Source organism: Pseudomonas sp. ATCC 13867, from assembly GCF_000349845.1.
In the GTDB taxonomy this organism is placed as follows: domain Bacteria; phylum Pseudomonadota; class Gammaproteobacteria; order Pseudomonadales; family Pseudomonadaceae; genus Pseudomonas.
The window spans coordinates 4225611-4282505 of sequence record NC_020829.1 but is presented as its reverse complement, the minus strand read 5'-3'; the positions used below and the strand labels follow the sequence as shown (position 1 = coordinate 4282505).

The following is a 56895-nucleotide window of genomic DNA, read 5'->3' as shown; positions in this document are numbered from 1 at the left end:
AGGATCAGGCTCGCCTGGCGCAAAGCGCGGCGGCCTGGCAGCACGCGCTGGCGCAAAGCCCGTTCGCCGACGAGCCTGCGTACCTCGCTGCGCTGCTGGATGATGCCCAGCGCGCCGAGCTCGGCACCCTCAGGCAGAAACTGGAAACCGCCATCACCGAGGCCGTGGCCTTGCGTACGGCGGCGTTGAAGGATGTCGAGCGCCTGAACGCCGAGCCGCACGGCGATCTGTCGCTGGATGAGTTGAACCAGCAACTGCTCACCCTCAACGCCGAGCTGCGCGAACTGGGCCAGCGCCAGGGGGAAATCCGCGCGCAGTTGCAGGGTGACGATGCGCGGCGCGCCAGCCAGCAGAGCCTGTTCGAGGCGATCCGCCGGCAGGAGGAGGAACATGACCTCTGGCAGCGCCTGAACAGCCTGATCGGTGCCGCCGACGGTGCGCGCTACCGGCGCTTTGCCCAGGGCCTGACCCTCGATCACCTGGTGCACCTCGCCAACCGCCAGTTGCAGCGCCTGCACGGTCGCTACCAACTGGCGCGGCGCAGCGACGGCGAGCTGGAACTGGAAGTGGTCGATACCTGGCAGGGCGACACCGCCCGCGACTGCAAGACGCTGTCCGGCGGCGAGAGCTTCCTGGTCAGCCTGGCGCTGGCATTGGCACTGTCCGACCTGGTCAGCCACAAGACCAGCATCGACTCGCTGTTCCTCGACGAAGGTTTCGGCACCCTCGATGGCGAGACGCTGGAAGTGGCGCTGGACGCCCTCGACAGCCTCAACGCGACGGGCAAGACCATCGGCGTGATCAGCCACGTCGAAGCGCTCAAGGAGCGCATTCCGGTGCAGCTCAAGGTGCACAAGGGCGTCGGCATGGGCTACAGCCAGCTCGACGCATGCTTCCGCTTCACCCCGGGGAACGGTTGATGGACAGGCTGCGGGTACGACAGGCGACAACGGCCGATCTCGACGATTGGATCGAGCTGCGCCTGCGGCTCTGGCCGGGGGATCACGAGGCGGAATTTCGCGATGAGGCGCGGGATATCCTCGGGCATCCGCAGCGCTACTGCGCGTTCCTCGCCCGCGATGCCGCAGGCAAGGCGCTGGGGCTGGCCGAGGCGGCGGTGCACAACGATTAAGTCAACGGTACCGAGGGTACGCCGGTGCTGTTCCTCGAAGGCATCTACGTTGCCGAGTCGGCGCGCCGGCAGGGTGTCGCACGCGCCCTGGTGCGTGCCGTACAGGTCTGGGGCGTTGCGCGGGGCTGTCGGGATTTCGCCTCCGATGCGGCGCTCGACAATCACGCCAGCCATGCCCTGCATCGCGCGCTGGGCTTCGTCGAAACCGAGCGCGTGGTGTATTTCCGCAAGCCGCTGCGCGACTGATCCGAGTCAAGAGGAACGCTCGGCGCCGGTTGATGTCGACTTGCAATCGACGGTGAGCGAGATAGGCTCAAGACCGCTGAGTCAGCCCTATCCCGAACGGGAGGGCATCCACAGGTATCGTGATCTTTCGTAGAGGTGATTTGTGATGAAGAAATCCGCATCGGCTCCGAAGAAACCTGCGGCGGCAAAACCCGCCGCTACGAAGCCGGCAGCGAAGGCGGCCGCCAAACCTGCAGCCAAGACAGCCGCCAAACCGGCCGCCAAGGCCGCCGCCAGCAAACCCGCCGCCAAGCCGGCCGCAGCGAAACCCGCGGTGCGCCGCGCACCGGCCCTGGCCACGCCTTCTGACCTGAGCAAGAACGCCACTCGCGATCTTTCCGCCGCGCTCAACCGCCTGCTCGCCGACGTCTTCGCTCTCTATCTGAAGACCAAGAACTTCCACTGGCATGTCAGCGGTCCGCACTTCCGCGACTACCACCTGCTGCTGGACGAGCATGCCACGGAAATCTTCGCGATGACCGACGCCATCGCCGAGCGCACCCGCAAGATCGGTGGCAACACCATCCGCTCCATCGGCCACATCGCCCGCGACAAGCGCATCCTCGACAACGACGCCGAGTTCGTGCAGCCGCTGGACATGCTGGCCGAGCTGCAGGAGGACAACAAGGCGCTGACCTCCTACATGCGCGAAGTGCACGACCTGTGCGACGAGTACCATGACATCGCCACGGCCAGCCTGATCGAGAACTGGATCGACGAAACCGAGCAGCGCACCTGGTTCCTCTTCGAGACCAGCCGCCGTGGTGACGGTACCGGGCACTGATCCTCGGCGCGTGAAAAAGCCGTTTCTCCCAGGAGAGAAACGGCTTTCTTATTGGCGGCGTGGACTTACTCGTCCGGCTTCTTCAGCTTCGGGTTGGGGAAGAACTGCACGTTCTGCACCTTCGGATCGGCAGGCTTCTTCAGGCCGCTGACGTTGACCCGGGTGGTCAGCTCCTTCGGTACCGACTGGCCCTGGGCGTTGAGCGTATCGGCATAGCCGCAGGCCACGCATTCGCGGTGCGGCACGCCGTCGACGTCCCACATGACGATCTTGTCCTGCTCGCTGCAGGCCGGGCAGACGGCCCCGGCGATGAAGCGCTTCTTCACCTCGCTCATCACGCAGCCTCCTCGGTGAGGCCCGAGTGGCGCAGCAGGGCGTCGATGGACGGCTCGCGGCCGCGGAAGGCCACGAACAGCGCCATCGGCTCCTGGGAGCCGCCCTTGGCCAGGATCGCCTCGCGGAAGGCCGCGCCGGTCGCCGGGTTCAGCACACCTTCTTCCTCGAAGCGGGAGAACGCGTCGGCGGACAGCACTTCGGCCCACTTGTAGCTGTAGTAACCGGCCGCGTAACCGCCGGCGAAGATGTGCGCGAAGCTGTTGGCGAAGCGGTTGTACGCCGGCGGGCGCATTACCGCGACTTCAGTGCGGATCGCCTCGATCACGTCGAGCACGCTGCGGCCGTCGCCGTGGGTGGCGTGCAGCTCGAAGTCGAACAGGGAGAACTCCAGCTGGCGGACCATCATCAGGCCGGACTGGAAGTTCTTCGCGGCGAGCATCTTCTCCAGCAGGTCCTGGGGCAGCGGCGCGCCGGTTTCGTAATGACCGGAAATCAGCGCCAGGCCTTCGGGCTCCCAGCACCAGTTCTCCATGAACTGGCTCGGCAGCTCCACTGCGTCCCAGGCCACGCCGTTGATGCCCGAGGCGCCGGCGTGTTCGACGCGGGTCAGCAGGTGGTGCAGGCCGTGGCCGAATTCGTGGAACAGGGTGGTGACTTCATCGTGGGTCAGCAGCGCCGGCTTGCCGCCGACCGCCGGGGTGAAGTTGCAGACGAGATAAGCTACCGGCGATTGCAGCTCGCCTTCGGCGGTGCGGCGACGGTCGCGGGCGCCGTCCATCCAGGCGCCGCCACGCTTGTTGGCGCGGGCGTAGAGGTCGAAGTAGAAGCGGCCGACGTGCTGGCCGTTTTCCTCGATCTCGAACAGGCGCACGTCCGGGTGCCAGCGCTCGAAGTCGTTCAGCTCGCGGATCTGGATGCCGTAGAGCTTCTGCACGATGGCGAACAGGCCGGAGAGCACCTTGTCCACCGGGAAGTAGGCGCGCAGGGCTTCCTGGGACACGCTGTAGCGCGCCTCGCGCAGCTTCTCGCCGAAGTAGCTGGCGTCCCAGCTGGAGAGGTTCGGGCAGCCCTGTTCGGCGGCGTAGGCCTTGAGCTGCGCAAGATCCTGGGCGGCGAAGGGCTTGCTGCGCACGGCCAGGTCGCGGAGGAAGTGCAGGACCTGCTCGGGGGTCTCGGCCATCTTGGTGGCCAGGGACAGCTCGGCGAAGTTCGCAAAGCCCAGCAGGCGCGACAGTTCCTGGCGCAGGTCGAGGATTTCCTGCATCACCGGGCCGTTGTCGTTCTGTCCGGCGTTCGGACCCTGGTCGGAGGCGCGGGTGCAGTAGGCGGCGTAGACCTCTTCGCGCAGGGCGCGGTCTTCGGCGTAGGTCATCACCGCGTAGTAGCTGGGGAATTCCAGGCTGATCAGCCAGCCGTCCAGCTCCTTGGCCTGGGCGGCCTGCTGCATCTGCGCCTTGGCCGAGTCGGTCAGGCCGGCCAGCGCGGCTTCGTCGGTGATGTGCTTGGTCCAGGCCTGGGTGGCGTCCAGCAACTGGTTGGAGAAGCGGCTGCCCAGCTCGGACAGGCGCGTCTGGATTTCGGCGTAGCGCTGCTGCTGCTCGGCCGGCAGGTCGATACCCGACAGGCGGAAGTCGCGCAGGGCGTGTTCGAGGATGGTCTTCTGGGCGACGTCGAAGGTCTTCGACTCGGCACTGGCGGCCAGCGACTCGTAGGCCTTGAACAGCTCGCGGTTCTGTCCCAGTTCGGTCCAGTAGGCGGACAGCAGCGGCAGGCAGCCTTCGTAGGCCTCGCGCAGTTCGGCGCTGTTGCACACCGCGTTGAGGTGGCTGACCGGGCTCCAGGCCTTGCCCAGGCGATCATGCAGTTCGTCCATGCTGAGCACCAGGCCGGCCCAGGTCGGGGTGCCGTTCTGCTGGGCGAGGATGCGCGCGATGGCGGCGCGGTTGTCGGCGAGGATCTGCTCGATGGCCGGCTTCACGTGCTCGGGGCGAATGGAGGAGAAGGGCGGCAGGTCGTAGCTCTGCAGAAGGGGATTCGCGCTCACGGTGGCACCTTGGTTGAAGAAACACTCGGCCATCTTAAATACAATCGGCCGTATTCGCAGCCAGAGAGACTCTATCGTGACTATTCGTTCGTATCAGGGCAAAACGCCAGCGCTCGGCGAGCGCGTGTTCGTCGACGCCAGCGCCGTGGTCATCGGCGACGTGGAGATTGGCGCGGACAGCTCGATCTGGCCACTGGTCACCATTCGCGGCGACATGCACCGCATCCGCATCGGTGCGCGCACCAGCGTGCAGGACGGCAGCGTGCTGCACATCACCCACGCCGGCCCCTTCAACCCGGACGGTTTCCCGCTGACCATCGGTGACGACGTGACCATCGGCCACAAGGTGCTGCTGCACGGCTGCACCATCGGCAGCCGCATCCTGGTGGGCATGGGCTCGATCGTGATGGACGGCGCGGTGATCGAGGACGAAGTGATCCTCGGCGCCGGCAGCCTGGTGCCGCCGGGCAAGGTACTGGAGAGCGGTTACCTCTACGTCGGCAGCCCGGTGAAGAAGGGCCGCCCGCTGACCGACAAGGAGCGCGCATTCTTCACCTACAGCGCCGGCAACTATGTGAAGCTCAAGGACCAGCACATCGCCGAAGGCTATGCCGGCTGAACCCTCGGCCAGCCAGTGACCACCGCGCGCCCACCACAGGAGAGCCCGCCATGCTGTTACGCGCCCAGACGTCCACCCTGTTGATCATCGATATCCAGGAGCGCCTGTTCCCGGCCATCCACGAGGCCGAGTCGGTGCTCGAACACAGTGCCTGGCTGCTGGCGGTCGCGCAGCGCCTGGGCGTGCCGGCGCTGGCCACCGAGCAGTATCCCAAGGGCCTGGGCCCGACCCTGCCCGCGCTGCGTGATGCGCTGCCGGCGGAGGCGCTGCTGGAGAAGATCGCTTTTTCCGCCGTGGCCGATCCCGGCCTGTTGCAGATGCCCGGTGGCGAGCGCCGGCAGTTCGTGGTGTGCGGCACCGAGGCGCATGTCTGCGTGCTGCAGACGGTGCTGGGCCTGCTGGCCGATGACCGCGAGGTATTCGTGGTGGACGAGGCGGTCGGTTCGCGCCACCCACGGGACAAGGCGCTGGCGCTGGAACGCATGCGTCAGGCCGGGGCGATGATCGTCTCGCGGGAGATGGTCGCCTTCGAGTGGATGGAGCGCGCCGGCACGGAAGTCTTCCGGGAGATCAGCAAGCAGTTCATCCGCTGAGCGTCATTTCCACAGCGTGCGCCACTTCGCGCGCTGCTCCGGCTCCTGGAAGGTCCAGGCGACGAAGCGGCTCTGCTTCTGGCCCTGGGCCATGTCCACGCTGCGCACGGTGACCGCGCCGGCCTTTTTCAGGGCGCGGCGGAACTCGTCGAGGTTGCCGGCCTTGGATACCAGCGAGCTGAACCACAGCACCTGCTGGCCCACTTCCGCGCTTTCCGCCGCCAGCTTGCGCAGGAAGGCGATCTCGCCGCCTTCGCACCACAGCTCGTTGCTCTGCCCGCCGAAGTTCAGCGTGGGCAGCTTGCGCGACGGGTCGAGCTTGCCGAGGTTCTTCCACTTGCGCCGGCTGCCGCTGCTGGCCTCCTCGGGCGAGGCGTGGAAGGGTGGGTTGCACAGGGTGGCGTCGAAGCGTTCATCGGCGCCCAGCAGGCCGTGGAAGATGTGCTTCGCATCGTGCTGCTGGCGCAGTTCGATGGCCTCGTTCAGGCCCGGATTGCCGTTCAGGATGGCGTGGGCGGAGGCCAGGGCGGCGGGCTCGATGTCCGAGCCGAGGAAACGCCAGCCGTAGTCGCGGTGGCCGATCAGCGGATAGATGCAGTTGGCGCCAACACCGATGTCCAGCACGCGCACCCGTGGGCCGCGCGGAATGCTGCCGGCGTTTTCCTCGGCGAGCAGGTCGGCGAGGTAGTGCACGTAGTCGGCGCGGCCGGGGATCGGCGGGCAGAGGAAGCCGGCGGGAATGTCCCACTGGCCGATGCCGTACTGCGCCTTGAGCAGCGCACGGTTGAACACGCGTACCGCCTCGGGATTGGCGAAGTCGATGCTCGGCTTGCCGTAGGGATTGGTGATGAGGAAGCGGCCGAGCTCGGGGCAGCCCTCGATCAGTGCCGGGAAGTCGTAGTGGCCCTGGTGCCGGTTGCGCGGGTGCAGCAGGTTTGGCCGCTTGGCGGCAGGGTCGCGCAGGGGGATGGCGGATTTCGAGGGCGCGGCGGGACGTTTCGGCGGTTTCGACATGGCAGTGGCGGGGCTGGGAAGCGGTGGGCGATTTTCCCACAGTTGCGCGCCGTGCGCCTCAGCCGAGCAGCACGTCACCCAGGCGGTCGAACAGCAGGCAGCACAGCAGCAGGGGAATCGGCAGTCCGAACAGGGTGCCGAGCATGTAGGGCGCAAAGCCGATACCCGAGAGCGCCAGGCTGTAGTTCAGCGTCGGCGAGGTGAGGAAGGCGTGGCGCAGGAGGAACACGCTGCTGGCCGGGCGCTGGTCGAGATGACTGAATATCGCGCGGGTGACCCGGTTGTTCAGCAGGCGCAGGCCGTTGCCGCCCACTGCGCGTATCACCAGGAAGGTGAAGCCGCAGGAGAGCACTGCCGCACAGTAGGTGATCAGCCCGCCCCACAGCTTGCCCAGCGCCAGCACGGCGGCGGCGAGGAACAGCAGGCCGGGGATGTGCAGCAGGTTGCCCAGGGCGAACAACCCGACGAACAGCAGCAGGCCACGCAGGCGATTGTCCTGCAGTTCGCTGCGCAGGTAATCGAGGCTGAAATCCTCATGCAGGCCGCTGGCGCGATAGAGCGCGAGCAGCACCAGGGCGAATGCCAGCAGCAGGATCAGTCGGCGAAAGCGCCAGATGACGGGTGGGACGGGAAGCATGGCGGCGGCTCAGGGGTACTGCAGGACATCCTTGATCTGCGCCAGGTGCTGGGCGATCCAGCGCGGATCGATGGCGCCCCAGTCGCGGATGCGGTAGTGCCCGGCGTTGTTGCGCTCGCCGTCGTGCTGCTCGAAGGCGCAGTCGATGTCCAGGTCGGCCAGCGCGGCCAGGGTGTCCTGGGCGGTGCGGCGGGGCATGCCGGTGACCTCCATCAGCGCCGGCACGCTGGTGGCGGTGCCGCTGTCGATCAGCCAGGCGACATAGAGTCGGCGGTAGAAACTGCTTTTGGTCTTGCTCACTTCCATCGAGACGTTTCCTTGGTGATCTTGTAGTGGCCGGCTACAGCGGCAGCAGCCAGGGTACCAGCAGAACGCTGACGATCATCACCAGAATCGTGAAGGGTACGCCAACCTTGACGAAATCTCCGAAGCGATAGCGTCCGGGGCCGAGCACCAGGGTGTTCACCGGCGAGGAGATCGGCGTCATGAACGCGGCCGAGGCGGCCAGCGCGACGATCATGGCGAACGCCTGGGGCGAGGCGCCGAGGGCTTTCGCCGTGGCGATGGCGACCGGCGCCATGAGCACGGCGGTGGCGGTGTTGGAGATGAACAGGCCGATCAGCGCGGTGAGCACGAACAGGCTGGCGAGGATCGCATAGTGACCGGCGCCGCCGAGCGCGCCGACCAGGCCGTTGACCGCCAGGTCGATGCCGCCGGTCTTCTGCAGGGCGAGGGCGAAGGGCAGCATGCCGACGATCAGCAGCAGGCTCTGCCAGTGGATCGAGCGGTAGGCGCTGTCCATGTCGATGCAGCGGAACGCGCCCATCAGCAGGCAGCCGATCAGCGCCGCCATGACGTTGGGCGCCAGGCCGCTGACCATCAGGATCACCATCACCGCCAGGCTGAACAGCGCGTGGGGCGCCTGGCTGGCGGCGGGGGCGGCTTCGTCCACCTCGGCGGGCAGGCTGAGCACCAGGAAGTCGCGCCCGCGCGCCTGCAGCTGGCGGATGTCCTTCCAGGCGCCGATCACCAGCAGGGTATCGCCGACCTTCAGCTTGGCCTCCAGCAGGCCGTCCACCAGTGCCTCTCGGTTGCGCCGCAGGCCGACCACGTTGAGGCCGAACTGGCTGCGGAACTCCAGCTCCAGCACGCTTTTGCCGAGCAGGGTGGATTCCGGCGGCAGCGTCACTTCGGCCATTCCTACTTCGTGGGCGCGCTCGGTGAAGTAGTCGCCCTGCAGGCTCAGCGGTTCCAGGCCGTATTCGTGGTACAGGCCCAACAGGTCGCCGCGCTCGCCATAGATGTCCACCAGCAGCACGTCGCCGGCATGCAGGGTGATGTTGGCGCTGGGGCCGAAGATCTTCAGGCGGAAGTGCACCATGCGTTCGATGGCCACCACGTTGGTGCCGGCGCGGGCGCGCAGCTCCATGTCGCCCAGGCTCATGCCCACCAGTTGCGAATCGGCGCGGATGCGCAGGCGGCGCTCGCGGCCGGCCAACTGGTAGTCGCGGATCAGGTCGCCCAGGGTGCGGCGCTTGAGGTTCTGCCTGGCGTCGCTGGCGTCGTCGCCCAGCCAGCGGCGCGCCACCAGCATGTAGCCGATGCCCAGGACCAGGACCACCAGGCCGAAGGGCGTGAAGCTGAAGAAGCCGAAACCCTCCGAGCCCTCGCGCACCAGTTCGCTGTGCACCACCACGTTGGGCGCGGTGGCGACCAGGGTGAGCATGCCGCTGATCAGCCCGGCGAAGCTCAACGGCATCATCAGCCGGCGCGGCGACACGTGCAGGCGCGCGGCGATGCTCAGCACCACGGGAATGAAGATGGCGACCACCCCGGTGGAACTCATCACCGAGCCAAGCCCGGCCACGGCGAGCATCAGCAGCACCAGCAGGCGCGTCTCGCTGGCGCCGGCCCGGCGCGTCAGCCATTCGCCGATGCGGTAGGCCACGCCGGTGCGTACCAGCCCCTCGCCGATGACGAACAGCGCGGCGATCAGGATGACGTTGGGATCGGCGAAGCCGGCCAGCGACTCCTGCACGCTGATCACCCCGGAGAGGGGCAGGGCGACCATCACCAGCAGGGCGACCACGTCCATCCGCGGACGGTTGATGACGAACAGCGCCACGGCGGTGGCGAGCAGGAACAGGACCCAGATCAGTGGCAGACTCATGCGCTTCCCTTGCGGATTTCCGGCGCCATTGTGCCCGCTGGCGCGGGCGCAATGCCTTGACCCGGTGCAGCTTAGCGAAGCCTGGGACCTGCGTATGCCAGGATTGCGCCGTCAGGGCAGGCGCGCGGCCGGAGTGATCTGCCGGGGATCGGTGCGCAGCTCGATCAGCGCCGGCTTGCCGCTGGCCTGGGCGCGCTGGAACGCGGCGGCGAAATCCTCGCTGCGTTCGACCCGTTCGCCGTGGGCGCCGAAGGCCTGGGCGAGGGCGACGAAATCCGGGTTGCGCAGTGCGGTGGCGCTGATGCGGCCGGGGTACTCGCGCTCCTGGTGCATGCGGATGGTGCCGAGCATGCCGTTGTTGACCACGATGACGGTCAGCGGCGCGCCGTACTGCACGGCGGTGGCCAGCTCCTGCGGGTACATCATGAAGCAGCCGTCGCCGGCGAAGCACACCACGCTGCGCTGCGGGTCGCGCAGCTTGGCGGCGATGGCCGCGGGGAAGCCGTAGCCCATCGCGCCGTTGGTGGGTGCCAGTTGGCTGCGCGGGGAGCGGTAGCGGTAGAAGCGGTGGACCCAGACGGCGTAGTTGCCGGCGCCGTTGCTGATCACGGCGTCGTCCGGCAGCGTTTCGTTCAGGTACTGGACGACCTGGGTGAGGTCCACGCCCTGTGGCGGTTCTGTGTTCTGCGGCGGGGTGATGTAGCTGAGGTAATCGGCGCGGGCTGAAGCGGTCCATTCGGCCCAGGGCGTCTCGGCGAGGGGAGCGAGGCCGGCGAGGGCTGCGGCGATCTCCGGCATGCCGGCCTGGATGCACTGGTCCGCCTGGTAGACGCGGCCCAGCTCGCTGGCGTCGGGGTAGACGTGGATCATTTCCTGCAGCGGGCGCGGGCTCTGGATCAGGGTATAGCCGGCGCTGGGCGTTTCGCTCAGGCGTGAGCCGAGCACCAGCAGCAGGTCGGCTTCCTGCACGCGCGCCGTGAGCTTGGGTGAGGCGCCGAAGCCGAGCTGGCCGGCGTATTGCTCGTCGCGGTTGTCGATCAGGTCCTGGCGGCGGAACGAGGCCAGCAGCGGCAGCCTGTTGGCGCGGGCGAAGGCGCGTACCTGCTCGCAGGCCTCCTGTGTCCAGCCGGTGCCGCCGACGATCAGTAGCGGACGCCGGGCCTGGCTCAGGCGATCGCGCAGTTCGGCCAGGGCGTTGGCGCAGGGAGCCGCACGAGTGATCGGCGTCGGTGCCACATCGGCGACCTGCGCGGAGTCGAACAGCACTTCCTCCGGCAACCCGATCACCACCGGGCCGGGCCGCCCGGACTGGGCGACGCGGAAGGCGCGGGCGACGATCTCCGGGAGGCGGCGGATGTCGTCGACTTCGGTGGCCCACTTGGCCAGGCCGCCGAACATCTGCCGGTAGTCCACTTCCTGGAAGGCCTCGCGGCCCTTGAAGGCGCTTTCCACCTGGCCGATGAAGAGGATCATCGGCGTCGAGTCCTGCATCGCCGTGTGCACGCCGTTGGCCGCGTGGGTCGCGCCCGGCCCGCGGGTGACGAAGCAGATGCCGGGGCGGCCGGTGAGCTTGCCGTAGGCGTCGGCCATGTTCGAGGCGGCGCCTTCGTGGCGGGTGACGATGGTCTGGATGCCGGCGGCGTCGTACAGCGCGTCGAGCACCGGCAGGTAGCTTTCGCCGGGGATGCAGTAGACGGTATCCACCGCGTGGCGCAGCAGGGCATCGACGAGGATCTGGCCGCCGTTGCGGGCCGGGGTATCGGACATGGGCGTCGGGTTCCTGGAGGGGCAGGGGTGCGCTGATCTTCGAACAACTGCCACGACGATCCAAGCGAGCATTCTTCGCAAGGTCATTCCGCCCTGGAATGAACATGCCGCCCCGGAGCGGGCGCGACGACGAACCGCGCTGGCGTATCCCCGGAGTTGTCTATGGTTGATGCACGGGCGCGGACGTGCTCGCAGGACGATTTGCCGCACAAAGGAGACTCTCCCATGCACCACCTCTCATCCCGGACCTTGCTCGCCGGCCTGTTCGCCACCACCAGCCTGCCCCTGTACGCTGCCCTGCCTTCGGCGCCGGGATACATCGATGACAGCGGCTACAGCGCCGCCGCCAAGACCCGCATCCTGCCGGCGATGTTCGAGCAGAAGCTCACCAGCACCAAGTACATCGCCAAGGCCGACAACCCGCTGATCACCCTGGCTGAGTCCAGCGGATTCAAGCAGACCTCCGATTACCACCAGACCCGCGCCTGGCTGGAGAAGCTGGCGGAGGCCTCCGGCGGCGCCATCACCCTGAGCGACCTGCCGGAGAACAGCGCCACCGGCGAGCCGATGCTGCTGGTCACCGCCAGCCGCGAGGCGGACAAGTCGGCCGCCGGGCTGAACAAGTCTGGCAGGCCGACGATCTTCGTCGAGGCGGAAATCCACCCCGGCGAGGCCAACGGCAAGGACGCCATGTTCATGCTGCTGCGCGACATGACCACCGGCGACAAGCCGCTGGCCGCTCTGCTGGACAAGGTCAACATCCTCTTCATCCCCACCGTTAACATCGACGGCGACCTGCGCCGCAGCCCCTACGGGCGGATCAACCAGAACGGCCCGCAGGTCACCGGCTGGCGGGTCAACGGGCTGAACTACAACCTCAACCGCGACTTCACCAAGCTCGACAGCGCGGAAATCCGCAACGTCGCCTCGGTGTTCAACCAGTACGACCTGAGCTTCTTCGCCGACACCCACTCCACCGACGGCGCCATGTATCCCTACGACAGCTCCTACTGCCACAACGGCAACGGCTGGTCGCCGGCTTCCAGCGAGTGGATGGACAAGGTGATGCGCGGCCCGGTGTACAAGGAGCTGGAGGGTGACGGGCATGTGGTCCACGAGTGCATCAGCTTCAACGACAACCAGGACCCGACCCAGGGCTACTACCCGTACCGCACCGACCTGGCGCGTTTTTCCAACCAGTACGGCGACATCCGCAACGTGCCCTCGATCCTTATCGAGCAGCACGCGCTGCACCCCTACGAAACCCAGGTGCTGGGTAACTACGTGATGCTCAAGGCGATGTTCCAGGTGATCGGCGACAACGCCGACTCGCTGAAGCAGGCGATCGTCAAGGACCGCGAGCGGCTGGCGGCGCAGAAGCAGGTGATCCTCACCTGGAAGCCGGGCGATGCGCAGCACACGCCGTTCACCGTGGGCGACTACCGCTACGAGGAGTCGCCGATCACCGGCAAGAAAACCATCGTCTGGAGCAACAAGCCCAAGCAACTGAACGTGCCGATCACCGACAACTCGGTGCCGGACCTGGTGGTGAAGCGGCCGAAACAGTATGTGGTGCCGGTGCAGTGGAGCGAGGTGATCGCGCGCCTGAAGTCCCACGGCATCCAGATGAAGACCCTGGACAAGGCCACGCCCATCGAGGTGACCCTGCAGCGCATGGACGACATCAAGCTGGCCGGCGGCTTCGAGCCTGACCGCGCCGCCAGCAACGAGATTCCCGGCTATGAAGGGCACCTGTTGGTCAGCGGCGTGGGCAAACCATTCCAGCGTCTGCAGACCTACCCGGCCGGTTCGGTGGTGATTGATACCGACCAGCCGCTGGGTGTACTGGCGATCAACCTGCTGACCGCGGAAAGCCCGGACTCGTTCTGGTCCTGGGGCTTCTTCAACTCGACCCTGGTTTCCGCCGAGGAGCCCGAGGAATACGTGATGGAGCCGATGGCGCGCAAGATGCTCGCCGAAGACCCGAAGCTCAAGGCCGAGTTCGAGAAGAAGCTGAAGGACGACAAGGCCTTCGCCAAGGACGCCCAGGCGCGCCTGCAGTGGTTCTACCAGCGCACGCCGTTCTATGACGTAAATGCCTACGTGTATCCGGTGGGGACGGTGTACTAGCGGCGACTGTAGGAGCGAGCTTGCTCGCGAACGCTCTTGCTTGGAGGTTTGGGCTGTTCGCGAGCAAGCTCGCTCCTACAGGGGGTTCCCCCGCAAAGCACAAGGCCCGCATTGGCGGGCCTTGTGTTGGGGCTTACAGGCTGGCGATCTTCTCGCGCTGCTGGATCAGGTTGGTCACGGCCTGCTCGGCTTCAGCCAGCTTGGCGCGTTCCTTCTCGATCACTTCCGGCGGGGCCTTGGCGACGAAACCTTCGTTGGACAGCTTGCCGCCCACGCGTTTGACTTCGCCTTCCAGGCGCTGGATTTCCTTGTCCAGGCGCGCCATCTCGGCAGCCTTGTCGATCAGACCGGCCATCGGTACCAGCACCTGCAGGTCGCCGACCAGCGCGGTGGCGGACATCGGCGGCTCTTCGCCTTCGTCCAGCACGCGGATGGTCTCGAGCTTGGCCAGCTTCATCAGCAACGGCTCGTTGTCGGCCAGGCGGCGGTGGTCCTCGGGGGAGGCGTTGTTCAGCACCAGGTCGATGCGCTTGGCCATGGAGATGTTCATCTCGCCACGGATCTGGCGGATGCCCAGCATCAGGGCTTTGACCCACTCGATGTCGCCTTCGGCGGCGGCGTCGATCTTCGCCTCGTCGGCGATCGGCCAGGGTTGCAGCATCAGGGTGTCACCGGTCTTGCCGGCGGACGCCTTGATGCGCTGCCAGATTTCCTCGGTGATGAACGGCATGAACGGGTGTGCCAGGCGCAGGGCGGTTTCCAGCACGCGCGCCAGGGTGCGACGGGTGCCGCGCTGGCGTTCGATCGGCGCGTTCTCATCCCACAGCACCGGCTTGACCAGTTCCAGGTACCAGGCGCAGTACTCGTCCCAGATGAACTCGTAGAGGGCCTGGGTGGCGAGGTCGAAGCGGAAGGCGTCCAGCTGGCGCGCGACTTCGATCTCGGTGCGCTGCAGGGCGGAGATGATCCAGCGGTCCACCGAGGACAGCTCGACCGGCTCGCCATTCACGCCGGTGTCCTTGCCATCGGTGTTCTCGATGACGAAGTTGGCGGCGTTCCACAGCTTGTTGCAGAAGTTGCGGTAGCCCTCGACGCGGCCCATGTCGAACTTGATGTCGCGACCGGTGGAAGCCAGCGAGCAGAAGGTGAAGCGCAGGGCGTCGGTGCCGTAGCTGGCGATGCCTTCGGGGAACTCGGCTTTCGTCTGCTTGGCGATCTTCTCGGCGAGCTTGGGCTGCATCATGCCGCTGGTGCGTTTCTCCAGCAGCTCGTCCAGGGTGATGCCGTCGACGATGTCCAGCGGGTCGAGCACGTTGCCTTTGGACTTGGACATCTTCTGGCCCTGGCCGTCGCGCACCAGACCGTGGACGTAGACGGTCTTGAACGGGATCTGCGCGCTGCCATCGCCATTCTTGATCAGGTGCATGGTCAGCATGATCATGCGCGCGACCCAGAAGAAGATGATGTCGAAGCCGGTCACCAGCACGTCGGTGGGGTGGAAGGTCTTCAGGTAGTCGGTCTGTTCCGGCCAGCCGAGGGTGGAGAAGGTCCACAGGCCCGAGCTGAACCAGGTGTCGAGGACGTCTTCGTCCTGGCGCAGGTTGGCGTCGCCCAGGTTGTGCTTGGCGCGTACTTCGGCCTCGTTGCGGCCGACGTAGACGTTGCCGGCGTCGTCGTACCAGGCCGGGATGCGGTGGCCCCACCACAGCTGACGGCTGATGCACCAGTCCTGGATGTCGCGCATCCAGCTGAAGTACATGTTCTCGTACTGCTTGGGCACGAACTGGATGCTGCCATCTTCCACGGCGGCGATGGCCGGTTCGGCCAGCGGCTTGGTGGAGACGTACCACTGGTCGGTCAGCCACGGCTCGATGACGGTGCCGGAGCGGTCGCCCTTGGGCACTTTCAGCGCGTGGTCGTCGATCTTCTCCAGCAGGCCGGCGACTTCGATGTCGGCGACGATCTGCTTGCGTGCGACGAAGCGATCCATGCCGGCATAGGCGGCGGGCAGGCTGGCGTCCAGCTCTGCGTTGACGCTGCCGTCGAGCTTGAACACCTGGGCGACGGCGAGGACGGCGGCGTCCTTGTCGAAGATGTTGATCAGCGGCAGGTCGTGGCGCTTACCGACTTCGTAGTCGTTGAAGTCGTGGGCCGGGGTGATCTTCACGCAGCCGGTGCCGAACTCGCGGTCGACGTAGTCGTCGGCGATGATCGGGATGCGCCGGCCCACCAGCGGCAGGTCGACGAAGGTGCCGATCAGCGCAGCGTAGCGCTCGTCTTCCGGGTGAACGGCGACGGCGCTGTCACCCAGCAGGGTTTCTGGACGGGTGGTGGCGACGACCAGGTGGTCCTTGCCGTCGGCGGTCTTGTGACCGTCGGCCAGCGGATAGCGCAGGTGCCAGAGGTGGCCCTTCTCGTCGTGGTTCTCCACTTCCAGGTCGGAAATGGCGGTGTGGAACTTGGTGTCCCAGTTGACCAGGCGCTTGCCGCGATAGATCAGGCCGTCCTCGTGCAGGCGCACGAAGGCTTCCTTCACGGCGTTGGACAGGCCCTCGTCCATGGTGAAGCGCTCGCGCGACCAGTCCACGGAGGAACCCAGGCGGCGAATCTGGCGGGTGATGGTGCCGCCGGACTGATCCTTCCACTCCCAGACCTTCTCCAGGAACTTCTCGCGGCCCAGGTCGTGACGGGCGATGCCCTGGGCGGCCAGCTGGCGCTCTACCACCATCTGGGTGGCGATGCCGGCGTGGTCGGTGCCCGGCTGCCACAGGGTGTTGCGGCCCTGCATGCGGCGGTAGCGGATCAGCGCGTCCATGATGGCGTTGTTGAAGCCGTGGCCCATGTGCAGGCTGCCGGTGACGTTCGGCGGCGGGATCATGATGGTGTACGGCTCGCCGGAACCTTGCGGGGCGAAGTAGTTCTCTTTCTCCCACAGGGGGTACCAGTGGGATTCGATGGCGTGGGGCTGGTAGGTCTTGTCCATGAGCGCGGCGGGACCCTGATAAGGCTAGACGGAAAACCGGTGAGTATAACGGGGCGCGAGCCTTGCAGGCCACCGGGGCGGCAGGGGGAAGCAATTGTAGGAGCGAGCTTGCTCGCGAACTGCCACCACTGCGAGCTTGCAGAAGAGCGTTCGCGAGCAAGCTCGCTCCTACAAGTAAGGGGGCGGTGCGGTCAGCTCTTGCGCTGGGCCAGCAGGCGCTGGAGGCGGGCTTCCAGGCGGCGCTGCAGTTCGGCTTCGATCTGCGGCGCGAAGTCGTCGATCACGTCCTGCAGGATCAGCTCGGCGGCGGCGCGCAGCTCCAGGTCCAGGTGGTCGAGCTCGGCGGTCCGTGGCTCCTGCGTCGGGGCTGCGGGTTCGGGAGTGCGCGGCGCGGGCGTGACGACGTCGGACAGCAGGGGAATGTTGTCCGGCTCGAAGGATTCGGTGAGCAGCGGCGGCTCGTTGCCCGATTCGTCCAGCAGGTCCTGGATCTTCTTCAGGTCTTCCAGCAGGTGGTCGGGGTCGTGCGGGGGCTTACGGCTGTCCATGATCTTGGCTGGTGCGCTCTCAAGGGCGAGGCAGGCGGTGGTCCTGCAAAGGATAGCCCTGCTCGCGGTAGCGGCGGAAATTCTCCCGCGCGGCCTGACGAATCGCCGGTTCTTCGATCACCAGTTCGGCGACCCGGTTGAAATGATCGACGAAGGGCGGAATGACCAGGGTCAGGTTGATCAGCAGGTCCCGGTGGCTTTCCGGCGGTTCGCCCAGAGCGAGTACCACCGGCGAGTCGGCATCTTCTTCCACCGCATTGTGTGGGATGAAGGTTTCGCCCCGGAAGTTCCACAGCCGGGCGTCCAGCGCATCGCGCTGGGCCTCGTCTTCGCACAGCACGAAGATGCGCATGCCTTGCCGCCAGGCCTTTTCGGCCAGGCGGCAGGCGATGCTCAGGCGTGCGTCGGGATCGGCGCTGGGGATGACGTAGAAATCCACACGCGTCATTTTTTGGCCCCAAAGCTGCTGCGTTTGCTCATGCTGCGTTGAAAACCTGCGCAAATTGCTCATTTACAAAACGTAAACTGCGCATTCGCGCAGGCTTTCGCCTTGCCTGAGCGGCACTCGCGACGCTTTGGGTTCCAAAAAACATTGCTGTCTTACTCCGTTACTTCACGCGGTCCAGCAGGTACTGGGTCAGCAGAGGAACCGGGCGGCCAGTGGCGCCCTTGTCCTTGCCGCCGCTGATCCAGGCGGTGCCGGCGATGTCCAGGTGCGCCCAGTGGTACTTCTTCGCAAAGCGCGACAGGAAGCAGCCGGCGGTGATGGTGCCGGCCTTCGGCCCGCCGATGTTGGCGATGTCGGCGAATGGGCTGTCGAGCTGCTCCTGGTACTCGTCGAACAGCGGCAGCTGCCAGGCGCGGTCGTCGGCCACTTCACCGGCCTTGAGCAGTTGCCTGACCAGCGTGTCGTTGTTGCCCATCAGGCCCGAGGTGTTGGAACCCAGGGCGACGATGCAGGCGCCGGTGAGGGTGGCGATGTCCACCACCGACTGCGGCTTGAAGCGCTCGACGTAGGTCAGCGCGTCGCACAGCACCAGGCGGCCTTCGGCGTCGGTGTTGAGGATTTCGACGGTCTGCCCGCTCATGGTGGTGACGATGTCGCCCGGACGGGTGGCGCCGCCGCTGGGCATGTTCTCGGCGCAGGCCATCACGCCCACCAGGTTGATCGGCAGCTGCAGCTCCAGCACGGCACGGAAGGTGCCGAACACCGAGGCGGCGCCGCACATGTCGAACTTCATCTCGTCCATGCCCAGGCCGGGCTTCAAGCTGATGCCGCCGGTGTCGAAGGTGATGCCCTTGCCGACCAGTACGTGCGGGGCTTCGTCCTTCTTCTTCGCGCCGTTGTACTGCAGCACGATCAGGCGCGGCGGCTGGTCGCTGCCCTGGGCGACGGCGAGGAAGGAGCCCATGCCCAGCTCGCGCAGTTTCTTCTCGTCCAGCACTTCGACCTTCAGGCCCTTGTATTCCTTGCCCAGCGCCCTGGCCTGCTCGCCGAGGAAGCTCGGGTGGCAGAGGTTCGGTGGCAGGTTGCCCAGGTCGCGGGTCAGGGCCATGCCGTTGGCGATGGCCTGGGCTTCCCTGGCGCCCTGTTCGACGGCGGCGGCGTCGGCCTTGTCGGTGAGCAGGGTGATTTTCTTCAGCTTCGGCGCCTCGGCCTTCTGGCTCTTGAAGCGGTCGAAGACGTAGGTGCCGTCGGCCAGGGTTTCCACTTGCAGGCGAGCCTTGCCGTGGGCGTCGCGGCCTTTCACGGCGAGATCGCCCAGGGCCAGCGTGGCGTCGCCGCCGCCGAGGTTCTTCAGGGTGGAGAGAACCGAGGAAACCAGTTTGCGGTAGGCGCGGTCGGAGAGATCGCGTTCTTTGCCGGCGCCGACCAGCAGGACGCGCTCGGCCTTAAGGTTCGGTAAATCCTGCAGGAGTAGCGTCTGGCCGACCTTGCCCGCCAGATCGCCACGCTTGAGCAGGGCGCCGATGGCGCCGCCGGTGACGTCGTCCACGGCCTTGGCGGTGGCGCCGAGCTTGCGGCCTTCGCCGACGGCGATGACCAGGGTGGCGGTTTTCAGGGTTTCCGGGCGTACGCTTTTTACAAGGAATTCCATAGCTTGGTGTCCCCAGGACAAAAGGCTCACGATGGCAAGGTGGTCTGCGAGGTTCAGGCAGACTGCGCAGTGACAGGCCTGGCGAATCGCAGGATAATGCCGGCTATTTTCGCTGGATCGCGCTCGCGCGGGCCGGCAAGGCTTCACGGCGGCTAGTTTGAGCGTAGCCGCCTGAGCGTGACAACCCTGGAGTGTCCGGTTTGATTGTCTTCCGTTATCTGTCCCGTGAAGTGCTGATCACCATGAGCGCGGTGAGCGCCGTGCTGCTGGTGATCATCATGAGCGGCCGTTTCATCAAGTACCTGGCGCAGGCCGCCCAAGGCATGCTCGACCCGGGGTCGCTGTTCATGATCATGGGCGTGCGTCTGCCGGGCTTCCTCCAGTTGATCCTGCCGCTGGGGCTGTTCCTGGGCATCCTGCTGGCGTACGGGCGGCTGTACCTGGACAGCGAGATGACCGTGCTCACCGCCACCGGCATGAGCCAGCAGCGCCTGCTGGCCTATACCCTGGCGCCGGCGCTGCTGGTGGCGCTGATCGTTGCCTGGCTGAGCCTGTTGCTGGCGCCGCAGGGCATCACCCAGATGCAACTGCTGCTGAACAAGCAGGATGCGATGACCGAGTTCGATACCCTGGCGCCGGGGCGCTTCCAGTCGATGCGCGACGGCTCGCGGGTGACCTATACCGAAACCCTGGCCAATGAGCGCACGCAACTGGGCGGGGTGTTCATTTCCGACAAGAACCCGCCGCGCAACGGCAAGGAGGGCGGGGTTTCGGTACTGGTGGCGACCAGCGGCGAACAGCAGATCCATGCCGACGGCAGCCGCTACCTGATCCTCAAGGATGGCTATCGCTACGATGGCACGCCGGGGCAGGCCGACTACCGGGCGATCAAGTACGACACCTATGGCGTGCTGCTGCCCAAGCCGGAAGTCAGCAGCGAGATCGACGATCGCGATGCCATTCCCACCAGCGAGCTGATCGGCAGCGATGACGTGCGCATGAAGTCCGAGCTGCAATGGCGCCTGTCGATTCCCCTGCTGGTCTTCGTGGTCACCGTGCTGGCGGTGCCGCTGTCGCGGGTGAACCCGCGTCAGGGCCGTTTCCTCAAGTTGCTGCCGGCGGTTCTGCTCTACATGACCTACCTGGCATTGCTGATCGCCGGCCGCGGCATGCTCGACAAGGGCAAGATCCCGCTCGCACTGGGGCTGTGGTGGATCCACGCGCTGTTTCTGGCGATCGGCTTGCTGCTGCTGTACTGGGAGCCGTTGAGGCTCAAACTGGCCGCCGCACGGGCAAATTCTGGGCGGGAGCCGAAGCATGCGTAAGCTGGACCGTTACATCGGCGTCACCGTTTTCATCTCCATCCTTGCCGTGCTCGGGGTCATTCTCGGCCTGGCTGAACTGTTCGCCTTCGTCGACCAGTTGGGGCAGATCACCGATACCTATACCCTCGCCGAGGCGCTCAAGTTCGTGCTCCTTACCGCACCCAGCCGCGCCTACGACATGCTGCCGATGGCGGCGTTGATCGGCTGCCTGGTTGGCCTCGGCAGCCTGGCCAGCAGCAGCGAACTGACCATCATGCGCGCCGCCGGCGTGTCGCTGCAGCGCATCGTCTGGGCGGTGATGAAACCGATGCTGGTGCTGATGTTCGCCGGCATCCTGCTGGGCGAGTACGTGGTGCCCTACACCGAAACGATGGCCCAGAGCGGCCGCGCCCTGGCCCAGAGCAGCGGCGGAGCGCAGAGTTCGAAGTCCGGCCTGTGGCACCGCCAGGGCCGCGAGTTCATCCATATCAACGTGGTGCGCTCCGACGGCGTGCTGCTGGGGGTGACCCGTTACGATTTCGATGACGCACATCGCCTGCAGACCGCCAGCTTCGCCAAACAGGCGACTTTCCAGAATGATCAGTGGATGCTCGAGGGGGTAACCACCACTGTGCTGCACATGGACCAGAAGCGCAGCGAAGTGGTGAGCAAGCCCACTGAAGCATGGAATATCCAGCTCAGTCCGCAGTTGCTGAACACCGTCGTGATGGAGCCGGAAGCGCTGTCGATCAGCGGGCTGTGGAGTTATATCCATTACCTGCAGGACCAGGGCCTGAGCGCCAACCGCTATTGGCTGGCGTTCTGGACCAAGATCCTGCAGCCAGCTGTTACCGCAGCGTTGGTGCTGATGGCGATTTCCTTCATCTTCGGCCCGCTGCGCAGTGTGACCCTCGGCCAGCGCGTGTTCACCGGCGTGCTGGTGGGCTTCACCTTCCGCATCGCTCAGGACCTGCTCGGCCCGTCCAGCCAGGTCTTCAACTTCCCGCCGTTGCTGGCGGTGCTGGTGCCGGCGACGATCTGCGCGTTCCTCGGCGTGTTGCTGCTGCGAAGGGCCGGCTGACCCTGTAGGAGTGAGCTTGCTCGCGAACTTCTAGATACTGAGTGAATCCTGTTCGCGAGCAAGCTCGCTTCTACAAAAAGCAAAAAGCCGGCAATTGCCGGCTTTTTCATGCCTGGAGATCAGCCCCGGCCCTGCGTCGTCTTGCGCACGGCCTTGGGAATCTGGATCACCACGCTCTCCGAGTAGCGGTCGTGCCAGGTGCGCTTGTTCTTGTCCCAGAGCATCCACAGGAACCCCAGGCCCAGGCAGGCCCAGGAGCCGATGGAGATAATGAAGCGCAGCAGAGCCTGCAGCAGGCTGATCCGCGAGCCGTCGGCGTTCTGCACGCGAATGCCCCAGACCTGCATGCCGAGGGTCTGGCCGCTGTAGGTCCAGAACTTCGCGAAGAAGGCGAACAGGCTGATGAACAGCAGGCTGGACAGCAGCGGGTCACCGGTCAGGCCACCCTGGTCGGCCAGTTGCCTGAGCTTTTCGCCGCCATAGATAAGCCGAAGGAAGCCTTGCTGGTAGGCCAGCGTCACCACCATCAGCAGTGCCACGCAGAGCAGGAAGTCATAGAACATGGCGGCCAAGCGGCGAATGAGCGTGGCGGGCGGGAAGTTTCCCGCGGGCTGGAGCTGCGGTTTGGACATGGTGTCTTCTATGGCGAATCGTGGGTCGGCAGGGGTGTTGCCCTGGATGAATGGGGCGGGATTATACGTTTTCCAGTCGGGTTCGGCCTTCGCCGGACGAGAGCTGTTCTAAGCTGGACGAATGCCGCTCGCCTGGAGGCGTAGCGAAAGGTCGCGCAGCAAGGAACAAGGATGCCGTTACGCAACTATGCCCGACGCTGGCGGGTGCCTCGATTGGTGTTTTCCCTGTCGATGGCCCTGCTCCCCCTGGCACTGGGCAGTTCCATCATCTATTGGCAGGCCCTGCGAACCCTGTCCTCCGAGGCGCGGACTGCGTCCAACGAAGCGTTGCGCCTGTTCGACCTCATGCTGAGCAATGCCGAAGGTGCGGCCAGGGTGGCGTTGTCGCAGAAGGACAAGCCCTGCGAGAGCGCGACCCAGGTGCTGCGCGAGCAGGTGGCCGTGGTGCCTTTCGTGCGTTCGGTCAATCTCACACGGGATGACCACATCTATTGCTCCTCGCTGTTTGGCGACTTCAAGGCACCGCTGGATCATTCGTTCTACGTGGAAGGGCGTTTGCGCCTGATGGCGGGCAACCCGTTGACACCCAATGTCGGGCTGCTGATCCTGCGCCGGGTCGACGGCGAGTTCGGGGCGCTGGCCACTGTCGATGGACGTTACCTGAGCAACACCCTGCAACTGGTCGATCAGCGCAGCGACTTGCAGTTGCAGGTGGGCGGGGAGTGGATGGATGAGCAGGGGAATGTCTATGCCAGGGACCCCGATCCGTTGCCTATCGGTCATATACGCCTGGTTTCCGAACGCTTCCCGTATTCGGTGACAGGCGGATTTACCGCGGGTTCGCAGTGGCAGCACATTCGCCAGGACGCGCTGCCGCTCGCTTCGCTCTTGCTGTTGCTGGGGACGATCTCCGGTCTGGCCTGCTACTGGTTGTGGGGGCGCTCGGCGACGCCAAGCCTGGAGCTGGAGCGGGCGCTGATGGCTGGGGAGTTCGTTCCCTATCTGCAGCCGCTGGTGGATGCGCGCGATGGGCGCTGGGTTGGTGCGGAAGTGCTGATGCGTTGGCAGCATCCGCGCGAAGGGATGGTCGGCCCGGACCTGTTCATCCCGATGGCCGAGCGCTCCGGCCTGATCGTGCCGATGACCCGCGACCTGATGCGCCAGGTCGGCGATGGGTTGGTTCCCCACGGTGAGCTGCTGGGGGAGGGCTTCCACCTGGGCATCAACATCAGCGCCGTGCATTGCAGCGAGGCGGGCTTGTTCGATGATTGCCTGAGCCTGCAGGCGAAGTTCCTGCCATATCGGCCGAACCTGGTGCTGGAGCTGACCGAACGGGAACTGATCGCGGCCAGCGAAGTGACCGACCAGTTGTTCGGCCGCCTGGATGCCCAGGGCATACGGCTGGCCCTCGACGATTTCGGTACCGGCAACTCGAGCCTGGCTTATCTGCACCGCTTCAAGGTGGATGCGCTGAAGATCGACAAGAGCTTCGTCGCGATGATTGGCGTGGATGCACTCTCGGTACGCATCCTCGACAGCATCGTCGAACTGTGCGGCAAGCTGGATCTGATGATCATCGCCGAAGGGGTGGAGACCGAAGAACAGCGTCGTTACCTGGCCGAACGTGGAGTGGATGTGCTGCAGGGCTACCTGTTCGGCAAGCCGATGCCGCTGGAGGAGTTCGTGCAGGCGATGCGCGAGGAGAGCGAAAGGGCTCACTGAGGACTGGATGGCTGTGGGCCTCCCACTGCAGCTGTACGGACGGCATGGGACTGAACGGCCTACGTATACCCAGTGCCGTTTGTGTCTTTCCACGGTTGCCGCAGTCGTTAACAGCGAAAACTTTACATAGGGTATTTCGGACGTGTTTTTCCTCTGCGGCCTGCTTCTTATCCTGGGGCGGCGGATAAAGATTAGTGATAACTGGTTCACACTTTTAAATTTGTCCGGCCTGCCGTTTAACTTTTTTTTGACATTTGTCATTTGGTTTTAAGGGAGAGTTTCATCCCCGGCCGCGTTTAGAGCCGGTATTTCAGGGGAAAAGCCAAGAAAATCAATGTCTACGAAGTGTTCGTTCGGGCACTTTTAGCGATCAGGGCGTTTCGTTCTAATTGGCACGCTCTTGCTGGTCCTGGCCCCCCGTAGGCCAGTCTTTCAAGGAATTGACCCCGTGAACTATTCGTTGATTGATTTTTTATACAGCGATGAGCGACGACTGGTCCCAAATTGCCGGTCGGCGGAGTGGCAGTTCGCTATTTCGCTAATAGAGTTGTTTGGGAAGGCTATGGAACAAGAGTCTGAATAATGCCTATTCGTTCCCGTGGGTTCACACTGATTGAGTTGATGGTTGTTGTTGCGATCGTTGCCATTCTGGCTGCCATCGCTTACCCCAGCTATCAGCAGTACATCATCCGCGGTAAACGATCCGCCGCGCAGGCGCAGATGATGGACATTGCCAATCGCGAGCAGCAGTACCTGCTAGCCAACCGCGCCTATGCGGACAAGACCGCGCTGGAGGCTGGCGGTTACGCACTCCCTAGCGAAGTGTCGAGGGATTATGGCTACAGCGTATCTGCTGACAACGCAGCAACGCCCCCGACTTTCACCGTTACCTTCACGCCGACGGGCTCTCAGGCCAGCGACGGCGCCCTGACGCTTGATAGCGCCGGCGACAAACAGCCGTCAGCGAAGTGGTGAGCGATATGAGCGTCTCTCGACAGCGTGGTTTGACCCTCATCGAGCTGCTGGTCAGCATCCTGATCATTTCCCTCGGCCTGCTCGGCCTGGCCAAGTTGCAGGCACGCATGCAACTGTCGGAGATGGAATCCTACCAGCGTGCCCAGGCACTGCTGCTGCTCAACGATATGTCCAGCCGGATGACGGCCAATCCGAACAATTCCAACAGCTATGTCACCGACAGTTCCAGTCCGGTCGGCGCAGGAATGACTTGTCCGACCAGCTCCACTACGCGTCAGCAGGTGGACATGGCCGACTGGTGCAATAGCTTGCAGGGGGCGGCAGAGATCGGTGGTGGCAATGTCAAGGCTGGCGCGATGCTTGGGGGGCGTGGCTGCATCGAGTCTCTGGGAAGTGGGCAATACTTGATCACCGTAGCCTGGCAGGGGATGAGCCCGATTTCGGCTCCGCCTTCCAGCGTGGCATGTGGCAAGGATGACTACGATGGTGGTTCGGAGTGCAAAAACGATCTTTGTCGGCGCGTGGTTACCACCATCGTGCGGGAGGCCGCACTATGAGGCGCGCTGGCTCGCAACAGGGGTTCACCCTGGTGGAGATGATGGTCGCGGTGACCATCGGGCTGCTGATCATGGTCGGTGTCCTGACGCTCTACCTGAACCTGCGGCGCACCAACGACGACATGGCCAATACCAACTCGCTGATCGAAAACGGTCGTTTCGCCGTAGAGCTGTTGCAGGAGGATCTGGCTCACGCCGGCTTCTGGAACGGCTATGTCCCGCAATTCGACGATCTGACGTTGAATGATGCTCCGCCACTTTCAGGTGAGCCAGGTGGCGTGCCCAATGCGGTGCCGCCAGTGTGTGGAGACTTCTCGACCTGGACGATGGATGAGAAGACCGCCCTTCCTGGCATTGCCGTGCAGACCTATTCGGCGGTTCCTCCAGGATGCTCCGGAATTGTCACTGATCTGGCCGCTAACTCCGATGTGCTGGTGGTCCGACATGTCGAGACTTGCACGCCGGGTGTGGGCAACTGTGAGACGGTGACGACCGGAAAAGTGTATTTCCAGTCGTCCTCCTGTGACAGCAACTCTATGGATCCGCCACCGAATCCACCGTTGCTGCAGCCTGAAACTCCCTCCGACTATGTGCTTGGCACGGGCGGGTTCCTTCTGCACCAGCGTGACTGCGTCGCCTTGGCCGAACGCCGCAAATTCGTTAGCAATCTCTATTACCTGCGCGACTATGCGATGACACCGGGTGATGGCATTCCCACTCTGATGCGTTCGCAGTTCGACTCGTCCGGCGGGATTGCCGGCCAGCAGCCCGCGGTGCCGCTGGTTGAGGGGGTAGAGGCGTTTCGCGTCGAACTTGGCATCGACAATGTCAGCGATTCCGGCGAGCCGGTAGCTTATGAAGACTACGAGCATGAGGTGCACTGGGCCGACAACACCAAGACATCTCCGACAAATCGTGGTGATGGCTCGCCGGATGGTGACTTCATCCACTGTGGAGCAAGTTCTTGCTCCGTGGATGATCTGATCAACGTGGTGGAGGCCAAGCTCTACGTCCTGGTACGCAGTCGAGTTGCAACGCCGGGGTACCAGTCGGACAAGACATACGCCCTGGGGGCGGTCGCGTTGGGGGCGTTCACAGATAGCTACAAGCGGCACTTGTTCACATCCAGCGCGGCGCTGGTGAATGTTTCCCGTAGGAGGCAGACGCCATGAGAGAGAATTGCAGGGTAAGCGGGCAGCGGGGAGCGACCTTGGTGGTCACCCTGGTGATGCTTTTGATGCTGATGATCATGGTGGGGAGCGCCTATACCCTCAGCGGAACCAATCTGAAAGCAGTGGGCAACATGCAGTTTCGCAACGAGGCCATCGCCTCCGCCAACATTGGCATTCAACGGGTGCTTGCTTCCGCTTTCACCACTGCACCGACTGGCGAAGAGCTCGATGTCGATATCAATAATGACGGCACCAGAGACTATGTGGTGGAGATGGCGGTACCGGTGTGCATGAGCGCCAGACCGACCGGCAGTACCTTGCTCTGCGGCAATGACAACCGGGATATGTGTCGCCAGGACTGGAGTACCGTTTGGGTATTGAATGCCACGGTGACGGATGATCTGAGCGGCGCTTCGATCAAGGTGCGTTCGGGGGTGCGCGTGCAACTCACCGATTCGCAGAAACATTCGGTCTGCGACCACGGAGTATGACGATGAAAGCTCAGGGCAATGTGGCGATTCTCTGGCGATTTTTCGCATTGTGCATCCTGTGTTTCGCGCACGCGACTGTTCGCGCCGAGGATATCGATCTGTTCGTGGGTACCCCCCCAAGCGCCACGGATGCGCCTAACGTACTGATCGTCCTCGACAACACCGCCAACTGGAATACGCCGTTCGCCAACGAGAAGGCCGCGTTGGTATCGGTGGTCAGTGCGTTGGATGCAAACAAGTACCGTGTCGGCCTGATGATGTTCACCGAGACGGGAAAGGGCGACAAAGGTAATGATGGCGCCTATGTTCGTGCCGCCATACGTCTGCTCGATACTAATACCAAGAGCAAGTACCAGAATCTGGTGGATAGCCTGCATGTGGGGGAGGACAAGTCCAACGGCGGCAAGATCAGCAAGGCGATGGAGGAGGCCTGGCTGTACTACTCCGCAGGTGTGCCCCATGCCGGCAACCAGAAGGTCAAGACCGACTATTTGGGCAACGATTCGGGCACATTGGCTTCCAGCGCTGTTTATGCGCTCAATGGCAACGCGCTGTCGGCAAAGGATGGCACGCGCTACAACAACCCTATCGTTACGGGCTGCGCGAAGAACTTCATCATCTACATTAGCAACGGTGCAGCGCAGGATAATAACAACGACATCAATCAGGCCACCGATGCGCTAGCTGCGGCGGGCGGCAGCACCACCGCAATCCCGATTTCCCCCAGTGGTTCGCAGGACAATATGGCCGATGAATGGGCTCGCTTCATGAAGAAGAGCAGCCTGGGCATTACCACCTACACGGTAGATATCAACAAGGTTACTACCGGTCAGGGGCCGGGGTGGACTGCACTGCTCAAGAGCATGGCCAACGCCAGCAGTGGTAAGTACTTCGATGTAACCTCTAGCGGTACGGAGATTGCCGATGCACTGAACGCCATCTTCTCCGAGATCCAGGCAACCAACAGTGTGTTCGCCTCGGTCACCCTGCCGATTAGCGTCAATACCCAGAGTAAATACCTGAATCAGGTGTTCGTTGGTATGTTCCGTCCGGACTCGGACTCCTTCCCGCGCTGGGTCGGGAATCTCAAGCAGTACAAGCTGGGAAGGGTCAATGGCATATTGAAAACGGTAGACGCCAATGACCGGGACGCTATTAACAGCTCCACCGGTTTCATCACCGAATGTGCGAGGAGTGTCTGGACTCCCAGCGCAAAGGACAACTACTGGGCTTTCAAGCCGCAAGGTAGTTGCCTGACCGTACAGGGTTCGGATGTGTCCAACTATCCGGACGGCAATATCGTGGAAAAAGGTGCTCAGGCCTACGTGCTGCGCCAGAGTACCGCTCGCACGGTGAAGACCTGCGATCCCAGTGACTGCAGCGCTCTGACCAGCTTCGATGCCGGTAACGCGGCGATCAGCCAGGAGCTACTGGGTGCCGCGAGCAGTGCCGAGCGTACCGATATCATCAATTGGGCGATAGGTGCTGACAATCAGGACGAAAACACGAACAGCAACGTCAGTGAGATGCGTCCCTCGATACATGGCGACGTCATGCACTCGCGTCCGGTAGCCCTCAACTACGGGTCGGTTGATGCGCCTCGGGTGGTGGTCTACTACGGCGCAAACGATGGCCTGCTGCATGCCGTCAATGGCAATAGCTCCTCCAGCATTGGTACGGTGCCTGCCGGCGGTGAGATCTGGTCGTTCATGCCGCCAGAGTTTTATCCGAGCATCAAGCGGTTGCGCGACAATAAGGTGACTATCAGTTTCCCTGGTCATACTACCGGTTCGCCGCTTCCCCAGCCCAAGTCCTATGGCATGGATGGTTCCATTACCGCTGTGCAGCAAAACGGCAGCACCTGGATCTATGCCGCCATGCGTCGTGGTGGCCGATCGCTCTATGCATTTGACGTCACGACCCTCGATGCTCCAGAGCTGAAATGGAAGCAGGGCTGCCCCAGCCTGGAGAATGATTCGGATTGCACTTCTGGCTTCAGCGACATCGGCCAAACCTGGGCAACGCCGACCGCCTTCAAGGCGTCGGGATACAACAGTGGCGCGTCAACGATTCTTGCAATGGGCGGCGGCTACGATGCCTGTGAGGACGGTGACCCTAATACCTGTACTTCCAGCTCCAAAGGCAACAGGATTTACCTATTGGATGCCGATAGCGGGGCGTTGCTCAAAACTTTCACAACCGATCGTGGGGTCGTCGGCGACGTGACCATGCTGACCGGTAGCAACGGCCGTGCGACCTATGGTTATGCGGCGGATATGGGCGGGAATATCTATCGTATTTCCGGTGTCGATGCCGCCAGCGCCATTGGTAACACCGCGCCGAGCGACTGGACCATCACCAAGATCGCTGCACTGGGGTGTGATTCGGGCGCCAGTTGCTCGGCAAATCGCAAGTTTCTCTATGGTCCGGTAGTCGGCGCGGCGAATGGCGAGTACGTGATCGTTCTCGGCTCCGGGGACCGTGAGAAACCCCTGCTCAGCTATTCCTCCGCCACTACTGTGGCCAATCGATTCTACAGCCTGCGCGACCGACCCGCCGATCCGACCTGGCTGACGTCGGAGAACACCCGGTGTGGCGCCAACGTGATCTGCAATGACTCGCTGCTGGCCATTACTGACAGCACAACGCCGTCAGCCAATGACCTCGCCAACCACCCGAAAGGCTGGTATTTGGCGCTGCAACCGACGGAGCAGGTGGTGACCTCGGCGCTTCTGCTGTTCAACAACATCACTTTCAGTACCCACGAGCCCAATGTACCTAACGCTAACAGTTGCGTCGGTCTGGGAACGGCCCGTACGTATAGCATCAACTATCTGGATGCATCCGCCACATCAGGGGAGCGTTTCTGGGTAATTCCGGGTGGTGGGTTGGCGGCCTCTCCGATGGCTGGTACTGCTACGGTTGATGGTAAGGATACGGACTTTATTTTCGGTGGTTGCCGCGACTCTTCGCTGGCGAGCTGCGAGCCTCCCATCCAGCCGTCGGAAACTCGGCCGAAGTCCTGGGTATTCTGGAACATCGAGAAATAGGAGCCGGGGATGGTTGTGCACTCCCGTCGAGCGTCAGGGGGCTTCACCCTGCTCGAGCTGATGGTCACCTTGGCGGTGTTGGCGATCCTGATTTCCATCGCCGCACCGTCATTCACCGACGCTACGCTGTCCGGCAAGCTCAGTGCCAGCGCCAATGATCTGGTGGCTGGCGTGGTCCTGGGGCGCAGTGAGGCGATCAAGCGCAACAAGGTGGCCAAGATGTGCGTGTCCAGTGATGGCAGCACCTGTGGTTCCGGTGGCTGGGAGCAGGGCTGGATCATCCTCGTCGACACTACCGTAATTGAGAAGCACGCGGCGGCACCCGCAGGCTTCAAGATTACCTCCAGCGTCACGCATATCGATTTCCAGCCATCCGGTGTCGGCAGTACCCAGGCGAGCATCACGGTCTGCCGGGCTATGCCCACTGTGGGCACGCAGGAGCGGGTGGTGGAGGTCAGCGCGACCGGGCGGGCCTACGTCAGCAAAACCACCGCCGGAAGTTGCTCGTAGGGCGGCGGCTGTGCATAGCGGCAAGGAGTGGCGCGCTGGAGCTGGGAAGCCCTCTTGCAACCGGCGAATCCAGAGCTGTTCACGCACATTTGCGTAGGTCGATTTGCCGGGACTCGCACGAATAATGGACGATGTAGACGTTCATCGAATCGCTGTACAGCTCTTCTATAAGCTGGCGACTCTTCTTTCGCTCACGAACGCGAGTGGCTTCGGATCCAATCAATGCCCCCTGCTCGGGCACGGCCGAGAGCCACCCTTGCGCTACGCATTCTGTTGAATGTCGTCCCGTTACGCCAAAATTACGCCACAAGAAACAAAAAAGCCTGTAACTTCAATGTGTTACAGGCTTTTAATGGTGCCTCGGGAGAGACTCGAACTCTCACTCTGTCGCCAGAAACGGATTTTGAATCCGCCGCGTCTACCGATTCCGCCACCGAGGCAATGGCGGCGCAGTATAGGGAGACGCTCTGCGTCGGTCAATCCGCTTGATTGGTCAGAATTTGGCAATTCCAGTAAGATATGCGGCCCTTCGAGATAGCTCCCCTTCATGCGCGTCGCTGACTTTCATTTCGATCTGCCCGAGGCGTTGATCGCCCGCCATCCACTCGTCGAACGCCGCGCCAGCCGTCTGCTGGTGCTGGATGGCCCGAGCGGCGAGCTTGGCCATCGGCAATTCGCCGACCTTCTCGGCTTCCTCCAGCCGGGCGACCTGATGGTGTTCAACAACACCCGGGTCATTCCTGCTCGCCTGTTCGGCCAGAAGGCTTCCGGCGGCAAGCTGGAAATCCTCGTGGAGCGTGTACTGGACAGCCACCGCGTGCTGGCCCATGTGCGCTCCAGCAAGTCGCCCAAGCCCGGATCGAAGATCCTTATCGACGGCGGTGGCGAGGCGGAAATGCTGCAGCGCCATGACGCACTGTTCGAGCTGTGCTTCAGCGAGGAGGTGCTGCCGCTACTGGAACGTGTCGGCCATATGCCGCTGCCGCCCTATATCGACCGCCCGGACGAGGATTCGGATCGCGAGCGTTACCAGACCGTCTACGCCGAGCGTGCCGGTGCCGTGGCCGCGCCCACTGCCGGTTTGCATTTCGACGAGGCGTTGCTGGAGGCCATCCGCGCCAAGGGGGTGGAGACCGCCTTCGTCACCCTGCATGTGGGCGCTGGTACCTTCCAGCCGGTGCGGGTCGAGCGCATCGAGGACCACCACATGCACAATGAATGGCTGGAAGTCGGCCAGGACGTGGTCGATGCCGTGGCCGCCTGCAAGGCACGTGGCGGCCGGGTGGTGGCCGTGGGCACCACCAGTGTGCGCTCGCTGGAGAGTGCCGCTCGCGATGGGGTGCTCAAGCCCTTCAGTGGCGATACCGACATCTTTATCTTCCCGGGCCGGCCCTTCCATGTGGTCGATGCCCTGGTGACCAATTTCCATCTGCCCGAATCCACGCTGCTGATGCTGGTTTCGGCCTTCGCCGGCTACCCGGAGACAATGGCCGCTTATGCGGCTGCGGTGGAGCAGGGCTATCGCTTCTTCAGTTACGGCGACGCCATGTTCATCACCCGCAATCCGGCGCCGCGCGGCCCTGAGGACTGATCCATGAGTTTCATGAAATTCGAACTGCTGGCCACCGAGGGCAAGGCCCGTCGCGGCCGCCTGACCTTCCCGCGCGGTGTGGTGGAGACCCCGGCGTTCATGCCGGTGGGCACCTACGGCACCGTGAAGGGCATGCTCCCGCACGACATCGAGGGTATCGGTGCGCAGATCATTCTGGGCAATACCTTCCACTTGTGGCTGCGTCCCGGCACCGAGGTCATCCAGAAACACGGCGACCTGCATGACTTCATGCAGTGGAAGGGGCCGATCCTCACCGACTCGGGCGGCTTCCAGGTGTTCAGCCTGGGCGCGCTGCGCAAGATCAAGGAGGAGGGCGTGTACTTCGCCTCGCCGGTGGATGGCGCCAAGGTTTTCATGGGTCCGGAAGAGTCGATGGCGGTGCAGCGTGCGCTGGGCTCGGATATCGTGATGATCTTCGACGAGTGCACCCCGTATCCGGCCGAGTTCGACGTGGCAAAGCGCTCCATGGAGCTGTCGCTGCGCTGGGCCAAGCGCTCGAAGATCGCCCACGGCGATAGCCCGTCGGCGCTGTTCGGCATCGTCCAGGGCGGCATGCACGAAGAGTTGCGCATGCGTTCGCTGGAAGGCCTGCAGGACATCGGTTTCGACGGCCTGGCGATCGGCGGCCTGTCGGTGGGCGAGCCCAAGGAAGAGATGATCCGCGTGCTGGACTTCCTGCCGCCGCAGATGCCGGCGGACAAACCTCGTTACCTGATGGGTGTGGGCAAACCCGAGGACCTCGTGGAAGGTGTGCGCCGGGGCGTCGACATGTTCGACTGCGTCATGCCGACTCGCAACGCGCGCAATGGCCACCTTTTCGTCGACACCGGGGTGATCAAGATCCGCAATGCGGTGCACAAGCACGACGAATCGCCGCTGGATCCGACCTGCGACTGCTACACCTGCCAGCACTTCTCCCGCGCCTATCTCTACCACCTGGACAAGTGCGGGGAAATGCTCGGCAGCATGCTCAATACCATCCATAACTTGCGGCATTATCAGCGGCTTATGGCTGGTTTGCGCGAGGCAATCCAACAGGGTACATTGGCGAACTTTGTCGACGCCTTCTACGCCAAGCGCGGCCTCCCCACGCCGCCGCTGGTCGAGTGACCTCATTCCAAGTCTTTGTCACAGGAGTTTTAAATGAGCTTTCTGATTCCCGCTGCCTACGCTGACGCTGCAGCTCCCGCCGCCGCTGCCGGCCCGGCTGGCACCGGTTTCGAGTGGGTGTTCCTGGTCGGTTTCCTGGTCATCTTCTACCTGATGATCTGGCGTCCCCAGGCCAAGCGTTCCAAGGAGCACAAGAACCTGATCGCCGGCCTGCAGAAGGGTGACGAAGTCGTCACTTCCGCAGGTATCGCCGGCAAGGTGACCAAGGTTGCTGACGATTTCGTCGTAGTCGAAGTCTCCGACAGCGTCGAGCTGAAGTTCCAGAAGGGCGCGATTGCCGCGACCCTGCCGAAAGGCACGCTGAAGGCCATCTGAGCCAACCAACAGAAACCCAATCGACGGGGCGCATGATGCGCCCCGCGTCATAACGGGCGGTGTCATGCTCAACAAGTATCCCCTGTGGAAGTATCTGCTGATCCTGGCGGTCCTGGCCGTTGGTTTCATCTACTCCGCACCCAACCTCTACCCGGATGACCCGGCCGTGCAGATCAGTGGTGCGAGCACCGCGCTGCAGGTGTCGCAGGCCGACCTGGACAAGGCCGGCAAGGCGCTGGCCGATGCGGGCATCGCCGTCAAGGCGGGTAGCCTCGGCAAGAACAGCGGCCTGATTCGTCTGGCCAGGCAGGAAGATCAGCTGCCGGCCAAGGACATTGTCCGCCGCGCGCTGGGTGACGACTACGTAGTCGCCCTGAATCTGGCCCAGACCACTCCGAACTGGCTGCGCAATATCGCTGCTCACCCGATGAAGCTGGGTCTCGACCTGTCCGGTGGTGTGCACTTCCTGCTGGAAGTGGACATGGACAAAGCCGTCGACGCCCGCATGAAGGTTTACGAAAGCGAGATCAAGAGCGCCCTGCGCAAGGATCGCGTGCGCTATCGCAGCCTGCCGGCGCAGGATGGCGGCATCCAGCTGGGCTTCACCGAAGAAGCCGACCTGGACAAGGCCAAGTCCCTGATTGCCAAGGACTACCGCGATTTCGAAGTCACCCAGAGCGAGCGCACCGGCATGCAGGTGCTGCGCCTGGGGATGACCCCGGCGAAGCTGGCGGAAATCCGCGAGTACTCGATCAAGCAGAACCTCACCACCGTTCGCAACCGTGTGAACGAGCTGGGCGTGTCCGAGCCGCTGGTGCAGCGCCAGGGCGCCAATCGTATCGTGGTCGAGCTGCCGGGCGTGCAGGACACCGCCGAAGCCAAGCGTATCCTCGGCAAGACCGCCAACCTCGAGTTCCGCCTGGCCGCCGAGCCGGACGCGATCAGATCCGCCACCGAAACCTTCGAGTTCCGTGAGCCGCGTCGTCCGCCGGCAACCCTGGAGCGTGGCGTGATCATCACCGGTGACCAGGTCACCGACGCCAGCGCCAGCTTCGACGAGAACGGCCGCCCGCAGGTGAACATCCGTCTGGATGGCCACGGCGGCGAGCTGATGAACCGCGCGACTCGTAACAACGTCGGCCGCAGCATGGCGGTGGTGTTCATCGAGCAGAAGCCGATCACCCGCTACGCCAAGCAGGTCGTCGACGGCGTCGAGCAGGAAGTCGCGGTTCCGGCGTTCAAGGAAGAGAAGAAGATCATCAGCCTGGCGACCATCCAGTCGCCGCTGGGTAACCAGTTCCGCATCACCGGCCTGGACGCTCCGGGTGAATCCTCTGAACTGGCCCTGCTGCTGCGTGCCGGTGGCCTGGCGGCACCGATGTACTTCGCGGAAGAGCGCACCATCGGCCCGAGCCTGGGTGCGGACAACATCGCCAAGGGCATCGACGCGTCCCTGTGGGGCATGGTCTTCGTGTCCCTGTTCATCATCGTGATCTACCGCTTCTTCGGCGTGATTGCCACCGTCGCCCTGGCGTTCAACATGGTCATGCTGGTGGCGTTGATGTCGATCCTCGGTGCGACCCTGACCCTGCCGGGTATCGCGGGTATCGTACTGACGATGGGTATGGCGGTGGACGCCAACGTGCTGATCTTCTCGCGGATACGCGAGGAACTGGCGGCGGGCATGTCCGTGCAGCGGGCGATCCATGAAGGCTTCAACCGCGCCTTCACTGCGATCCTCGACGCCAACCTGACCTCGCTGCTGGTCGGCGGCATCCTTTACGCCATGGGCACCGGCCCGGTGAAGGGCTTCGCCGTGACCATGTCCCTCGGCATTATCACCTCGATGTTCACGGCCATCCTGGTCACCCGCGCGATGGTCAACCTGATCTTCGGCGGCCGCGACTTCAAGAAGCTGTGGATCTAAGGGGCCTGAGATGAACATCAAGATCGGTACTATCAACTTCATGGGCGTGCGCAACATTGCGTTCGCCGCGACCCTGATCCTGACCCTGATCGCCCTCGGCAGCTGGTTCGTCAAGGGCATCAACTTCGGCCTCGACTTCACTGGCGGTACGTCGATCAAGCTGGCCTACGAGCAGCCTGCCGACCTTGCCAAGGTGCGTGAGCAACTGGTTGCCGCCGGTTTCGGCGAGGCCGTGGTGCAGAGCTTCGGCGACACCAGGGACGTGCTGGTGCGCATGCCCAGTGAAGATCCGGAGCTGGGCAAGAAGGTCGCAGCGGCCCTGCAGCAGGCCGACTCCACCAACCCGGCGAAGGTGAATGGCGTCGAATATGTCGGCCCGCAGGTGGGTGAGGAACTGCGCGACCAGGGCGGCCTCGGCATGCTCCTGGCGCTGGGCGGCATCCTGCTGTACGTCGGCTTCCGCTTCCAGTGGAAGTTCGCCCTGGGTGCGATCCTCTCGCTGGTCCACGACGCCATCATCGTGATGGGCGTGCTGTCGTTCTTCCAGATCACCTTCGACCTGACCGTGCTGGCCGCGGTACTGGCGGTGGTGGGCTACTCGCTGAACGATACCATCGTGATCTTCGACCGGGTGCGCGAGAACTTCCGCGTGCTGCGCAAGGCCAGCCTGATCGAGAACATCAACATCTCGACCAGCCAGACCCTGCTGCGGACCATCGCCACCTCGGTGTCGACCCTGCTGGCCATCGCCGCGCTGCTGTTCTTCGGTGGCGACAACCTGTTCGGCTTCTCCATCGCCCTGTTCGTGGGTGTGATGGCGGGTACCTACTCGTCGATCTACATCGCCAACGTGGTGCTGATCTGGCTGAATCTGTCCAGCGAGGACCTGATTCCGCCACCGAGCAAGGAAGCTGACGAGCGCCCGTAATAGAGCGTCTCCAGGCCTCCACGGAAAACTCCCGCTACGGCGGGAGTTTTCGTTTGTCGGTTATGTGTAACGAACCGGCCGGAACTTTCTTACACTTTGATCGCTCCAAGGCAAGGTAAAGGGCAGAGCCCGAACGAGACGAAAGACCAGGAGGTTTATGTGAACAAGTCGTTGCTCATCGGTACCGTGCTGGGCGCTGTAGGCGTGACTGCCGGTGGCGCCGTGGCCACTTATAGTCTGGTGGATCGCGGGCCTGAATATGCCGAGGTGCTCGCTGTCCAGCCGGTCAAGGAAACCATCAAGACGCCTCGCCAGGTCTGCAAGGACGTCGCCGTGACTCACCAGCGTCCTGTGAAGGACACCCACCAGATCGCCGGTACGGCGATCGGCGCCATCGCTGGCGGCCTGCTGGGCAACCAGATCGGCGGCGGCAACGGCAAGAAGATCGCCACCGTGGCGGGCGCCATCGGCGGTGGTTATGCCGGTAACAAGGTGCAGGAAGGCATGCAGGAGCGTGACACCTATACCACCACTGAAACCCGCTGCAGCACCGTCAACGACACCAGCGACAAGGTCGTCGGTTACGACGTGAAGTATCTGCTGGACGGCAAGCCCGGCCAGGTCCGCATGGATCGCGATCCGGGTTCGCAGATTCCGGTCGACAAGAGCGGCCGCCTGATCCTGGGTCAGCAATAAGCAGTCGCCAGGAGTGAACGAAAAAGGCGCCCAGCGGGCGCCTTTTTCTTTATCTGGCTTTTCGTAGGAGCGAGCTTGCTCGCGAATCGCCCGGAGCCGTAGCGTCAGAATGATAAAGCTTCGCGAGCAAGCTCGCTCCTACAAGGAAAGCGTTCTCGCAGGCCCGGCAATGCCAGGCTTTTTCATCCGTGTCTCGGGCTCAGCGCTTGAGCGACGGCGGCAGGTGCGGCTGGATGCTGGTCAGCAAGGCCTTGAAGCACTTGGTGTTGCCGGCGACGATCTGGCCCTTCTCGAGGAACTCGTGACCACCGGTGAAATCGCTCACCAGGCCGCCTGCTTCCTGGATCAGCAGGGCGCCGGCTGCCATGTCCCATTCGGACAGGCCGAACTCCCAGAAGGCGTCGTAACGGCCGGCGGCAACGTAGGCCAGGTCCAGGCTGGCGGCGCCGGCGCGGCGGATGCCGGCGGTCTGGCCGACCAGGCTGCGGAACATGCCCAGGTACGCGTCCAGGTTGTCCATCTGGCTGTCGCGGAACGGGAAGCCGGTGCCGAGCAGGGCGCCTTCCAGGCTCTTGCGGTTGCTCACGCGCAGACGGCGGCCGTTCAGCGCGGCGCCGCGGCCACGGCTGGCGGTAAATTCTTCCTGGCGAACCGGGTCGAGAACCACGGCGTGCTCGAGACGGCCGCGGTATTTGCAGGCGATACTGATCGCGAAGTGCGGGACGCCGTGGATGAAGTTGGTGGTGCCGTCCAGCGGATCGATGATCCACAGGTAGTCGGCGCCTTCGCCGCTGCCTTCGAGCATGCCGCCTTCTTCGCCCATGATCCCGTGGTTCGGGTAGGCCTTGCGCAGAGCGGTGACGATGGAGAGCTCGGCAGCGCGGTCGACCTCGGTGACGTAATCCTTGGCTTCTTTTTCGTTGACCGAGAGGGTGTCCAGGCGTTCGATGGAGCGGAAGATCAGTTCACCGGCGCTGCGAGCGGCGCGCAGGGCGATATTCAGCATAGGCTGCATGGAGAGGTCACCTGGGTCGTTAAAGAAAGCCGAACATTCTAGCAGAAAGCCGTGGCGTTCATAGAGCGACCTGTCGCCTGCGTGGCGCAAGACCCACCGCTGCGGTAGGATTCCCTCCCTTTTTCGCTTTTGTGTGGAGTCGCTGGCGTTGCTCGACAGAATACGCGTGGTGCTGGTCAATACCAGTCATCCCGGCAATATCGGCGGAACGGCCCGTGCGATGAAGAACATGGGCCTGTCGCGCCTGGTGCTGGTCGATCCGATGGATTTCCCCAGTGGCGAAGCGCGCGCCCGTGCTTCCGGCGCCGATGACATTCTCGATGCGGCTGTGGTCGTGCCGACCCTGGAAGACGCCCTGGCCGGTTGCAGCCTGGTGCTGGGCACCAGTGCGCGCGACCGCCGCATTCCCTGGCCGCTGCTCGATCCTCGCGAGTGCGCCACCACCAGCCTGCAGCACGTGCAGCAGGGTGGCGAGGTCGCGCTGGTGTTCGGTCGCGAATATGCGGGTTTGACCAACGAGGAATTGCAGCGATGTCAATTCCATGTGCATATCCCGGCCAATCCCGAGTTCAGCTCGCTGAACCTGGCGACGGCGGTGCAGGTGCTGGTCTACGAGGTGCGCATGGCGTGGCTGGCCGTTCAGGGGCAGCCGACCAAGCAGGAGAAGGTCGAGTCCACCGCGATGCTCAACAGCGTCCCGGTGACGTCGGATGAGCTGGAGCGTTTCTACGCGCACCTGGAGTCGACCCTGGTGGATATCCAGTTCCTCGATCCGCAGAAGCCGCGCCACCTGATGTCGCGCCTGCGTCGCCTGTATGGCCGCAGCGGCGTCAGCAAGCTGGAGATGAATATCCTGCGGGGTATTCTCACCGAAACACAGAAGGCTGCCCGTGGGGAGCTTTCCAAGCGGAGTGATGAAGATGTTTGAGCGTGTGCGCGAAGATATCCAGAGCGTATTCCATCGTGACCCGGCGGCGCGCAACGCCTTCGAGGTGCTCACCTGCTACCCGGGGCTGCACGCGGTGTGGCTGCATCGCCTGGCCCATGCCTTGTGGGCGTCCGGCTGGAAGTGGCTGGCGCGCATGGTGTCGAACTTCGGTCGCTGGATGACCGGCATCGAGATCCACCCGGGCGCGAAGATCGGTCGGCGCTTCTTCATCGACCACGGCCTGGGCATCGTTATCGGCGAGACCGCCGAGATCGGTGATGACGTGACCCTCTACCAGGGGGTGACCCTGGGCGGCACCAGCTGGAACAAGGGCAAGCGTCACCCGACCCTGGCCGACGGTGTGGTGGTGGGCGCGGGCGCCAAGGTGCTTGGCCCGTTCACCGTGGGCGCCGGCGCCAAGGTTGGCTCCAATGCCGTGGTGACCAAGGAGGTACCGCCGGGGGCGACCGTAGTGGGTATTCCCGGTCGGATCATCGTGAAGGATGACGACGAGCAGCAGGCCAAGCGCCAGGCGATGGCCGAGAAGCTCGGCTTCGATGCCTATGGTGTCGGTCAGGACATGCCCGACCCGGTGGCGCGTGCCATCGGCCAGTTGCTCGATCATCTGCAGGCGGTGGATGGTCGGCTGGAAGGCATGTGCAAGGCGCTGACAGCTCTAGGCAGCGATTACTGTGCGAAAGATCTTCCGGTTCTGCGGGAAGAGGACTTCGCCGGAGTCAAGGACGAGGAGAGCAGCAAGTCGGCGCAGTGATGCGCCGACGCGGGCTCTCTGCTAACATACCGCGCCGTTCGCTGGTTAATTCCGACTAAAGTAATAGGACTTATAGTTGACCTAAATAGTCGGATAAGAGCATACTCCTCCTACACCAGCGATTCTTCCGGATGTCCCCATGCGATTGACCACCAAAGGCCGCTATGCCGTCACCGCCATGCTCGATCTGGCGTTGCACGCCCAGCGTGGCCCGGTTTCTCTCGCCGATATCTCCGAGCGCCAGGGTATCTCCCTGTCCTACCTGGAACAGCTGTTCGCCAAGTTGCGCCGTGGCAACCTGGTGGTCAGCGTGCGTGGCCCCGGTGGCGGCTATCAGCTGTCCCGCGATACGACCGGCATCCACGTCGCCCAGGTGATCGATGCGGTCAACGAGTCGGTCGACGCCACCCGCTGTCAGGGTCAGGGCGACTGCCACTCCGGCGATACCTGCCTGACCCACCACCTGTGGTGCGACCTCAGCCAGCAGATTCACGAGTTCCTCAGCGGCATCAGCCTGGCCGACCTGGTCGAGCGCCGCGAAGTTCAAGAGGTGGCCCAGCGCCAGGATGAGCGCCGTTGCACGGGCAAGACGCCACGCCTCGACAAGATTGAAGCGTCCGCCATCGATTGAGCGAACGCCCGCCTGTAGGAGTTACCTGATGAAATTGCCGATTTACCTCGACTACTCCGCCACAACCCCGGTGGACCCGCGTGTCGCTCAGAAAATGGCTGACTGCCTCCTGGTAGATGGCAATTTCGGCAACCCGGCTTCGCGCTCCCACGTCTTCGGCTGGAAGGCCGAGGAAGCGGCTGAGAACGCCCGTCGCCAGGTCGCCGAGCTGGTCAATGCCGACCCCCGCGAAATCGTCTGGACCTCCGGTGCCACCGAGTCCGACAACCTGGCCATCAAGGGTGTCGCGCACTTCTACGCCACCAAGGGCAAGCACATCATCACCTCGAAGATCGAGCACAAGGCGGTCCTGGATACCTGCCGCCAGTTGGAGCGCGAAGGTTTCGAGATCACCTACCTGGAACCGACCCCCGAGGGCATCATCACCCCGGCGATGGTCGAGGCCGCCCTGCGTGACGACACCATCCTGGTCTCGGTCATGCACGTGAACAACGAAGTCGGCAGCATCAACGACATCGCCGCCATTGGCGAACTGACCCGCTCGCGCGGCATCCTGCTGCACGTCGACGCCGCCCAGTCCGCCGGCAAGGTGGACATCGACCTGGAGAAACTCAAGGTCGACCTGATGTCCTTCTCCGCACACAAGGTCTACGGCCCCAAGGGCATGGGCGCGCTGTACGTGCGCCGCAAGCCGCGCGTGCGCCTGGAAGCCCAGATGCACGGTGGCGGCCACGAGCGCGGCATGCGTTCGGGCACCCTGGCGACCCACCAGATCGTCGGCATGGGCGAAGCCTTCCGCATCGCCAAGGAAGAAATGCACCAGGAAATGGCCCGCATCGAAGGCCTGCGCAAGCGCTTCTTCGATCAGGTGCAGGACCTGGAAGAGCTGTACCTCAACGGTAGCGCCACTTCCTATGCGCCGAACATCCTCAACGTCAGCTTCAACTACGTCGAAGGCGAGTCGCTGATGATGTCGCTCAAGGACCTGGCCGTCTCGTCCGGTTCCGCCTGCACCTCGGCCTCGCTGGAGCCGTCCTACGTGCTCCGCGCCCTGGGCCGCAACGACGAACTGGCGCACAGCTCCATCCGTTTCAGCTTCGGCCGCTTCACCACCGAAGAAGAGGTCGATTACGCCGCCAAGAAGGTGGTGGAAGCCGTTTCCAAGCTGCGTGAACTCTCGCCGCTGTGGGATATGTTCAAAGAGGGTGTCGACCTGTCCAAGGTCGAATGGCAGGCCCACTGACCCGCCCCATAGAAGTGAGGATTAGCCATGGCTTACAGTGACAAGGTCATCGACCACTACGAAAACCCGCGCAACGTCGGCAAGCTCAATGCCGAGGATCCGGACGTCGGCACCGGCATGGTCGGCGCACCGGCCTGCGGCGACGTGATGCGCCTGCAGATCAAGGTCAACGAGCAGGGCGTCATCGAAGACGCCAAGTTCAAGACCTACGGCTGCGGTTCGGCCATCGCCTCCAGCTCCCTCGCCACCGAGTGGATGAAGGGCAAGACCCTGGATGAAGCCGAATCCATCAAGAACACCACCATCGCCGAAGAACTGGCCCTGCCGCCGGTGAAGATCCACTGCTCGGTACTTGCCGAGGACGCCATCAAGGCGGCCGTACGCGACTATAAGCAGAAGAAAGGTCTGCTCTGAAGCGATTCGCAAGTTAAGGAGTTCACATGGCCATCAGCATGACCGAAGCCGCCGCCAGTCACGTTCGCCGTTCCCTCGAAGGGCGCGGCAAGGGCGAGGGCATTCGTCTTGGCGTGCGCACCACCGGGTGTTCGGGTCTTGCCTACGTGCTGGAGTTCGTCGACGAACTGGCAGCCGAGGATCAGGTGTTCGAGAGCCACGGCGTGAAGGTCATCATCGACCCGAAAAGCCTGGTCTATCTCGACGGCACCGAGTTGGACTTCACCAAGGAAGGCCTCAACGAGGGCTTCAAGTTCAACAACCCGAACGTGCGCGGTGAGTGTGGCTGCGGCGAAAGCTTCAACGTCTGAGGTCGGGTGTGGGTAGTCCCTGTCACTTCGCGCTGTTCGACCTGCAGCCGGGCTTCCGGATCGATCTGGAGGTGCTGGGCAACCGCTACCGCGAGCTGGTGCGAACCGTCCACCCTGATCGTTTCGCCGATGCTTCCGAGCGCGAGCAACGGCTGGCGCTGGAAAAAGCCGCCGAACTCAACGACGCCTACCAGACGCTGAAGAGCGCGCCGCGCCGTGCCCTGTACCTGCTGGCCCTGCGCGGTGACGCGCTGCCGCTGGAAGCCACGGTGCAGGATCCGGAGTTCCTCCTGCAGCAGATGCATCTACGCGAGGAGCTGGAAGACCTGCAGGACAGCGCCGATCTCGATGGCGTGGCGCAGTTCAAGCGCCAGTTGAAATCGGCCCAGCAGCAACTGGACTCCGAGTTTGCCGATTGCTGGGATGACGCCGCCCGCCGTGACCTGGCCGAACGCCTGGTGCGGCGCATGCAGTTCCTCGACAAGCTGGCGCAGGAAGTGCGGCAGCTGGAAGAGCGACTCGACGATTAATCCGCGCGGCCCGCGCCGCGCCCGATAAGCCTGATTAGAAACCGCATGGCCCTACTGCAGATCGCCGAGCCCGGACAGAGCCCCCAGCCACACCAGCGTCGCCTGGCCGTGGGGGTCGACCTGGGCACCACCAACTCCCTGGTTGCCGCCGTGCGCAGCGGCGTTGCCGCGCCGCTGCCCGATGAGCATGGCGAGGTTATCCTGCCATCGGCGGTGCGTTATCTCGCCGATCGCATCGAGGTGGGGGAGAGCGTGCGTGCCGGTGCATCCCAGGATCCGCTGAACTCCATCATCTCGGTCAAGCGCCTGATGGGGCGCGGCCTGGAAGACGTGAAGCAGCTCGGCGGCCAACTGCCGTACCGCTTCATCCAGGGCGAATCACACATGCCTTTCATCGAGACCGTCCAGGGCGCCAAGAGTCCGGTGGAAGTCTCGGCGGAAATCCTCCGTGCCCTGCGCCAGCGTGCCGAATCCACCCTGGGTGGTGAGCTGGTGGGTGCGGTGATCACCGTTCCTGCCTATTTCGACGACGCCCAGCGCCAGGCCACCAAGGACGCCGCGCGTCTGGCCGGCCTGCATGTGCTGCGCCTGCTCAACGAGCCGACCGCCGCCGCCGTGGCCTATGGCCTGGACAAGAACGCCGAAGGCGTGGTCGCCATCTATGACCTGGGTGGTGGCACCTTCGACATCTCCATCCTGCGCCTGACCCGTGGCGTCTTCGAAGTCCTGGCCACTGGCGGCGATACCGCCCTGGGCGGCGACGACTTCGACCATGCCATCGCCGGCTGGATCATCGAGCAGGCCGGTATCTCGGCCGACCTCGATCCGGGTGCCCAGCGCCGTCTGCTGCAGACTGCCTGTGCCGCCAAGGAAGCCCTGACCAGCAGCGCCAGCGTTGCCGTTGCCTATGGCAGCTGGGCCGGCGAGCTGACTCGCGCCCGGATGGAGTCCCTGATCGATCCACTGATCCAGCGCAGTCTCAAGTCCTGCCGCCGCGCCGTGCGTGATTCCGGCGTGGAGCTGGAGGAAGTCAGCGCCGTGGTGATGGTCGGTGGTTCCACTCGTGTGCCGCGTGTTCGCGAGCTGGTGGGCGAGCTGTTTGGCCGCACGCCGCTGACCGATATCGACCCTGACCAGGTGGTGGCCATCGGCGCCGCCATCCAGGCCGATGCCCTGGCCGGCAACAAGCGCGGCGAAGAGCTGCTGCTGCTGGATGTGATCCCCCTGTCGCTCGGCCTGGAAACCATGGGCGGGCTGATGGAGAAGGTGATCCCGCGCAACACCACCATTCCGGTGGCCCGCGCCCAGGAGTTCACCACCTACAAGGATGGCCAGACGGCCATGATGATTCACGTGCTGCAGGGCGAGCGCGAACTGGTCAAGGACTGCCGGTCCCTGGCGCGCTTCGAGCTGCGTGGCATTCCGCCGATGGTGGCGGGCGCGGCGAAGATCCGCGTCAGTTTCCAGGTCGACGCCGATGGTTTGCTGGGCGTGTCCGCCCGCGAGCTGTCCTCGGGCGTCGAGGCGAGCATCCAGGTCAAGCCGTCCTACGGCCTGACCGACGGCGAGATTGCCCGCATGCTGCAGGACTCCTTCCAGTACGCCGGCGACGACATGACCGCCCGCGCCCTGCGCGAGCAGCAGGTAGAGGCCGAGCGTCTGCTGGAGGCTGTGCAGTCGGCCCTGGACGCCGACGGCGAGCGCCTGCTGGATGCCGATGAGCGCCTGGCTATCGACGCCGGCATGGAAACCTTGCGCGAGCTGGCTGCCGGCAGCGATACCGCCGCCATCGAACAACAGATCAAGCGCCTGTCCCAGGTGACTGACGCCTTTGCCGCGCGCCGTATGGACGCCACCGTCAAGGCCGCACTGGCCGGTCGCCGGCTCAACGAAATCGAGGAATAAGCGAAGATGCCGCAGATCGTATTTCTGCCGAACGCCGAACATTGCCCGGAGGGCGCGGTGATCGAGGCCCAGCCGGGCGAAACCATCATGAAGGCGGCGCTGCGCAACGGTATCGAGATCGAGCACGCCTGCGAGATGTCCTGTGCCTGCACCACCTGCCACGTGATCGTGCGCGAAGGTTTCAACTCGATGGAAGCCTCCGACGAGCTGGAGGACGACATGCTGGACAAGGCCTGGGGCCTGGAGCCGGATTCGCGCCTGTCCTGCCAGGCCGTGGTGGGTGAAGAGGACCTGGTGGTCGAGATTCCGAAATACACCATCAACCAGGTTTCCGAAGGCCATTGAGCGGAGCGCCGAGATGAGTCTGAAATGGGTTGATGTGCTCGAAATTGCCATCCAGCTGGCCGAAAGCAAGCCGGATGTCGATCCGCATTACGTGAACTTCGTCGATCTGCACCGCTGGGTGCTGGCATTGCCGGAGTTCAGCGACGATCCTTCCCGCGGCGGGGAGAAGGTCCTGGAGGCCATCCAGGCCGCCTGGATCGAAGAACTCGACTGAGGGACGCGGTCCCGCCAGCCGCGTACCCATTTGTCATGAACCCGCGTATAATTCGCGGGTTTTATCTTTAGGAGTGCTCTGAAAAAATCCCCGCGGGATTTCCAGAGCCGCCGGCCCCGCCGCCGTTCGGGCCGGTCCCGCGTACGCCGCTTCTGCGGCCGGCGCCTGCGACAAACCTTGAATCACAGGAGCTCCTGGCCTTTCTAGGAGCTTCTTGGCGTTACCAACCTTGCTTTCCGGAGTTATTTTCATGGCCCTGCAACGTACCTTCTCCATCATCAAGCCCGACGCTGTTGCCAAGAACGTCATCGGCGAAATCCTGACCCGCTTCGAAAAAGCCGGTCTGCGCGTTGTCGCTTCGAAGATGGTTCAACTGTCCGAGCGCGAAGCTGGCGGCTTCTACGCCGAGCACAAAGAGCGTCCCTTCTTCAAGGACCTGGTTGCCTTCATGACCTCCGGCCCGGTCGTCGTTCAGGTTCTGGAAGGCGAAGACGCCATCCTGCGCAACCGTGAACTGATGGGCGCCACCGATCCGAAGAAAGCCGACGCCGGCACCATCCGCGCCGACTTCGCCGTTTCCATCGACGAGAACGCCGTACACGGTTCCGACTCGGAAGCTTCGGCTGCCCGCGAAATCGCTTACTTCTTCTCCAGCACCGAGGTGTGCGAGCGCATTCGCTGATAAAGGCGAATGAGCGAGGGTGAATCCATGACTGATACCGCTGTAAAGGCCAACCTGCTGGGCATGACCAAGCCCCAGCTCGAGGAATTCTTCGAGTCCATCGGTGAAAAGCGCTTCCGCGCCGGCCAGGTGATGCAATGGATTCACCACTTTGGCGCTCTCGAGTTCAGCGCCATGACGAACGTCGGCAAGGCCTTGCGCGAAAAGCTCGAGGCCGTTGCCGAAATTCGTCCTCCGGAGATCGTCAGCCAGGACATTTCCTCTGACGGTACCCGCAAGTGGGTGGTGCGCGTGGCCTCGGGCAGTTGCGTCGAGACCGTGTACATCCCGCAGGGCGGCCGCGGCACCCTGTGCGTGTCGTCCCAGGCCGGTTGCGCGCTGGACTGCAGCTTCTGCTCCACCGGCAAGCAAGGTTTCAACAGCGACCTGACCTCCGCCGAGATCATCGGCCAGGTGTGGATCGCCAACCAATCGTTCGGGACCGTCCCGGGCAAGATCGACCGTGCCATCACCAACGTGGTGATGATGGGCATGGGCGAGCCGCTGCTGAACTTCGACAACGTCGTGAGCGCCATGAGCATCATGATGGAAGACCTCGGCTACGGTATTTCCAAGCGCAAGGTGACCCTGTCCACCTCCGGCGTGGTGCCGATGATCGACAAGCTCGCCGAGGTCACCGACGTGTCCCTGGCCCTGTCGCTGCACGCCCCCAACGACGAACTGCGCAACCAGCTGGTGCCGATCAACAAGAAGTACCCGCTGGAGATGCTGCTCGACGCCTGCTACCGCTACATCACGCGCCTGGGCAAGGAGCGCGTGCTGACCGTCGAGTACACCCTGCTGGCCAACGTCAACGACCAGCCCGAGCATGCCGAGCAACTGATCGCATTGCTCAAGGATTTCCCTTGCAAGATCAACCTGATTCCGTTTAATCCGTTCCCGCATTCGGGTTACGAGCGGCCGAGCAACAATGCCATCCGCCGTTTCCAGGACATGCTGCACAAGGGCGGTTTCAACGTGACCGTGCGCACCACCCGCGGTGAGGACATCGACGCCGCCTGTGGCCAACTGGTGGGCCAGGTGATGGACCGCACCCGCCGCAGCGAGCGCTATATCGCCGTACGCCAACTGGCGACGGAAAACGAGCAGGCGTCGAACGCCGCCAATCGAAACTGACCCGGGGAGGAATCCGATGACCCTGCGCGCCGCGCTGTTCTTGCTGTTGGCAACCGTGCTGACGGGTTGCGTGTCGACTGGTAAACAGGATCCTCTGAAAACCGATAAGGGCCGGGATGAGGCGCGCGACGCCTATATCCAGTTGGGGCTCGGCTACCTGCGGGCCGGCAATGCCGAACAGGCCAAGGTCCCGCTGCGCCAGGCGCTGGAGCTCGATCCGTCCAGTGCCGACGCGCATACCGCGCTGGCCGCGGTCTATCAGACCGAGATGGAACCGCAACTGGCCGAAACCGAATACCGCAAGGCACTGTCCTCCCGTTCGGACGATGCGCGCATCCTGAACAACTACGGCGGCTTCCTGTTCGAGCAAAAACGCTACAAGGAAGCCTACGACGCCTACATCAAGGCCGCCGAGGATGGCTTGTATCCCGAGCGTTCGCGGATCTTCGAGAACCTCGGGCTGGTCAGCCTCCAGCTCAAGCAGCGGGAGCAGGCCAAGGAATACTTCGAGAAGGCTATTCGCCTCAATCGCAATCAGCCCAGCGCACTGATCGAGATGGCCGAGCTCAACTACCAGGATCGCCAGTACGTTCCGGCGCGGGCCTACTATCAGGAATACCTCAGGCAGGGGCCGCAGAGCGCGCGCAGCCTGCTGCTGGGCATTCGACTGGCAAAGATCTTCGACGACCGGGATACCGCTGCCAGCTACGGGCTGCAACTCAAGCGCCTGTATCCCGCTTCTCCTGAATACCAGGCATACCAGGCGGATAAATGATGAGCACGTCGCAGTCCGATGTCATCGGCACGACCCGAGCCAATCCTGGCGAAACACTGCGTCAGGCCCGTGAGAACAAGGGCTGGAGCATCGCCCAGGTCGCAGGCCAGCTGAACCTGACCGAGCACTCGCTGCGCCAGCTGGAGCAGGGTTCCTTCGATCAGTTGCCCGGCCACACCTTCGCGCGCGGCTACGTACGCGCCTACGCCAAGCTGTTGGGCATGGACCAGGCGCAGATGGTCCAGTCCTTCGACCAGTACACCGGCACCGACGCCAGCGGCAGCAGCGTGCACAGCCTCGGTCGCGTGGTCGAGCCGGTGCGCCTGTCGCGCAACCTGCTGCGCCTGTTCAGCCTCGTGCTGCTCGCCCTGCTGATCGGCTTCGGCTACTTCTGGTGGCAGGAGCGTGCTGCCCGCACCGCTGAGAGCGGTAGCCTGAATATGGAGCATGTCGAGGTCGAGAGCGCCGACGGCACCACCGAGATCCATACCCTCGACGAGCCGGAAGACCAGGCCGTCGCCGAGGACCAGGCCGATACTGCAGTCGTGCCGTCCGAGCCTGCCGCGGATAGCGCCACCGCCGAGACCCCGACCGAAGGCACGCCGCCGGCCGTAACCGCTAATCCTGCCGCTGCGGCTGTTGGCGAAGCGGCTCCGGCCCAGGCTCCGGCTCCGGTCGCTTCCGCACAGCAACCTGCCGTCGCGCAGCCGGCTGTACCGGTCGCACCGGCCGAAGTCCAAGCGGTTGCCCCGGTCGCTGCTCCGGTGGTCGCCGCCGCGGGTCAGGGCGTGGTCAGGATTCAATTCACCGAGGACTGCTGGACCCAGGTCACCGATGCCGATGGCAAGGTCCTGTTCGGCGCGCTGAAGCGCAAGGGCGACAGCCTGGAGCTGGCGGCCAAGGCTCCGGTTCAACTGCGCCTGGGCTTCGCCCGTGGTGCGCAGGTCAGCTACAACGGCCAGCCGGTCGAAGTGACACCGGCGCGCGGCGGTACCGCGCGCCTGACGTTGGGTGGACAGTAAGATGCATTGCGAGTCTCCGATCAAACGTCGCCTGTCCCGCAAGATCTGGGTAGGTAACGTGCCGGTGGGTGGGGATGCCCCCATCGCCGTGCAGAGCATGACCAACACCGATACCCTCGATGTGGCCGCCACCGTGGCCCAGATCCGTCGTCTGGAAGACGCAGGCGCCGACATCGTCCGCGTCTCCGTGCCGGACATGGACGCCGCCGAGGCCTTCGGCAGGATCAAGCAGCAGGTCAAGGTGCCGCTGGTCGCCGATATCCACTTCGACTACAAGATCGCCCTGCGCGTGGCCGAGCTGGGTGTCGATTGCCTGCGCATCAACCCCGGCAACATCGGTCGCGAGGACCGGGTGAGGGCCGTGGTGGATGCCGCCCGCGAGCGCAACATCCCGATCCGCATCGGCGTCAACGCCGGTTCCCTGGAGAAGGACCTGCAGAAGAAGTACGGCGAACCGACTCCGGAAGCCCTGCTGGAGTCGGCCATGCGTCATGTCGATCACCTCGACAAGCTGGACTTCCAGAACTTCAAGGTCAGTGTGAAGGCCTCCGACGTGTTCATGGCCGTTGCCGCCTACCGCCTGCTGGCGAAAGAGATCGAGCAACCGCTGCACCTGGGCATCACCGAAGCCGGCGGGCTGCGCTCGGGCACGGTGAAATCCGCCGTCGGCCTGGGCATGCTGCTCGCCGAAGGCATCGGCGACACCATCCGTATTTCCCTGGCCGCCGACCCGGTGGAAGAGATCAAGGTCGGCTTCGACATCCTCAAGTCGCTGCACCTGCGTTCCCGTGGCATCAACTTCATCGCCTGTCCGAGCTGCTCGCGGCAGAACTTCGATGTGGTGAAGACCATGAACGAGCTGGAAGGCCGCCTGGAAGACCTGCTGGTCCCGCTGGACGTGGCCGTGATCGGCTGCGTGGTCAACGGTCCCGGCGAAGCCAAGGAAGCCCACATCGGCCTCACCGGTGGTACGCCGAGCAACCTGATCTACATCGACGGCAAGCCCGCGCAGAAGCTGCAGAACGAAAACCTGGTGGATGAGCTGGAACGGCTGATCCGCGAAAAAGCGGCCGAGAAGGCCGAGGCCGACGCCGCACTGATCGTGCGCGGCTGACCGCAACAAGGACCCTACGTGAGCAAGTCCCTGCAAGCCATCCGTGGCATGAACGACATCCTGCCGGAACAGACCCCGGCCTGGCGCTATCTGGAAAGTACCTTTGCCGAGCTGCTCGATGGCTACGGCTACAAAGAAATCCGCATGCCGATCCTGGAGTTCACCGAACTCTTCGCCCGTGGCATCGGTGAAGGTACCGACGTGGTCGACAAGGAGATGTACACCTTCCTCGACCGCAACGGCGAATCCCTCACCATGCGTCCGGAAGGTACCGCGGGTTGCGTGCGTGCCGTGCTCGAACACGGCCTTTCCGGCGGCGGCCAGGTGCAGAAGCTCTGGTACACAGGGCCGATGTTCCGCTACGAGAAGCCGCAGAAGGGCCGCTATCGCCAGTTCCACCAGATTGGCGTGGAAGTCTTCAACCTGCCCGGACCGGACATCGACGCCGAGCTGATCATCCTCACCTGGCGCCTGTGGCAGAAGCTGGGCATGGCCGATGCCGTGACCCTGCAGCTCAATACCCTGGGTTCCAGCGAGGCCCGTGCGCGCTACCGTGATGCACTGGTCGCCTATCTCCAGGATCGTTTCGACCAGCTCGACGAAGACAGCCAGCGCCGCATGACCACCAACCCGCTGCGCATCCTCGACAGCAAGGTGGAAAGCACTCAGGCCCTGCTGGTCGGCGCGCCGACCCTGCACGACTACCTGGATGAAGAGTCGATCGCGCACTTCGAGGGCCTCAAGGCTCGCCTGGACGCGGTCGGCCTGCGCTACGAAATCAACCAGAAGCTGGTGCGTGGTCTGGACTACTACTGCCGTACCGCGTTCGAGTGGGTCACCGACAAGCTCGGCGCCCAGGGCACCGTTTGCGGCGGTGGTCGTTACGACGGTCTGGTCAGCCAGTTCGGCGGCAAGCCGACGCCGGGCGTGGGCTTCGCGATGGGCGTGGAGCGCCTGGTGTTGCTGCTGGATACCCTGGGCCTGGTTCCCGAAGCGCTCAATCGCCCGGCGGACCTGTACCTCTGCGCCTTCGGCGAGGCCGCCGAGCTCGCCGGCCTGAGCCTGGCCGAGCGCCTGCGCGACGCCATTCCCGGCGTGCGCCTGCTGGTCAACGCCGGCGGCGGCAGCTTCAAGAGCCAGTTCAAGAAGGCCGACAAGAGCGGTGCACAGTTCGCAATGATTCTGGGTGACGACGAACTGGCCAGTCGCGTGGTAGGTTTCAAGCCCCTGCGTGGCGAGGGCGAACAACAGAACATCGCCTGGGACGCTCTGCCCGAGCACCTGGCAGCCTGCCTGCGGCAGGCTTGAGAATCGAGCGGATAGGAGTATTGGGGTGAGTACGCGTACCGAAGAAGAACAGATCGCCGACATCAAGGACTGGTGGCAGCGCAACGGCATGCCCCTGCTGACCGGTGCCGCACTGGCACTGGTGGTGGTATTCGGCTGGCAAGCCTGGAAGAAGTACCAGAACAACCAGGCCCAGGGGGCCTCCGTGGTTTACCAGGCCCTGCTGGAAACCGCCCTGAACCCCACCGGCAAGCCGGATACCGCCAGGGTTGCCGAGCTGGCCAACAAGCTGACCAGCGAATACGCCGGTACCTCGTATGCCCAGTACGGTCGCCTGTTCGTCGCCAAGGTCGCGGTGGACAACGGCAAGCTGGATGACGCTGTTCTTGAACTCAAGGCCATCGTCGACAAGCCCGTGGACACCACCCTTGGCGAGCTGGCGCGCCAGCGCCTCGCCCGTGTGATGGGTGCCCAGGGCAAGTCCGAGGAAGCCCTGAAGCTGCTCGATGGCAACGTCGAAAAGGCCTATGTCGCCACCCGCGAAGAACTGCGCGGCGACCTGCTGGTCCAGCTCAAACGTGAAGACGAGGCCCGTACCGCCTACGAGAAGGCCAAGGCCGCCCTGCCGGAAGACGCCGCCGTCGGCGCCCTGCAGATGAAGCTCGACGACCTGGCCAAGGGAGACGCCTGACATGTTGCGCTGGAAACATGCCGCGTTGCTCGCGCTGACCCTGTTGGCTGTCGGTTGCAGCAGCAACAGCAAGAAAGAATTGCCGCCGGCGGAACTCACCGATTTCAAGGAAGAGGTCCGTCTGGAGAAGCAGTGGAGCCGTTCGGTCGGTGACGGCCAGGGCGAGCTGTACAACCTGCTCGAACCGGCGGTGGATGGCCAGACCATCTACGCCGCGTCCGCTGAAGGCCGGGTCATGGCGATTCAGCGCGAAAGCGGTGACGTGTTGTGGAAAAAGGACCTCGACCTGCCGATTTCCGGCGCCGTTGGCGCGGGCAACGGGCTGGTCCTGCTGGGCACCATGCGTGGCGACGTGATCGCTCTGGACGCCGGCAGCGGCGAACAGAAGTGGCGCTCCAAGGTTTCCAGCGAAGTGCTGGCCGCCCCGGCCACCAACGGCGACGTGGTGGTGGTGCAGACCCAGGACGACAAACTGGTCGGCTTCGATGCCGCCACCGGCAACCAGCGCTGGCTCTATGAAAGCACCGTACCGGTGCTGACCCTGCGTGGTACCGGTGCTCCGCTGATCGATGGCGGTCTGGCCCTGGCTGGCCTGGCCAGCGGCAAGGTCGTTGCCGTGGACGTACAGCGCGGCCTGCCGGTGTGGGAACAGCGCGTGGCTATCCCGCAGGGTCGTTCCGAACTGGACCGCGTGGTCGATATCGACGGCGGTCTGCTGCTGGCCGATGGCGTCCTTTATGTCGCCAGCTACCAGGGCCGCGCTGCGGCGCTGGACGAAAGAACCGGCCGTGTGCTCTGGCAACGTGAGGCGTCCAGCTACGTCGGCGTCGCCGAAGGCACCGGCAGCGTGTTCATCAGCCAGGCCAGCGGCACCGTGGAAAGCCTGGATTCCCGTGGTTCGTCCTCGCTGTGGAGCAACGACGCCCTGGCTCGCCGCCAGTTGTCCGCTCCGGCCGTGTTCTCGAGCAACGTGGTGGTCGGTGACCTGGAAGGTTACCTGCACCTGCTGAGCCAGGTGGATGGTCGTTTCGTTGGCCGCGAGAAGGTCGACGGCGACGGCGTGCGGGTTCGCCCGCTGGTAGTCGGCAGCTGGATGTACGTGTTCGGCAACAGCGGAAAGCTGGTCGCCTACACGCTCCGCTAAGCTGAGTGTTACTGCCGGCCGCTGCCGTTTTTTACGGCAGCGGCCGTCGTGTTTTTAAGAAATTCTGAAATTTTCCTGGAGAGCCGCATGGTTCCCGTAATAGCCCTGGTGGGCCGCCCGAACGTCGGCAAGTCCACCCTGTTCAACCGCCTGACCAAGACCCGCGACGCCATCGTCGCCGAGTACGCCGGTCTGACCCGCGATCGCCAGTACGGCGAGGCCAAGTGGCAGGGCAAGAAATTCATCGTCATCGACACCGGCGGTATCTCCGGTGACGAGGAAGGCATCGATGCCAAGATGGCCGAGCAATCGCTGCAGGCTATCGAAGAGGCCGATGCGGTGCTGTTCATGGTCGACTCCCGCGCCGGCCTGACCGCCGCCGACCAGATGATCGCCGAGCACCTGCGCAAACGGAACAAGCGCAGCTTCCTGGTGGCGAACAAGGTCGACACCGTCGATCCGGACATCGCCCGCGCCGAGTTCAGCCCGTTGGGCCTGGGCCATGCGATCCCGATCGCCGCCGCCCACGGCCGTGGCATCACCCAGATGCTGCAGGAAGCCCTGGGCGACCTGTTCGTCCCCGAGCCCGAGGCGCCGGAAGACAACGACCTGCCGGGCGAACTGGAAGAGGTCGCCGAGGGCGAGGAGCCCAAGCGCATCCCCGGCCCGAGCGAGAAGGATGGCATCAAGATCGCCATCATCGGCCGCCCCAACGTCGGCAAGTCCACGCTCGTGAACCGCATGCTCGGCGAAGAGCGGGTGATCGTCTACGACCAGGCCGGCACCACCCGCGACAGCATCTACATTCCCTTCGAGCGCAACGAAGAGAAGTACACCCTGATCGACACCGCCGGCGTGCGCCGCCGCGGCAAGATCTTCGAGGCGGTGGAAAAATTCTCCGTGGTGAAGACCCTGCAGGCGATCCAGGACGCCAATGTGGTCATCTTCGTCATGGACGCCCGCGAAGGCGTGGTCGAGCACGACCTCAATCTGCTCGGCTTCGTGCTGGAGACCGGTCGCGCGCTGGTCATCGCCCTGAACAAGTGGGACGGCATGGATTCGGGCGAACGCGAGTACGTGAAGACGGAGCTGGAGCGCCGGCTGATGTTCGCCGACTTCGCCGACATCCACTTCATCTCCGCGCTGCACGGCACCGGCGTCGGGCACCTGTACAAGTCGGTGCAGGACTCCTTCCGTTCCGCCGTGACCCGCTGGCCCACCAGCAAGCTCACGCAGATTCTGGAAGACGCCATCCAGGTCCACCAGCCGCCGATGGTCAATGGCCGTCGCATCAAGCTGCGCTATGCACACCTGGGCGGCGCCAACCCGCCGCTGATCGTGATCCACGGCAACCAGGTGGACTCGGTGCCCAAGGCCTACACGCGCTACCTGGAGAAGACCTACCGGCGCGTGCTCAAACTGGTCGGTACGCCGATCCGCATCGAGTACAAGGGCGGCGACAACCCGTTCGAAGGCAAGAAGACCCAGCTCACCGAACGCCAGGTCAACAAGAAGCGCCGGCTGATGTCGCACCACAAGAAGGCCGAGAAGAAGAAGAAGGACAAGCGTAAATAACGCCTGTCGGGCTTCAGGCATACGGCTGTAGGCGATAGAGTAGGGCTTCCCTCTCATCGCCCGCAGCCTGTAGTCACGCCATGCTCACCAGCAAACTGCCGAATGTCGGCACCACCATCTTCACCCGCATGTCCCAGCTCGCCGCCGAATGCGCTGCGCTGAACCTCTCCCAGGGTTTCCCCGACTTCGACAGCCCTGCGCCATTGCTCGAAGCCGTCGCCCGCCACGTGATGGCCGGGCACAACCAGTACAGCCCGATGACCGGCCTGCCGGCCCTGCGCGAACAGGTCGCGGCCAAGGTTGCCAGCTTCTACGGTCGCAAGGTCAGCGCCGACACCGAGGTGACCATTGTCCCCGGTGCGACCGAAGGGATCTTCTGCGCGGTGCAGGCGCTGATCCGCGCGGGCGATGAAGCCATCGTCCTCGACCCCTGCTACGACAGCTACGAACCCTCGGTGGAGCTGGCTGGCGGCCGTTGCGTGCATGTGCCGCTGAGCCTGCCGGACTTCCGCATCGACTGGCAGCGCATGGCCGACGCCATCACCCCGCGCACCCGCCTGATCTTCCTCAACAGCCCGCACAACCCCAGCGGCGCGCTGATCGACCGCGCCGACCTGGACCGCCTGGCCGCGCTGATCCGCGACCGCGAGATCTACGTCATCAGCGACGAAGTCTACGAGCACCTGATCTACGACGGTGTGCAGCACGCCAGCGTGCTGGCCCATGACGAGCTGTATCCGCGCGCCTTCGTGATCAGTTCCTTCGGCAAGACCTATCACGTCACCGGCTGGAAGACCGGCTACGTGGTGGCGCCGCCGGTGCTGTCGGCGGAGATGCGCAAGATCCACCAGTACGTGAACTTCTGCGGCGTGACCCCGCTGCAATGGGCGCTGGCCGACTTCATGGCCGCGCACCCCGAGCACCTGCGCGAGCTGCCCGGTTTCTACCAGGCCAAGCGCGACCTGTTCTGCGACCTGCTGGAGAACTCGCGCTTCGGCTTCCAGCGTGCCGCCGGCACCTACTTCCAGGTGGCCGACTACTCGGCGATCCGCCCGGACCTGGACGACGTCGCCATGTCCGAATGGCTGACCCGCGAGCATGGCGTGGCCGCCATCCCGGTCTCGGTGTTCTACCAGCAGCCCCCGGCGGACATGCGCCTGGTGCGCTTCTGCTTCGCCAAGAAAGAGGAGACGCTGCGTCAGGCGGCGGAAAGACTATGCGCGATCTGAGCCAACTGCCGGACTTGAAGCTGGCACTGGTGCAGACCACCCTGGTCTGGCACGACGCCGAGGCCAACCGCGAGCGCTTCGAGGTGCTGCTGGAAAGTGCCCGTGGCGCGGACGTGGTGATCCTGCCGGAGATGTTCACCACCGGCTTTTCAATGGACTCCGAGACCCTGGCCGAGATGGAGGAGGGCGAGACCTACGCCTGGCTGCGCAAGCAAGCATCGAGGCTCGACGCTGTGGTCTGTGGCAGCGTGATCATCCGTGTCGCCGACGGCAGCCACCGAAACCGCCTGCTCTGGGCGCGCCCGGATGGCGAGATGCTGCATTACGACAAGCGCCACCTGTTCCGCATGGCCGGCGAGCACAAGCACTACACGCCGGGCGAGCATCAGGTGCTGCTGGAGTGGAAAGGCTGGCGGATTCGCCCATTGGTCTGCTACGACCTGCGCTTCCCGGTGTGGAGCCGCGATGCCCAGGACACCGACCTGCTGCTCTATACCGCCAACTGGCCGGCCGCGCGCCGCCAGCACTGGAACCGCCTGCTGCCGGCGCGGGCCATCGAAAACCTCTGCT

General features: G+C 64.0%; 54 protein-coding genes, 1 tRNA gene and 1 pseudogene (2 of these 56 running past the window's edge). 42 read left to right on the top strand and 14 right to left on the bottom strand.

The features are described 5' to 3' along the window. The 3 genes and pseudogenes from H681_RS19195 to H681_RS19180 all read left to right on the top strand — a co-directional run. A protein-coding gene (locus H681_RS19195; RefSeq protein ID WP_015478545.1) for an AAA family ATPase crosses the window boundary here: on the top strand, positions 1–920 show its 3' portion. Its footprint begins 2530 nt before the window's first position; only the last 920 of its 3450 coding nucleotides appear in the window; its start codon lies beyond the left edge, outside the window; it ends in the stop codon at positions 918–920. Continuing rightward, positions 920–1378: pseudogene (aac(6'), locus tag H681_RS27275) on the top strand (aminoglycoside 6'-N-acetyltransferase). The gene H681_RS19195 and the pseudogene aac(6') overlap by 1 nt, the downstream one beginning before the upstream one ends. A gap of 145 nt (positions 1379–1523) precedes the next feature. Continuing rightward, the gene (locus H681_RS19180; RefSeq protein ID WP_201765465.1) at positions 1524–2201 is read left to right on the top strand and encodes a Dps family protein; all 678 of its coding nucleotides are present in this window, start codon (positions 1524–1526) and stop codon (positions 2199–2201) included. A 65-nt stretch (positions 2202–2266) separates the two neighbouring features. Here the strand turns inward: H681_RS19180 and H681_RS19175 are convergent, their stop codons facing one another. Both H681_RS19175 and prlC read right to left on the bottom strand, forming a co-directional pair. After that, positions 2267–2536: a YheV family putative zinc ribbon protein gene (locus H681_RS19175; RefSeq protein ID WP_015478540.1), complete on the bottom strand. Its 270-nt coding sequence runs from the start codon at positions 2534–2536 to the stop codon at positions 2267–2269. Then, the gene (prlC, locus tag H681_RS19170; RefSeq protein ID WP_080636278.1) at positions 2536–4581 is read right to left on the bottom strand and encodes an oligopeptidase A; all 2046 of its coding nucleotides are present in this window, start codon (positions 4579–4581) and stop codon (positions 2536–2538) included. The genes H681_RS19175 and prlC overlap by 1 nt, the downstream gene beginning before the upstream one ends. Positions 4582–4657: 76 nt before the next feature. On the opposite strand from prlC, the gene H681_RS19165 reads away from it, so the two are divergent. Beyond that, complete coding sequence (locus tag H681_RS19165) at positions 4658–5200, top strand: gamma carbonic anhydrase family protein (RefSeq protein WP_015478538.1); 543 nt, start codon at positions 4658–4660, stop codon at positions 5198–5200. Positions 5201–5250: 50 nt separating this feature from the next. Further along, positions 5251–5793, top strand: coding sequence for a hydrolase (locus H681_RS19160; RefSeq protein ID WP_015478537.1), 543 nt, complete (start codon positions 5251–5253; stop codon positions 5791–5793). Between the two features lie 3 nt (positions 5794–5796). Here the strand turns inward: H681_RS19160 and rlmF are convergent, their stop codons facing one another. From rlmF to H681_RS19135, 5 genes are all read right to left on the bottom strand, one after another. Beyond that, positions 5797–6807 carry a 23S rRNA (adenine(1618)-N(6))-methyltransferase RlmF gene (gene rlmF, locus H681_RS19155; RefSeq protein ID WP_015478536.1) on the bottom strand — a complete coding sequence of 337 codons (1011 nt, stop codon included), beginning with the start codon at positions 6805–6807 and terminating at the stop codon, positions 5797–5799. A 58-nt stretch (positions 6808–6865) separates the two neighbouring features. Then, positions 6866–7444: a VTT domain-containing protein gene (locus tag H681_RS19150; protein WP_015478535.1), complete on the bottom strand. Its 579-nt coding sequence runs from the start codon at positions 7442–7444 to the stop codon at positions 6866–6868. Positions 7445–7453: 9 nt separating this feature from the next. Continuing rightward, a complete protein-coding gene (locus tag H681_RS19145) occupies positions 7454–7750 on the bottom strand; it encodes a winged helix-turn-helix domain-containing protein (protein WP_015478534.1) in 297 nt (98 codons plus the stop codon). Positions 7751–7784: 34 nt separating this feature from the next. Beyond that, positions 7785–9614 carry an SLC13 family permease gene (locus H681_RS19140; protein ID WP_015478533.1) on the bottom strand — a complete coding sequence of 610 codons (1830 nt, stop codon included), beginning with the start codon at positions 9612–9614 and terminating at the stop codon, positions 7785–7787. A 111-nt stretch (positions 9615–9725) separates the two neighbouring features. After that, positions 9726–11381 (bottom strand): thiamine pyrophosphate-binding protein, encoded by a 1656-nt coding sequence (locus H681_RS19135; protein WP_015478532.1) that lies wholly within the window; start codon positions 11379–11381, stop codon positions 9726–9728. A 225-nt stretch (positions 11382–11606) separates the two neighbouring features. Between H681_RS19135 and H681_RS19130 the strand changes: the two genes are divergently transcribed. Beyond that, the gene (locus H681_RS19130; RefSeq protein WP_015478531.1) at positions 11607–13511 is read left to right on the top strand and encodes a M14 family metallopeptidase; all 1905 of its coding nucleotides are present in this window, start codon (positions 11607–11609) and stop codon (positions 13509–13511) included. Between the two features lie 133 nt (positions 13512–13644). On the opposite strand, the gene H681_RS19125 is transcribed toward H681_RS19130, so the two are convergent. The 4 genes from H681_RS19125 to H681_RS19110 all read right to left on the bottom strand — a co-directional run bounded on the left by H681_RS19125 (position 13645) and on the right by H681_RS19110 (position 19141). After that, entirely contained in the window at positions 13645–16494 is a 2850-nt protein-coding gene (locus tag H681_RS19125; RefSeq protein ID WP_015478530.1) for a valine--tRNA ligase, read from the bottom strand. Positions 16495–16685: 191 nt separating this feature from the next. Then, a complete protein-coding gene (locus H681_RS19120; RefSeq protein ID WP_015478529.1) occupies positions 16686–17042 on the bottom strand; it encodes a hypothetical protein in 357 nt (118 codons plus the stop codon). A 19-nt stretch (positions 17043–17061) separates the two neighbouring features. Continuing rightward, positions 17062–17490 (bottom strand): DNA polymerase III subunit chi, encoded by a 429-nt coding sequence (locus H681_RS19115; protein WP_015478528.1) that lies wholly within the window; start codon positions 17488–17490, stop codon positions 17062–17064. 160 nt (positions 17491–17650) lie between these two features. Next, positions 17651–19141 carry a leucyl aminopeptidase gene (locus tag H681_RS19110; protein ID WP_015478527.1) on the bottom strand — a complete coding sequence of 497 codons (1491 nt, stop codon included), beginning with the start codon at positions 19139–19141 and terminating at the stop codon, positions 17651–17653. A gap of 200 nt (positions 19142–19341) precedes the next feature. Here H681_RS19110 and lptF point away from each other — a divergent pair, with 200 nt between their 5' ends. Then, positions 19342–20466 carry an LPS export ABC transporter permease LptF gene (gene lptF / locus H681_RS19105; RefSeq protein WP_015478526.1) on the top strand — a complete coding sequence of 375 codons (1125 nt, stop codon included), beginning with the start codon at positions 19342–19344 and terminating at the stop codon, positions 20464–20466. Next, complete coding sequence (gene lptG / locus H681_RS19100) at positions 20459–21526, top strand: LPS export ABC transporter permease LptG (protein ID WP_015478525.1); 1068 nt, start codon at positions 20459–20461, stop codon at positions 21524–21526. Before lptF ends, lptG begins: the two co-directional genes overlap by 8 nt. 119 nt (positions 21527–21645) lie before the next feature. Here the strand turns inward: lptG and H681_RS19095 are convergent, their stop codons facing one another. Further along, entirely contained in the window at positions 21646–22158 is a 513-nt protein-coding gene (locus tag H681_RS19095; RefSeq protein WP_015478524.1) for an RDD family protein, read from the bottom strand. A gap of 171 nt (positions 22159–22329) precedes the next feature. On the opposite strand from H681_RS19095, the gene H681_RS19090 reads away from it, so the two are divergent. The 7 genes from H681_RS19090 to H681_RS19060 all read left to right on the top strand — a co-directional run bounded on the left by H681_RS19090 (position 22330) and on the right by H681_RS19060 (position 30635). After that, positions 22330–23880 carry an EAL domain-containing protein gene (locus H681_RS19090; RefSeq protein WP_041712150.1) on the top strand — a complete coding sequence of 517 codons (1551 nt, stop codon included), beginning with the start codon at positions 22330–22332 and terminating at the stop codon, positions 23878–23880. 582 nt (positions 23881–24462) lie between these two features. Continuing rightward, positions 24463–24855 carry a type IV pilin protein gene (locus H681_RS19085; protein ID WP_015478522.1) on the top strand — a complete coding sequence of 131 codons (393 nt, stop codon included), beginning with the start codon at positions 24463–24465 and terminating at the stop codon, positions 24853–24855. 5 nt (positions 24856–24860) lie between these two features. Further along, positions 24861–25412 (top strand): type IV pilus modification protein PilV, encoded by a 552-nt coding sequence (gene pilV / locus H681_RS19080; protein ID WP_015478521.1) that lies wholly within the window; start codon positions 24861–24863, stop codon positions 25410–25412. After that, positions 25409–26584 carry a PilW family protein gene (locus H681_RS19075; protein WP_015478520.1) on the top strand — a complete coding sequence of 392 codons (1176 nt, stop codon included), beginning with the start codon at positions 25409–25411 and terminating at the stop codon, positions 26582–26584. The genes pilV and H681_RS19075 overlap by 4 nt, the downstream gene beginning before the upstream one ends. A 41-nt stretch (positions 26585–26625) precedes the next feature. Next, entirely contained in the window at positions 26626–27075 is a 450-nt protein-coding gene (locus H681_RS19070) for a hypothetical protein (protein WP_236620551.1), read from the top strand. Between the two features lie 2 nt (positions 27076–27077). Further along, positions 27078–30125 carry a pilus assembly protein gene (locus tag H681_RS19065; RefSeq protein ID WP_015478518.1) on the top strand — a complete coding sequence of 1016 codons (3048 nt, stop codon included), beginning with the start codon at positions 27078–27080 and terminating at the stop codon, positions 30123–30125. Between the two features lie 9 nt (positions 30126–30134). Continuing rightward, positions 30135–30635 (top strand): GspH/FimT family pseudopilin, encoded by a 501-nt coding sequence (locus H681_RS19060; protein WP_015478517.1) that lies wholly within the window; start codon positions 30135–30137, stop codon positions 30633–30635. Positions 30636–30988: 353 nt separating this feature from the next. Here H681_RS19060 and H681_RS19055 read toward each other — a convergent pair. Continuing rightward, positions 30989–31075 (bottom strand) — tRNA-Leu (locus H681_RS19055). Between the two features lie 107 nt (positions 31076–31182). Between H681_RS19055 and queA the strand changes: the two genes are divergently transcribed. From queA to H681_RS19025, 6 genes are all read left to right on the top strand, one after another. After that, positions 31183–32226 carry a tRNA preQ1(34) S-adenosylmethionine ribosyltransferase-isomerase QueA gene (gene queA, locus H681_RS19050; protein WP_015478516.1) on the top strand — a complete coding sequence of 348 codons (1044 nt, stop codon included), beginning with the start codon at positions 31183–31185 and terminating at the stop codon, positions 32224–32226. 12 nt (positions 32227–32238) lie between these two features. Next, a complete protein-coding gene (gene tgt / locus H681_RS19045) occupies positions 32239–33357 on the top strand; it encodes a tRNA guanosine(34) transglycosylase Tgt (protein ID WP_015478515.1) in 1119 nt (372 codons plus the stop codon). A 33-nt stretch (positions 33358–33390) separates the two neighbouring features. Then, on the top strand, positions 33391–33732 hold the full coding sequence (yajC, locus tag H681_RS19040; protein ID WP_015478514.1) for a preprotein translocase subunit YajC: 342 nt from the start codon (positions 33391–33393) through the stop codon (positions 33730–33732). Between the two features lie 64 nt (positions 33733–33796). After that, a complete protein-coding gene (gene secD / locus H681_RS19035) occupies positions 33797–35659 on the top strand; it encodes a protein translocase subunit SecD (RefSeq protein WP_015478513.1) in 1863 nt (620 codons plus the stop codon). Between the two features lie 10 nt (positions 35660–35669). Next, on the top strand, positions 35670–36587 hold the full coding sequence (secF, locus tag H681_RS19030; RefSeq protein ID WP_015478512.1) for a protein translocase subunit SecF: 918 nt from the start codon (positions 35670–35672) through the stop codon (positions 36585–36587). A 159-nt stretch (positions 36588–36746) separates the two neighbouring features. Further along, positions 36747–37283: a glycine zipper 2TM domain-containing protein gene (locus H681_RS19025; protein WP_015478511.1), complete on the top strand. Its 537-nt coding sequence runs from the start codon at positions 36747–36749 to the stop codon at positions 37281–37283. 199 nt (positions 37284–37482) lie between these two features. Here H681_RS19025 and suhB read toward each other — a convergent pair whose 3' ends face one another. After that, positions 37483–38298, bottom strand: a complete 816-nt coding sequence (suhB, locus tag H681_RS19020; RefSeq protein WP_015478510.1) for a type III secretion system regulator SuhB — start codon at positions 38296–38298, stop codon at positions 37483–37485. A gap of 148 nt (positions 38299–38446) precedes the next feature. Here suhB and trmJ point away from each other — a divergent pair, with 148 nt between their 5' ends. The 21 genes from trmJ to H681_RS18915 form a co-directional block, all read left to right on the top strand. Then, entirely contained in the window at positions 38447–39226 is a 780-nt protein-coding gene (gene trmJ / locus H681_RS19015) for a tRNA (cytosine(32)/uridine(32)-2'-O)-methyltransferase TrmJ (protein WP_015478509.1), read from the top strand. Continuing rightward, entirely contained in the window at positions 39219–39998 is a 780-nt protein-coding gene (gene cysE / locus H681_RS19010) for a serine O-acetyltransferase (protein WP_015478508.1), read from the top strand. Before trmJ ends, cysE begins: the two co-directional genes overlap by 8 nt. Positions 39999–40137: 139 nt before the next feature. Continuing rightward, positions 40138–40629 (top strand): Fe-S cluster assembly transcriptional regulator IscR, encoded by a 492-nt coding sequence (iscR, locus tag H681_RS19005; RefSeq protein WP_015478507.1) that lies wholly within the window; start codon positions 40138–40140, stop codon positions 40627–40629. A gap of 28 nt (positions 40630–40657) precedes the next feature. Further along, entirely contained in the window at positions 40658–41872 is a 1215-nt protein-coding gene (locus tag H681_RS19000; RefSeq protein WP_015478506.1) for an IscS subfamily cysteine desulfurase, read from the top strand. Between the two features lie 27 nt (positions 41873–41899). Next, complete coding sequence (iscU, locus tag H681_RS18995; protein ID WP_015478505.1) at positions 41900–42286, top strand: Fe-S cluster assembly scaffold IscU; 387 nt, start codon at positions 41900–41902, stop codon at positions 42284–42286. Positions 42287–42312: 26 nt separating this feature from the next. Further along, entirely contained in the window at positions 42313–42636 is a 324-nt protein-coding gene (gene iscA / locus H681_RS18990; RefSeq protein WP_015478504.1) for an iron-sulfur cluster assembly protein IscA, read from the top strand. A gap of 8 nt (positions 42637–42644) precedes the next feature. Further along, on the top strand, positions 42645–43166 hold the full coding sequence (gene hscB / locus H681_RS18985) for a co-chaperone HscB (protein ID WP_015478503.1): 522 nt from the start codon (positions 42645–42647) through the stop codon (positions 43164–43166). A gap of 45 nt (positions 43167–43211) precedes the next feature. Further along, a complete protein-coding gene (hscA, locus tag H681_RS18980; RefSeq protein ID WP_015478502.1) occupies positions 43212–45071 on the top strand; it encodes a Fe-S protein assembly chaperone HscA in 1860 nt (619 codons plus the stop codon). A 6-nt stretch (positions 45072–45077) separates the two neighbouring features. Further along, positions 45078–45416 carry an ISC system 2Fe-2S type ferredoxin gene (gene fdx / locus H681_RS18975; protein WP_015478501.1) on the top strand — a complete coding sequence of 113 codons (339 nt, stop codon included), beginning with the start codon at positions 45078–45080 and terminating at the stop codon, positions 45414–45416. A gap of 13 nt (positions 45417–45429) precedes the next feature. Continuing rightward, complete coding sequence (gene iscX, locus H681_RS18970) at positions 45430–45630, top strand: Fe-S cluster assembly protein IscX (protein ID WP_015478500.1); 201 nt, start codon at positions 45430–45432, stop codon at positions 45628–45630. Positions 45631–45880: 250 nt separating this feature from the next. Further along, complete coding sequence (ndk, locus tag H681_RS18965; protein ID WP_015478499.1) at positions 45881–46312, top strand: nucleoside-diphosphate kinase; 432 nt, start codon at positions 45881–45883, stop codon at positions 46310–46312. A 27-nt stretch (positions 46313–46339) separates the two neighbouring features. Next, positions 46340–47488, top strand: coding sequence for a 23S rRNA (adenine(2503)-C(2))-methyltransferase RlmN (gene rlmN, locus H681_RS18960; protein ID WP_015478498.1), 1149 nt, complete (start codon positions 46340–46342; stop codon positions 47486–47488). A gap of 16 nt (positions 47489–47504) precedes the next feature. Then, positions 47505–48263, top strand: a complete 759-nt coding sequence (gene pilW, locus H681_RS18955) for a type IV pilus biogenesis/stability protein PilW (RefSeq protein WP_015478497.1) — start codon at positions 47505–47507, stop codon at positions 48261–48263. Continuing rightward, entirely contained in the window at positions 48260–49285 is a 1026-nt protein-coding gene (locus tag H681_RS18950) for a RodZ domain-containing protein (RefSeq protein ID WP_041712146.1), read from the top strand. Before pilW ends, H681_RS18950 begins: the two co-directional genes overlap by 4 nt. Position 49286: 1 nt before the next feature. Next, the gene (gene ispG / locus H681_RS18945) at positions 49287–50399 is read left to right on the top strand and encodes a flavodoxin-dependent (E)-4-hydroxy-3-methylbut-2-enyl-diphosphate synthase (protein WP_015478495.1); all 1113 of its coding nucleotides are present in this window, start codon (positions 49287–49289) and stop codon (positions 50397–50399) included. Between the two features lie 18 nt (positions 50400–50417). After that, positions 50418–51707: a histidine--tRNA ligase gene (hisS, locus tag H681_RS18940; RefSeq protein ID WP_015478494.1), complete on the top strand. Its 1290-nt coding sequence runs from the start codon at positions 50418–50420 to the stop codon at positions 51705–51707. 25 nt (positions 51708–51732) lie between these two features. Continuing rightward, complete coding sequence (locus tag H681_RS18935; RefSeq protein WP_015478493.1) at positions 51733–52377, top strand: YfgM family protein; 645 nt, start codon at positions 51733–51735, stop codon at positions 52375–52377. A gap of 1 nt (position 52378) precedes the next feature. Next, on the top strand, positions 52379–53521 hold the full coding sequence (gene bamB / locus H681_RS18930; protein ID WP_015478492.1) for an outer membrane protein assembly factor BamB: 1143 nt from the start codon (positions 52379–52381) through the stop codon (positions 53519–53521). 87 nt (positions 53522–53608) lie between these two features. Next, complete coding sequence (gene der, locus H681_RS18925; protein WP_015478491.1) at positions 53609–55096, top strand: ribosome biogenesis GTPase Der; 1488 nt, start codon at positions 53609–53611, stop codon at positions 55094–55096. Between the two features lie 80 nt (positions 55097–55176). Beyond that, a complete protein-coding gene (locus H681_RS18920) occupies positions 55177–56325 on the top strand; it encodes a pyridoxal phosphate-dependent aminotransferase (protein ID WP_015478490.1) in 1149 nt (382 codons plus the stop codon). After that, positions 56313–56895: the 5' portion of an amidohydrolase gene (locus H681_RS18915; protein WP_015478489.1), read on the top strand. The gene runs 212 nt beyond the window's last position; the window shows 583 of its 795 coding nt (coding positions 1–583); the start codon lies at positions 56313–56315; its stop codon lies beyond the right edge, outside the window. Before H681_RS18920 ends, H681_RS18915 begins: the two co-directional genes overlap by 13 nt.

Coding starts and splice junctions, on each gene's coding strand:
- H681_RS19180 (WP_201765465.1), top strand. CDS start 1,524: ATGAAGAAATCCGCATCGGCTCCGAAGAAACCTGCGGCGGCAAAACCC.
- H681_RS19175 (WP_015478540.1), bottom strand. CDS start 2,536: ATGAGCGAGGTGAAGAAGCGCTTCATCGCCGGGGCCGTCTGCCCGGCC.
- H681_RS19160 (WP_015478537.1), top strand. CDS start 5,251: ATGCTGTTACGCGCCCAGACGTCCACCCTGTTGATCATCGATATCCAG.
- rlmF (WP_015478536.1), bottom strand. CDS start 6,807: ATGTCGAAACCGCCGAAACGTCCCGCCGCGCCCTCGAAATCCGCCATC.
- H681_RS19150 (WP_015478535.1), bottom strand. CDS start 7,444: ATGCTTCCCGTCCCACCCGTCATCTGGCGCTTTCGCCGACTGATCCTG.
- H681_RS19145 (WP_015478534.1), bottom strand. CDS start 7,750: ATGGAAGTGAGCAAGACCAAAAGCAGTTTCTACCGCCGACTCTATGTC.
- H681_RS19140 (WP_015478533.1), bottom strand. CDS start 9,614: ATGAGTCTGCCACTGATCTGGGTCCTGTTCCTGCTCGCCACCGCCGTG.
- H681_RS19135 (WP_015478532.1), bottom strand. CDS start 11,381: ATGTCCGATACCCCGGCCCGCAACGGCGGCCAGATCCTCGTCGATGCC.
- H681_RS19130 (WP_015478531.1), top strand. CDS start 11,607: ATGCACCACCTCTCATCCCGGACCTTGCTCGCCGGCCTGTTCGCCACC.
- H681_RS19125 (WP_015478530.1), bottom strand. CDS start 16,494: ATGGACAAGACCTACCAGCCCCACGCCATCGAATCCCACTGGTACCCC.
- H681_RS19120 (WP_015478529.1), bottom strand. CDS start 17,042: ATGGACAGCCGTAAGCCCCCGCACGACCCCGACCACCTGCTGGAAGAC.
- H681_RS19115 (WP_015478528.1), bottom strand. CDS start 17,490: ATGACGCGTGTGGATTTCTACGTCATCCCCAGCGCCGATCCCGACGCA.
- H681_RS19110 (WP_015478527.1), bottom strand. CDS start 19,141: ATGGAATTCCTTGTAAAAAGCGTACGCCCGGAAACCCTGAAAACCGCC.
- lptG (WP_015478525.1), top strand. CDS start 20,459: ATGCGTAAGCTGGACCGTTACATCGGCGTCACCGTTTTCATCTCCATC.
- H681_RS19095 (WP_015478524.1), bottom strand. CDS start 22,158: ATGTCCAAACCGCAGCTCCAGCCCGCGGGAAACTTCCCGCCCGCCACG.
- H681_RS19090 (WP_041712150.1), top strand. CDS start 22,330: ATGCCGTTACGCAACTATGCCCGACGCTGGCGGGTGCCTCGATTGGTG.
- H681_RS19085 (WP_015478522.1), top strand. CDS start 24,463: ATGCCTATTCGTTCCCGTGGGTTCACACTGATTGAGTTGATGGTTGTT.
- pilV (WP_015478521.1), top strand. CDS start 24,861: ATGAGCGTCTCTCGACAGCGTGGTTTGACCCTCATCGAGCTGCTGGTC.
- H681_RS19075 (WP_015478520.1), top strand. CDS start 25,409: ATGAGGCGCGCTGGCTCGCAACAGGGGTTCACCCTGGTGGAGATGATG.
- H681_RS19065 (WP_015478518.1), top strand. CDS start 27,078: ATGAAAGCTCAGGGCAATGTGGCGATTCTCTGGCGATTTTTCGCATTG.
- H681_RS19060 (WP_015478517.1), top strand. CDS start 30,135: ATGGTTGTGCACTCCCGTCGAGCGTCAGGGGGCTTCACCCTGCTCGAG.
- queA (WP_015478516.1), top strand. CDS start 31,183: ATGCGCGTCGCTGACTTTCATTTCGATCTGCCCGAGGCGTTGATCGCC.
- tgt (WP_015478515.1), top strand. CDS start 32,239: ATGAAATTCGAACTGCTGGCCACCGAGGGCAAGGCCCGTCGCGGCCGC.
- yajC (WP_015478514.1), top strand. CDS start 33,391: ATGAGCTTTCTGATTCCCGCTGCCTACGCTGACGCTGCAGCTCCCGCC.
- secD (WP_015478513.1), top strand. CDS start 33,797: ATGCTCAACAAGTATCCCCTGTGGAAGTATCTGCTGATCCTGGCGGTC.
- secF (WP_015478512.1), top strand. CDS start 35,670: ATGAACATCAAGATCGGTACTATCAACTTCATGGGCGTGCGCAACATT.
- suhB (WP_015478510.1), bottom strand. CDS start 38,298: ATGCAGCCTATGCTGAATATCGCCCTGCGCGCCGCTCGCAGCGCCGGT.
- cysE (WP_015478508.1), top strand. CDS start 39,219: ATGTTTGAGCGTGTGCGCGAAGATATCCAGAGCGTATTCCATCGTGAC.
- iscR (WP_015478507.1), top strand. CDS start 40,138: ATGCGATTGACCACCAAAGGCCGCTATGCCGTCACCGCCATGCTCGAT.
- H681_RS19000 (WP_015478506.1), top strand. CDS start 40,658: ATGAAATTGCCGATTTACCTCGACTACTCCGCCACAACCCCGGTGGAC.
- iscU (WP_015478505.1), top strand. CDS start 41,900: ATGGCTTACAGTGACAAGGTCATCGACCACTACGAAAACCCGCGCAAC.
- iscA (WP_015478504.1), top strand. CDS start 42,313: ATGGCCATCAGCATGACCGAAGCCGCCGCCAGTCACGTTCGCCGTTCC.
- hscA (WP_015478502.1), top strand. CDS start 43,212: ATGGCCCTACTGCAGATCGCCGAGCCCGGACAGAGCCCCCAGCCACAC.
- fdx (WP_015478501.1), top strand. CDS start 45,078: ATGCCGCAGATCGTATTTCTGCCGAACGCCGAACATTGCCCGGAGGGC.
- iscX (WP_015478500.1), top strand. CDS start 45,430: ATGAGTCTGAAATGGGTTGATGTGCTCGAAATTGCCATCCAGCTGGCC.
- ndk (WP_015478499.1), top strand. CDS start 45,881: ATGGCCCTGCAACGTACCTTCTCCATCATCAAGCCCGACGCTGTTGCC.
- rlmN (WP_015478498.1), top strand. CDS start 46,340: ATGACTGATACCGCTGTAAAGGCCAACCTGCTGGGCATGACCAAGCCC.
- pilW (WP_015478497.1), top strand. CDS start 47,505: ATGACCCTGCGCGCCGCGCTGTTCTTGCTGTTGGCAACCGTGCTGACG.
- H681_RS18950 (WP_041712146.1), top strand. CDS start 48,260: ATGATGAGCACGTCGCAGTCCGATGTCATCGGCACGACCCGAGCCAAT.
- ispG (WP_015478495.1), top strand. CDS start 49,287: ATGCATTGCGAGTCTCCGATCAAACGTCGCCTGTCCCGCAAGATCTGG.
- bamB (WP_015478492.1), top strand. CDS start 52,379: ATGTTGCGCTGGAAACATGCCGCGTTGCTCGCGCTGACCCTGTTGGCT.
- der (WP_015478491.1), top strand. CDS start 53,609: ATGGTTCCCGTAATAGCCCTGGTGGGCCGCCCGAACGTCGGCAAGTCC.
- H681_RS18920 (WP_015478490.1), top strand. CDS start 55,177: ATGCTCACCAGCAAACTGCCGAATGTCGGCACCACCATCTTCACCCGC.